Origin of the sequence: uncultured Paracoccus sp., from assembly GCF_937873615.1 — a bacterium.
In the GTDB taxonomy this organism is placed as follows: Bacteria; Pseudomonadota; Alphaproteobacteria; order Rhodobacterales; family Rhodobacteraceae; genus Paracoccus.
The window spans coordinates 1-47,905 of the sequence record NZ_CALMYP010000051.1 but is presented as its reverse complement, the minus strand read 5'-3'; the positions used below and the strand labels follow the sequence as shown (position 1 = coordinate 47,905).

Sequence of the window (47,905 nt, the reverse complement as noted above, 5' to 3'; positions counted from 1 at the left end):
TCCTTGGTCGCTCTTATGCTCTCAAGAAACCGGCACCTTTTCGAGACAAGTCCACTTGCCCGGCAACGCGGGACCGTTCCGCAGCTCGATCTCCAGCCTGCGGACACTGCTGTCCTCGTCGGGCCGGTGCATGAGCAGCCCCGAGGTATAGAAGCCGCGCAGCGCGCTGGCGCCGGGGAGCGCGAGGAAGGGATCGTCCTTGACCTGATGCTTGGTGGCCTTGCGGGTGTGGTGAGCGAGGATGACGCCCGCGTCCGGATTGACTGCCTCGCGGAGAAGCTCCACCCGGTCCTTCAGGAAGAACATCATGGCGGTGTTGTCGTTCTCGCCGCCGCCCTCGGGCCCGCCGTCGAAGAGGTTGCGGATCGGGTCGATGACGAGGATGTCGGGCGGCGCGTCGGGGAATGCGGCCCGGATCGCCTCGGCGACGCGGGCGACGCCTTCCGCGTCGAGCAGCAGCTTCAGCTTCGGGGTGGCGATGAAGGTGTCGCGCGCGGCGGCGATCACGGCGGCGGGCAGCGCGATCTGCTGCATGCGCTCGCGCAGATAGTGATACTGGATCTCGGCCTGCAGGTAGAACACGCGGAGCGTCCGGGGCGGCGTGAAGCCGAGGAACGGCACGCCAGCGGCCATGTGCACGAGCCATGAGATCAGGAAGTCGCTCTTGCCGACCTTGGGCGCGCCGCCAAGCACCAGAAGACCGCCCGGCGTCAGCACGCGCGGCCCGATGACGTCCTCGGGCATGGGGCTCGTGTCGTCGAGCAGAGCGCCGAGGCTGAAGGTCGGCAGCGGGCTGGCCGGGGCACCCGCGTGCGCCGCGCGCAGGAGCGGCGGGCCGTTGCGCTTCACATGCAGCGCCCAGAGGCGCTCGGACTCGGCCATCAGCCGATCGAGCGGCCAGGACGGGCGCAGCATGGCGGCGTTGTAGCCGCAGATCGCCTCCCAGCCGGCGAACGGGTCTAGGCGGCCCTCGTGAACAAGGCGGACGTAATGGCCGATGGCGGCGCTGGCCCCCTGGAACCGGGACCAGTCGTCCACCGCGCCCTCGCGCACCGGCGTGGTGAGCACCGCGTCGATGCCGGGCTTCGATGCTGGTGTGGCAACGTCGCTGGCGAAGCCCACGCCGGGCAGCGGCGGCATGTCTGCGACCTTCTCCGCGAAATCCGCTAGGTCGACCTCGACGGCGCGATGCTCGCGGATCTGCACGAGGCGTTGATGACCGTGCTTGTGATAGACCGTAACAGGCACCCGGATCGGCTGGTGCGCCGAGCGGAAATGCGTGTCGCCGCCGACCTTCACCGCGATCTCCACGCGGCGCCCAGCCCCGTAGCCGGGTCAGATTTGTCTTCACGGATGTTTCGTCAATGAACACAACGCGTTCAGGCTGTGCTGACACAGCCGGGATACGGTGCCTGAACCAGTCTTCGCGCAGACGCCTTACCTTGGTTCGGCGGCGTTCGGCGGCAACCAGCGACTTTTTTTATGCGTATAGCCGAGCTTGCGGAGGAACTTGCCGATCGCATTCGGGTGCGCGCGTACGCCGGTTGCGTCATGCAAGGCAGATGCCAGCTCCGGCATCGTGATGTCACCGTCCTGCGCGATGATTTCCGCGAAGAAGCTACGATGCGGATCGAGCTTTCCCTTGCCCCTGGGCCGACCTTGACGTGCCGCGCGGGCCTGTCCGGTGTGACGGATCGCAAGCCCCCAACGCGCCCCGGTGGCAGGCGAAAGCTTCAAGCGCAGCGCCGCCGCGCGCCCGCTTAACCCTTCCTCAATCAACTTCTGAAACCGCGCCCGAAGCGCATCCGGCAAAGGTGCTGACATGAACCATCCTCCCAAACAGGACGAATCACAGATCAGGCCTCAAGGGAATCCCTACGATTCAGGTTTTCGGCGGAAGGCTTTAATTCCCTGTAAATGGCTCGCGCAAAACCCAGACCTGCCGCGCGGGCGTGCCCCAAAACCCGCCCGGAGCCCAAACGTATCCGCCCGGCATGACCGCAGAGACCGGTGCCCCAAAACGCCGGAAAGCGCGCCAGATATCGCTGCAAATACAGATCCACAGAACCGCCAATCCCCAGGAATAGCGCTAAAGATCAAAGATATGAGAAGATGAAAGCAAAGCAGAGCATTCTTCAGAAGAATGCGTGGCGGTGCTGTCAGACGGGTTCGAACTCGTCTCCACATGGACAGTAGCGCTGCCTCTTATCCCGCGCAAAGACCGCGCCACTCGGTGAGGGTGGCGGCGCGGTTCTTCTTGAAATTGGTGCGGGAGTAGAGGCTTCGCTCCGAGTTGAAATTGTTGAAGACCGAGGTATGGACGGCGGTGAATTTCTGCAGACTTCGCATCCGCCGGAACCGCTGCATTGCCCGCTCCCGTCGTCGGAATGGCAAGTGTGAACTCTCTGCCCTGTTGTTCAGCCAGCGACCGGTTTCCTGCAGATTTTCCGAGCCGATCGCCTTCAAGGCCGCGCCGTAAGACCGAAGCAGATCGGTGACGATAGCCTCTGGCCGACCGTATCGCCGCATGGTTTTCTTCAAGAATTTCAATGCTGCCTTCTTGTCCCGCTTCTTCGTCACGAAACTCTCCAGAACCTCCCCCTCATGATCAACTGCCCGCCAAAGGTAGTGGCGCTCGCCGTTGATCTTCACAAACATCTCGTCCAGATGCCATTGCCACTGCGGACCGGAACGAAGCCGCTCGGCGCGTTTCTTGCGGATCTCGGAGGCGAACATCGGGCCAAAGCGGTTCCACCAGAACCGAACGGGTTCATGGCTGATGTCGATGCCCCGCTCGTGCAGCAGATCCTCGACATTGCGCAGTGACAGAGGGAACCGAACGTACATCATGACCGCCAAGCGAATGATCTCCCGGCTGGTCCGGAAGTACTTGATTGGGGCGTCTTTCGTCATCCCGCGGCGCTACGATACCTTCCTGCCCCGCTCAACGGAATTCCCTCTGACAACGCCCATCAGACTGTTCGAGAGCCAAGCTTGCCCGCTATCAGCTTTTTGTGTCAGTCGGCGCGTTTGATCATGTCGCTTGCGCGTTCTGCAATCATGACAGTGGGCGAGTTGGTGTTACCCGATGTGATTGTTGGCATAATGGACGCGTCCACGACACGCAGCCCCTCGACACCTCGCACCCGCAACCGGTCATCTACAACAGACTGCTCGTCCGAACCCATCCGGACTGTGCCGACAGGATGAAAGATTGTCGACGCGATTTGAGCTGCACCTTGGGAAAGTTCTTGGTCGGTGCTGAGATGGGAGCCCGGCTTGAATTCTTTGGGCTCGTAGCGCGCCAGAGGTTTCTGAGCCATAATTTTTCGGGTCAGGCGGATGGCCCGCGCCGCAGTCAATTGATCATGAGCTGTCGAAAGATAGTTGGGCTGAATTTCAGGATGATCTGAGGCACTGATGGATGTGATCCTGACATGGCCGCGACTTTCGGGACGAAGCTGGCAGACACTGGCAGTTATCGCGGGGAAGCTATGTGGTGCCTGACCAAAGGCCTCAAGCGTGACAGGCTGAACATGATATTCCAGATCGGGCGTCGCCGCGCCTTCATGGGAATAGGCGAAAGCGCCAAGCTGGCTTGGGGCCATCGACATCGGACCGCTGCGTTTCAGCGCATATTCCAGCCCGATCATGCTCTTGCCCCAGAGCGACGCGCTCATTGTATTCAGGGTCTTTGCGCCACTGACCTTGTAAGCGCAGCGGATCTGCAGATGGTCCTGAAGATTCTCGCCGACATCGGGTGAATGGTGTAGGACGTTGATGCCGTGCTTGCGAAGCAGTTCACCGGGTCCGATCCCGGAAAGCTGCAGGATCTGGGGTGAGCCGATCGCACCAGCCGAAAGAATGACCTCACGGCGCGCCGAGACGCGGCTGCGCTGTCCATTGTGCTGGAACAGCACCCCCTGCGCGCGGCGGTCATTGAACAGGATGCGCTCAGTCAGGGCCTGGGTCAGCACTGTTAGGTTCGGGCGCTGGCTTGCCGGGCGCAAAAAGCCCTTCGCCGTGCTCCACCGCCAGCCGCGACGCTGGTTCACCTTGAAATAGCTGACGCCGAAATTATCGCCGAGATTGAAATCCTCGACGGCCGGAATGCCCGCTGCGACGGCGGCATCGCGCCAGGCGTCCAAAATATCCCATTTCAGGCGCTGCTCTTCGACGCGCCATTCGCCGCCAACACCGTGCCCTTCGCTGGCGCCGCCATAATAGTCTTCTGATTTGATGAAATAGGGCAGCACCTCGTCCCAACCCCAGCCCCGGCACCCCATCTGCCGCCAGCCATCGTAATCCGCTGCCTGACCTCGGATATAGAGCATCCCGTTGATCGAGGAACTGCCGCCGAGCACCCGCCCTCGCGGATAGATCAGCGACCGGTCGCCCAAGCCCGCGCAAGACTCAGTGGAATAGCCCCAATCGGTTCGCGGATTGCCAATGCAATAAAGATAGCCGACGGGGATATGGATCCAGTGGTAATTGTCTCGGCCTCCCGCCTCCAGCAGCAGGATGCGGCTATCGGGGTTCTCGCTCAACCGGTTGGCCAGCACGCAACCCGCTGAACCCGCGCCCACAATCACGTAATCGTAGTTACCAAATTCCTGCATCGCGAAATTCTCCTCCCCAGAATTCATGGGCCCTCGAACGGGCGCGCCTGCGGTTCGACTATGAAGGTGGCTCAAGCTCGGCGATGAAAGTAACGAATTCGCACGGTGCATGTTCGATATCGTTCATAGGGGCTCGTGCATGCACTGCCATAGTGTTGGCCCGTGTAAAAACAGGGAGGAAGAATAAAATGGGATATAGAAAAAACGTGCGCCTTGGGGCCAGTGTGGCATGCCTTGCTGTCGGCACGATTGCGGCAACAGGCACTTCGGCACAAGAAGCCGACACGCTGAAATGGGCAGTGCCGATCAGCTTTTCATCGAATCTGACGGCGCTTGGCGATACGCTGCCCTGGGTGGCCGAAAGGCTGAACACGCTTTCGGGCGGTAAGATCGAATTCGAGATCTTAGAGCCCGGAAAGCTGATTCCGGCATTGGCGGTTTTTGAAAGCACCGCTACCGGGCAGATCGAGGCAGGCTATAGCTGGATGGGCTACGAGCGCGGGCAAGTGCCGGCATCGGCCCTGTTCGGGGCGACGCCCTTTGGGCTGGAGCCGGATCAGTTCGTGGCCTGGATGTATCAGGGTGGCGGCAACGAATTGCTGCTGGAGACCTTTGAACCCTACAACGTCCACCCGATCCTGTGCGGCGTCATCGCGCCCGAGGCAGCGGGGTGGTTCAAGTTCCCGATCGAAAGCGTCGATCAACTTTCCGGACTGAAATTCCGCGCGGCCGGTTTGGGCGGTGAAATCCTGAAAGAGGTCGGCATGGCCGTGTCCGTTCTGCCGGGCGGCGAATTGTATCAGGCGCTGGAAACCGGCGTGCTGGACGGGACTGAGTTTTCGCTGCCGACCGTCGATGAACAACTCGGCTTCTATCAGGTCGCCAAATATTACCATCTGCCCGGCTGGCACCAGCCTTCAACCTCGCAATATCTCTACATCAACAGCGATGTCTGGCAGGGGCTGAGCCCGACGACGCAGGCGATGATCGAGACAAGCTGCATGGCCGGTGTCACCTATGCCATCGCGCGGGCCGAGGCCCTGCAGGGCGCGGTTCTGGCCAGTTTCGAGGAAAACGGCGTCGTCGCCACCCGTCTGCCCGATGAGGTTCTGCAAACTTTTCGCGACGCGACCGAGGTGGTCATGGCGCGCGAATCCGAGGCCGATCCGATGTTTGCCAAGGTCTACGGGTCGATGAAGGCCTTCCAGGCCTCAAACACCGCCTGGCACTCGCGGGGCTATCTGCCGCGTGACTGGCAATGGGCCAATGCGCCCGCCGCTGAATAGCGTCAGAAAACGAGGAGAGGCTCATGCCCCATCTTGTCGAGGACACGCCGACTGCCGGCCATCCACACCTTGAGGCGCCGGCCTCTCCTTTCTCGCGCCTGCTGGACGGATTGATACGCGTCATTGCCGTTACAGCGCATATCAGCTGGCTGGTGCTGATTGTCGTCATCATAACCAACGTCATCCGCCGCTATCTGCTCAGCGACAGTTCAGTCGCGCTGGAAGAATGGCAATGGCATCTTTACGCCTATGGCTTCATGGTTGGCATCGCCTACTGCCTGGTGGAGGATCAGCATGTCCGCGTCGATGTGCTGGCCGAAAAATGGCCTGCACATCGACGGGCCTGGATCGAGCTGCTGGCCATGGTCATTCTGGTGATGCCATTCGCCTTCGTGATCGCGGGGGAATCCATCCCCTTCGTCGAGTTTTCCCATAAGCTGAGCGAAGTGTCGCGATCACCCGGCGGCTTGACGCATCGCTGGCTGATTAAGGCGCTGATCCCCTTTGCAATGGTGCTGATCTTTCTCGCCGCACTGTCGCGCGTCGCCAAGGTGATTGCCCTGATCCGCAATCGCTGAAGGCGATTCAGCACCTCCAAACAAGGAAAAGAAATGCTCGGACTCGCTGTCAACGAATTGCTTGTGATCGGTATGCTGATTGGCTTTATTGGCCTGCTGTTTCTCGGCATCCCGGTGATATGGGCGCTGGCGGGGTCGTCGCTGATCATCGCGCTGCTGGCGCTTGGCCTGCACCAATATGCGGGCGTCGACACCTATTTTCTGGACAGTTGGCGCGATTATTCGGTCATTGTGCAGCGGATCTGGTCGGTCATGGAGAACGGTGTTCTGGTGGCCTTGCCCCTATTCGTTTTCATGGGTCTCATGCTGGACCAGTCCGGCCTTGCCGAGACTCTGATGAAGGAATTCGCTGCCACGCTTGGTCGGTTCAATGGCGGGCTGGCAGTGGCGGTGATCCTGATCGGTATCCTGCTGGCGGCCTCGACCGGCATTGTCGGGGCATCGGTGGTGCTGCTGACCACTATAGCCATGCCGATCATGCTGGAACAGGGTTATGACCGGCGGCTTGCGGCAGGTGTCATCGCCTCTGCTGGCACGCTTGGCATTCTGATCCCACCATCGATCATGCTGATCATCATGGCCGATCAGCTCGCTTTGTCGGTGGGCGAATTGTTTATGGGCGCTTTGATCCCCGGGCTCCTTCTCGGGATCGTATATCTTGTTTATGTGGTGGTTGCGGTTACCCTCCAACCGCGACTGGCTCCGCGCCCGGCCAATCCCGAGCCCCTCACGGCAAGGCGCCTGCTGCGCACCTTCATGGCTGTGCTGCCGCCGCTAGGGCTTATCATCGCGGTGCTTGGCTCGATCTTTGCCGGCATCGCGACCCCGACCGAGGCCGCCGGCATCGGCGCGCTTGGCGCGACCTTGCTGGCGCTGGCCAACCGTCGCCTGACGCCTCGTGTGCTTTACGAGGTCGCGCGGCGCACGACGCTGACTACCTCCTTCATCTTCGGCATCTTCATCGGAGCCACTGCCTTCGCATTGGTTATGCGCGCGCTTGGCGGCGACCAGATGATCGCTGCCGGGCTGCATGCGATCCCCTTCGGCGGCATAGGCGTCATCGTCTCCATCCTGTTCTTTGCTTTCCTTGCCGGCTTCTTTCTCGACTGGCTGGAGATCACGCTGATCTTCCTGCCGCTGGTCGGGCCGGTGGTGGTGAATGATCTCGGCTACGATCCGGTCTGGTTCGTCGTCCTCTTCTCGGTGGCGCTGCAGACCTCGTTCATTACGCCGCCGGTGGGATTCTCGCTGTTCTACCTGAAAGGGGCGGCGCCGAAGGAGGTCACGACCGGCGAGATCTATCGCGGCATTATCCCCTTCGTCCTGATCCAGCTTGCCGTGGTCATCATTGTCCTGCTGGTGCCAGAAATCGTGCTCTGGCTGCCGCAACTCGTCTATGATTGATCCGGCAGGGGGGAGAAGATGAACTTCAACTGGGACGATATACGGGTTTTCCTTGAGATTGAGCGCACCGGAAGGATGAGCCGCGCGGCCAGGCGACTAGGCGTCAGCCATACAACCATCGCGCGTCGCGTCAAGCAAATGGAAGCGCGCTTTGGCTGCCACCTGTTCGAGCCGACTGAGGACGGCCTGATCCTGACCGATGCCGGCCAGCAGGTGCTTCAGAAGGCTTCAGAAATGGAAATGGCGGCTGTCGGCCTATCGGACGGCCTTGCCCGGCTGGAAGGCAAAACCCGCGGACGTGTCCGCGTCGGCGCACCGGACGGGTTCGGGAATACCGTCCTGTCCCAAATACTGCCTGACTTCGTGAAGAACAATCCGGGCACGGAGGTCGAGTTCGTTCCCGTTCCTGCCTCGCACAAGCTCTGGCGCCGCGATGTCGATATCGCGGTCAGCCTGGACCGGCCGCTTTCGGGGCGCGTGGTCATGCGCAAGCTGACGGACTACCACCTAAAGCTTTACGCCGGGCCAGATTTCTTCGACCATCATCCATTGCCCGCGCGTCGCGAGGATCTGGCAGAACTCCCTTTCGTTGGCTATATTGACGAGCTTCTTTACACGCCTGAGCTGGATTTCAACCGCGCCATCCTGCCCGATCTTCAGGTGGTCTATCGCGCGGCGACGGTCAAAGCGCAATTTGACGCGGTCAGGCACGGTGCAGGCCTGGGCGTCCTGCCCTGCTTCATGGCGCGCGATACCGATCTCGTTCCGGTGCTGCCTGACGACCTTACATTCGACCGGACCTATTGGCTACTTTATCCCGAAGAGTATCGCCTGCTATCGCATATTCAAGTCGTCTGCAATTTCATCCACAGCAGGACCCGAGCCATGGCTCCGACCTTCGGGCCTTGAAGGATTGCTGACGCAAATTGGAGTACCGTCGGAATTATCGTCGACCAATTCTCGACGGAGGATTGCGCTGACTATCTCAAAAACGCAGGAAGACTGGATGGGCGCGGACATAACTTCATCTATGCGGAATGGGACTGGCTGCTGATGGATGCCGTCGGGCTCGATTACCAGATACCCGATCCTGCACGGCAGGAATTGCTGCTCAACTCCGCCGCCTGATCCGCCATGCGCCGCTTTGACTGTGGCTTGAAACGGAACAGTCTGGCAAAATTCGCTAATCACGGACGAGGAGGATTGTGCCAGACCTTTCTTTGGCGTCACCCGTTCGACCCGGCGCTCACGACCACGGACATGCCGGGCGCGAGCAACGCTTCTTGACCCCGGCCCTTGTCCAACGAGATCAGGACTGGGACGCGTTGCACGATCTTGATGAAGTTTCCCGTCGCGTTCGAGCTGCCAAGCACGCTGAACTGGGAGCCGGTCGCGGGCGAAAATCGTTCGATATGGCCAGCGTACTCGGTGCCGCCGAGCGCATCGACAGAAACCTGGACAGGCTGCCCGATCCGAAGTCGGTCAAGCTGAGTTTCCTTGAAGTTCGCGACGATCCAGACATCATCTGGAACGATGGTCAGCAAGCGCGATCCTGCCGAAACGTATTGGCCCTGATGTGCCGAAACCTCTCCGAGGCGACCATCGATCGGTGCAAAGACGCTGGTGTTATCGAGATCGATCTGCGCCAGCGATACCGCCGCCCTGGCCTGGGACACGGCGGCCTCGCGGGCGCTTTCGGAGGTGTCGAGGGCGGCAAGGGATTGCCGGGCCATTCCCGCCTGTGCCTTTGCTTGCCGCAGGGCTGCAAGGGCTTTTTCCTGGGACAGCTGCAGATCTTCGGTATCGCTCTCGGTCATCACGCCGCGTTCCTGAAGATGCGTTGCGCGCTCCAAGTTCTTTCTGGCCGCTGCCAGCGACGCTTGCGCTGCGTCGACCGACGCATCGGCGGCCTCGATGTTCGATGTCGCGATTGCGCGTTCCTGCGCGATGCCGGAAAGCGACGCTTCGGAAGACGCAAGCTGGGCCTTCGCCTGGGCGAGTTTTTCGGCGAAGCCCCGCGTGTCGAGCTGGATCAGCAGATCGCCTTTTGCGACACGCTCGTAGTCCCGGACGGCGACGGATTTCACGGTGCCGGAAACTTCGGTCGACAGAGGCGTGACCATGCCATGCACATAGGCATCTTCAGTCCTTTCGCTCGCGGTCGCGAAGGGCGGCAGGCCCCAGGCCAGCAGCACGCCGAAGATACCGGCGACGGCGATGACGATGGTCAAAAATGTGGCGATATGTCGGGTTGCGTTGGAAAGCATGTTGATGGTCCTTCAGGCGGCTGTCGCAACGGGTGCGCCCTGGCTTGCGGGAGGGGTGACGACTGTCGACCGGGCGGCATGTTTCGCCTTGAGCAGGTCGATGGCGCTATGGCCAAGCAACAGGGCGAGCCCGATCGTGGAAGCCGCGGCGGTCATCAGGAAGGCATCGTTATAGGCCAGGACGCTGGCTTGTGTCCGCACATCGGCGGCCAGTTGCGCCGCCGCCTGCGCGCTGCGCAGGGTCGAGTCCCGGAGGACTGGAAACATGGACGAGGCATAGGTCGCGATACGTTCGGCGACCATCGGATCCGTGGTAACGAGGGCCTCGCCTAGCCGCTGCTGGTGCAGGATGGTCCTGCTCTGGATGAATGTCGAGAAGACTGCGCCACCAAGGAAGCCGCCAAGTTTCTGGGTGGTCAGGAAGATGATGATGAAGGTCAGGATGTAGTCCGAACCTTTGGCGAGGGCCGCCATCACGCCGGACAGCAGGGCCGGAGGCAGGAACAGGGCCGAGGCCATGCCGATCATGGCCTGCGACAGGTACATATCCCGAGGCGTGGTCGCCCAGGTCGAACGAGCGTCCAGAAGCGATCCGCCGATCAACAGCAGAAGGGCGACGACATGGAACTGCTTTTCCCGCCCCGGCTTCAACAGCACCGCACAGATCACGCCGCCAAGGATCGTTGCGCCCAGCACGACCAACCAGAGCCCGCGCATCTGTTCGTTTTGCAACCCGAGTGTGCCAAGCAGGCCGGCTGCGCCTGCGGTCTGCTCGCTGAGGATCAGGCGGAAGAACAGCAGCGAGGCGGCGAAATGCATGATGCCCGGGCTGGCCAGCCAGCGAATATCGAGCAGCGGGGTTTTGCGGTTCAGTTCGATGATCGCTGCAAGGGCCAGGGTCGCTATCCCTGCGACCAGTGTCCAACCCAGCCAGGCCTGTTCCGTCCACCAGTATTGGGCACCGGTGATTGCGACGACCGTCAGGCTGCCAAAGCCGATGAAGATCAGCAGGAACGAGATCACGTCCCCCGCTTCGATCCGCATCGGCTGTGCGGGTGCCAGCAGGGGGAAACGGTAGATCAGGCCCAATCCAACTGCAGCAAGGCTCGCCTCGAAAATGGTCAGCCCGTGCCATGATCCGAGTGCCAGCAAATGCGGCGAGATCAACCGCGTCACAGTCGAGCCCATGAAGATGAGGGTGAGGGATGCGGCCAGCCCGACATTCATTTTCCTGTGTGGGGGCAGGGGGTCCAGCATGTAGAGAAAGCCAAGCGATGTCATCGGGGCGGCAGCGCAGCCGGCAAGAAACCGGACGGCAAGGTTTGACTGGAAGTCGTCGGCGGCAAAGCTCAGCAAAGACGACAGCAGGAACGCGACGATGGCGAATTCGGCAAATCGACGCAGGCCGAACTGTCCCCGGACCTTGATCAGGGCCAGTGAGAGCGAGGCGTTCGGTGCCATGAAGGCAACCGTCAGCCAGACTGTCTCGGCCTGAGTTGCGCCGAAGACGCCCTGCAACTGCTGGGTGTTGACCGAGACCATGCTCTGGCTGAAGCCCTGCGCGACGGCGAGAATGGCCGCGGTCGCAAAATACATGCAGGCGCGGGGCACCGGCATCGCAAGCCCGGCGGGCGGCGGGGCCGGAGCGATGGCTGCCTGCGACGATGGGTGGGCGGGTGGCAGGGGCTTCGTATTCATGGCCTTGTCAGCGTCTGGCGGAGCGCCCCTCATCACCGTGCCTGCTCGATGTTGCGTAGCATTTGTGTGAACACGCGGTTGACGACGCTGAGATCTGACGCGGAAATGTCGGCTAGGACATCTTCTCGCAAGGCGGCTGTAAGCTGTTCGAGTGCGCGGATGTCGCCGTTGGCCGCATCGGTCAGTGCAATATTGCGATAGCGCCGGTCGCTTTCCGAGGTTTCCCGGGTGACATGGCCGGCTGCAACCATGGCATCCACAAGCCGGGCAACAGTCGGTCGCTCGACCTCGAGTTCCATCGCCAGGTCGGCCTGCGTCATTGCCCCCTTTTCACGAAGCAGGATCAGCGCCTGCGCTCGCGCCAGGGTCAAACCGTATTCACTGGCGCGGGCATTGAAGAGTTTGCGGATCTGCCGACCGGCCATCGAAATCTTGCGGAGGATATCTTTTTGGGTGTCGTGAAGCGTCATGACCTGCAATCAGATAGTATGCTAATCATTGCCTGGCTATCTAAATTCGGACGCACGATTCATCAAGTGGTAATTTTGGTGATGCTGGGTCCTACCCGGTCTCATGCCAGGGGCATGAGACACGCGGCTTGCGTGCGCCGAATGCGCCTTGGGAAACCGGTGGTTCAACCCGAATTATTCGTGAAAGGGTGGCGAGGGGTGATGTTACCATTGGGAAGCAGGTAACTTTTGGTTGTTCATGCAAACAGTTCCACATTTCCAGGCACGATCCCTCACCAAGACAGAATCCACATCGTTCCAGCCCGCGGTGTCACCCGTGAATGCAAAGCCGATTCAGCCTTTCCGCGAGGATCTTCTCGGTCGGGCTCTTGGGTGTGTCGTGCGTACCGCTCTCGCGCCGGCCGGCGCCCAGTACGACGACGAACGCGTACTTGGGGTGCACGAGCGGATTAGCTGCCAGCCTCCGCGCACTCTTCGTGTAGGCGGTGATGGTTTTCGAAGTGGGTTTCGATCCATGCCCCCGCGAAGGGGGCGACACCGTGCGGGCCTTGATCTGCGCCGTGATCGCCCGTTTCGATCCACGCCCCCGCGAAGGGGGCGACGGCGTCCCTGACGATGGTGATTTCGGCCCGCAGACGGTTTCGATCCACGCCCCCGCGAAGGGGGCGACGGGGCGATTGCGGCCATCATCTGGTTGAGGGCGGGTTTCGATCCACGCCCCCGCGAAGGGGGCGACGGCGCCGAACTCGTTCTCGGCCGCTGCACGATAAGTTTCGATCCACGCCCCCGCGAAGGGGGCGACTCGGGATGGCCGGACCAAACATCTTGCGGATCGGGTTTCGATCCACGCCCCCGCGAAGGGGGCGACGCGCAGAGCCGCAAATAACTCAACGCTAGGAGAGCGTTTCGATCCACGCCCCCGCGAAGGGGGCGACAAGCGCGCCTTAAGGCGGAGCGTGAGGTTGAAAAGTTTCGATCCACGCCCCCGCGAAGGGGGCGACACCATCTCGGCCCAAGCCTTGATTTCATGGGCCGGTTTCGATCCACGCCCCCGCGAAGGGGGCGACTTCGGACATCGAGGATCACTGCGCACGTTTCGGGGGTTTCGATCCACGCCCCCGCGAAGGGGGCGACCTCGAAGTGCTTGACATATTCGTGCTCCAAGATCCGTTTCGATCCACGCCCCGCGAAGGGGGCGACGCTTGGCGTCTGCCGAGCGCCGGTGAATACCGCAGTTTCGATCCACGCCCCCGCGAAGGGGGCGACAGCATTTCACGAAAGACGCTGGATAAGATTTTGGAGTTTCGATCCACGCCCCCGCGAAGGGGGCGACCCTACCTGCAGGAACAGCAGCGGATCGCTGACGAGTTTCGATCCACGCCCCCGCGAAGGGGGCGACGGCTGGCCGACTGCGCGCGCGTCGGACGGGGACAAGTTTCGATCCACGCCCCCGCGAAGGGGGCGACGCAGACGCCAGCCGCGCTGGACGAAAACCGCAAGGTTTCGATCCACGCCCCCGCGAAGGGGGCGACCACCGCCCGGCAGACGCCAACGGGTGCTGATCGCGGTTTCGATCCACGCCCCCGCGAAGGGGGCGACCACAAGGTCGGAATACGCCGACCTCGCGGACATTGTTTCGATCCACGCCCCCGCGAAGGGGGCGACGGTCTCGGCCCGGTCTTGGGCGCATGGGGTGTGGTCGTTTCGATCCACGCCCCCGCGAAGGGGGCGACGCGGACAGCCAAGGCCTCATTCACCTGCTTGGAGGTTTCGATCCACGCCCCCGCGAAGGGGGCGACGGACCGCTCGCAATTCGCTTTTCAGGCTGGCGCTGTTTCGATCCACGCCCCCGCGAAGGGGGCGACAGGGCGCCCGGTCGTCCTTGGCATCCTTGCGCGGAGTTTCGATCCACGCCCCCGCGAAGGGGGCGACGCTGATTCCGTTCGCGGCAAAGCTGACCCTGCGGGGTTTCGATCCACGCCCCCGCGAAGGGGGCGACGTCAACTTTGGTTTGTTCAGGACTGGGCGAAGAGGTTTCGATCCACGCCCCCGCGAAGGGGGCGACTCAGGGTTCTGCGCCACCCGCTCGATGACAGAAAGTTTCGATCCACGCCCCCGCGAAGGGGGCGACCACGGCTCGATCCCCGCGAATTTGCGCTCCAAGTCGTTTCGATCCACGCCCCCGCGAAGGGGGCGACTGCCGACGAACCGCGTCCTTGCCGCCGACATCAAAGTTTCGATCCACGCCCCCGCGAAGGGGGCGACGGGCCGCAGGATGAATGCAATCGGACACAATGAGTTTCGATCCACGCCCCCGCGAAGGGGGCGACTTGCGAGGGTCGCGCGTTCACTGGGCATTAGCTTGTTTCGATCCACGCCCCCGCGAAGGGGGCGACAAAGGCCGAGGCCCGCGCCGATGAGGCGTCAGAGGTTTCGATCCACGCCCCCGCGAAGGGGGCGACGCCAAAACAGGCGGAACCGATACGGCCCGCCACGTTTCGATCCACGCCCCCGCGAAGGGGGCGACTCGAGGTCAGCAGTCAGCAGGACGAGGACACCGGGGTTTCGATCCACGCCCCCGCGAAGGGGGCGACGGTCAGCCATTTGATTGGATCTGTCGGCGTCATTGTTTCGATCCACGCCCCCGCGAAGGGGGCGACCCAGGTCCGTGGAGTGTGAGCGCTTAGCGCGAGGGTTTCGATCCACGCCCCCGCGAAGGGGGCGACCTGCTGGGCAATATCGGCCATATCACCGACAGGAGTTTCGATCCACGCCCCCGCGAAGGGGGCGACCACCCGCCGGATCCAATCGACCAGATTAACGCTGTTTCGATCCACGCCCCCGCGAAGGGGGCGACTGGTGATTTTGATTTTCATGGTGTGCGCTCCAATGTTTCGATCCACGCCCCCGCGAAGGGGGCGACAAGGGCTTGTGGCGCAGGTTGACGGCTTCAAGCGGTTTCGATCCACGCCCCCGCGAAGGGGGCGACCTCGCGAATGGACATTTTCACATCCAGCGGGACCGTTTCGATCCACGCCCCCGCGAAGGGGGCGACTCCGCTATAGCGGACGCATCAAGCGTCTTTTATAGTTTCGATCCACGCCCCCGCGAAGGGGGCGACACGCATCCGAAAATGGAAAACCGCGTGACTACAGGTTTCGATCCACGCCCCCGCGAAGGGGGCGACTAGCGATGCTTACCCACCCGGTCCCGCTGGATGTGTTTCGATCCACGCCCCCGCGAAGGGGGCGACCGCGTCTCTGTCTGCGCGCAGGCAACTGGCCGGGGTTTCGATCCACGCCCCCGCGAAGGGGGCGACGGGCTACGCCGAATGCTCCACGACAATCAGGAAGGTTTCGATCCACGCCCCCGCGAAGGGGGCGACGGCGACGAGAGCCGGCACAGAGAGGATGAGAGATGTTTCGATCCACGCCCCCGCGAAGGGGGCGACCTGCTGGGCAATATCGGCCATATCACCGACAGGAGTTTCGATCCACGCCCCCGCGAAGGGGGCGACAGGGGGCAATATGCCGGTTACACCGGATATCCCGGTTTCGATCCACGCCCCCGCGAAGGGGGCGACGCCCCTCGCGATCCGCATCACGCAGATATGGCGAGTTTCGATCCACGCCCCCGCGAAGGGGGCGACCCGAAAAGGGCGCGTGGAGCAAGATACAGCAGGCGTTTCGATCCACGCCCCCGCGAAGGGGGCGACCCGACGCTATAACCCGGAAACAGGCGGATTCGACGTTTCGATCCACGCCCCCGCGAAGGGGGCGACGACCATATCTGTCCAGGTGCCAGCACCCGTAAAGGTTTCGATCCACGCCCCCGCGAAGGGGGCGACAGGGTAAGTCATAGTGTGTTGTTTGATGGTGGCAAACAGGTACATATCTGCGAACCAACGCATTAACGGGTGACGCTGGTAATCTTCCGCGTGGAAAATCTAATAAAATAAAACGATTTCAAATAGCTGTTGTTCTGCGAACTTCCTGCGCATTTGTGACACGCTAGGGGTTCGCAGCTGGCGCGGCAAGGCTCAGATGATCAGCGGGCCATTCAGGTCGGTGGCGGGTTTGGCGCCGACATGCTCGACCCGGCGGGTCCAGTTCGCGCCCAGGTAATAATAACGCAGGCTGTCGCGCTCGGGAAGGATAATGCCTTCGAGGCGCGCCTTGAGGCGGGTCCATTGCGCGGGATCGACCTCGATCTCGAAGACCGAGAACTGCACCCGCTGCCCGAAGTCCTCGCAGGCACGGGCGACCTGGCGCAGGCGCTTGCGGCCGGTCGTGTCTTGCGAGTTGACGTCATAGGTGACAAGGACCAGCATCTCAGCTCCAGAACCAGGATGGATAGGCGTCGATATCGCCGCGCAGATGGCGTGCCAGCAGTTGCGCCTGGAGATAGGGGACCAGCCCGAACGGCGCCTTTTCCTGAAGGAAGGGATGCTGGCGTTCCTGCTTTTTCCGTTCCTGCCAGGCGGTCAGGACGGTGCGGCGCGCCTCGTCGGTCAAAAGCACCGCACCATTTTCCATCTTCCGGAAATCCGCCGCCCGCAACTGCCGGCGATTGACCAGCGAAAGCGCCAGCCGGTCGGCAAGGGGCGCGCGCAGTTCCTCCATCAGATCCAGAGCGAGGCTGGGCCGACCCGGGCGATCACGATGCAGAAAGCCCACGGCGGGATCCAGCCCCACCGCCTCGCAGGCGGAACGGCAATCATGGGTCAGCAGCGTATAGAGAAAGGACAGGAGCGCGTTCATCGCGTCCAGCGGCGGGCGGCGCGACCGGCCGGACCAACGCAATTCGGTATCCGGCGCGCGGATCAGATGGTCGAAGACCCCGAAATACTGCAAGGCTGCCTCGCCCTCCGAACCGCGCAGCAGGTCGAGGCTGTCATCGCCATGCTGCACGCGACGCAGGATCATCGCCATGCGATCCGCTGCCGCATTCAGCGCATCGCTGGCCGCAGGCGCCATTTCGCTGCCATGGTCGCGCAGGCTGCGGCGGATCACGGCGCGTTGATTGGCGATCTTGCCCATGACGATACTGCGCGCGACCTCGGTCGCGTCGTCAGCCAGACGATATTGGGCGCGCCGCAGAAGGACATTGCCGGAAACCGGCCCCTCGATCCGGGCCTGAAAGCGCCCGATGCGGTCCAGCAGGACGATGGAGATGCCGCGCTCGGCACAGATGCCGATCAGCGCCGGCGACACCAGGATCGGCCCGAAGGCCACGATCGAGGCCAGCATATGCAGGGGAACGCGCGCCTTTTCGGCGCCCTCGACCTCGGCCACCAGGTTTTCGCCATCCTTCTTCAGGGCCGAACCTTCTGTGGTCACATAGACGGTGTTGAGCAGCTTTTTCATGACAGGGCCTTGTCCAGCATCCGGTCGCGCCATGCCCGGACCGGGCGGCCGACCGTGTCGGGCCGGCACAGGTCTATCAGGGAACAGGCACGGCAACGCGCGCGATGCGGGGTCGGCGGAGGGGTCTTGCCGCTGGCCAGAACCTCGGCAAGCTCGACCACCGCGGCTTCGGTCAGACCGCGCAGATCGGCGTCAAAGGGCACCGTGACCCGACGTCTTGTCTGCGCATAGAACAGCGCCCCCTGTTCGACTGGCCGCCCGGTCATCTCCTCCAGGCACAGGGCCTGCGCGCAGAGCTGGACCTCGTCGGCGCGATGCAGCTTGGGCTTGCCGCGCTTGTATTCGACCGGAAAGGCAGTTTCGCCATCGGGGCCGTGCGCGAATTCGACCAGATCGGCCACGCCGGTCAGGTTCAGTCGCTGCGAGGCCAGCGGCAGCGACAGGACCCGACGGACGCCGCGTGCCTTGCGGCTGCCGCCCTTGTCGGCCACGGCATGCAGCACATCGCCCTCGGCCGTAAATCGGTTCTCGGCCCAGACCCGTTCAAGGTGGATCAGCGCCGCTTGCCGCAGGCAATAGACCGCATGCTGCAGGGCAGAGATCGGGATCGGCTCGTCGGCCTCAGCGCCGCTCACAGCAGATCGAGGATCTCGACCCCCTCGGGCAGGCCGTCGCGCTCGATCCGGACGGTATAATCCGAGAATTTCCGCGCCGGCGGCAGGTTGCCCAGGCCCAGGTCGTCGATCTCGCGAAACGCGCCATCGACAGACCGGCCGACGCGGATCCGGTCGAACAGCGCATGCGCGGGGGCATTGCCAAGCGCATTGGCATGGCGAAAGACGATCAGCTTGCGCGCCGTCATCTCGCCACGCGCCGCCGAGCGGTCATGTTCGAACATGTTCTGCAGCGCCTCGAACAGCAGCGCCAGATCCGCCTCGGAAAAGCCGGTCCGCTCGGCAAACTTGGCCGAGATGAAGCCATGCGCGACATAAAGCCCATAGGGCACGATATGCTTGCGCCCCATGGTGCGGTTGTCGGTGCGCACGTCGCCATCGTCGCCCTCGGCGCGTTTCTTTTGCTCGGCCTCGTTGGTGGCGGCCATGCGGGTGATCGAGATCTCGACCGGCAGGATCGGCTCGACCGAGCTGGCGAAGGTCATCTGCACCGGACCCTTGACCTGCCCGCAGTTGATCCCGGTGGACATCACCGCGCCGAAGGTCCGCACATCGAAGAAATTCGCGCACATGAAATCGCGCAGCGCCTTAGCCTCGGCATCGTCCTTGGGGTTAAGCTTCGCATCCTTGCCCGCCTTGGGATCGTCGGGGCGCAGCGCGACATAGGCCTGGCGGTGCTTTTCGTTCAGGATCGCGCCTTCCTGGACATAGATGTGATGCCCGGCCTCGCCTTCGCGCGCCAGTTCGACGTAATTGCGGATCTTGCGCTTGAGGCTGACATCGCTGACCAGCCCGTGATTGGTTTCCGGGTCGAGGCGCGGCAGGTTGCCGGCATCGGGATCGCCATTGGGGTTGCCGTTGGTCACATCGAAAATCAGTGCGAAATCATGGCGTTGGGAAAGCGTGGTCATGCGGCATCCTCGGAATTGGTGGTCATGTCCTGCTTGCGGAAGAAATCGGCGCGCTGGTGGTAATAGCCGATCCCGAACATGGCCTGTTCGGCGGTGCCAAGCGCAACCGGAATCGGGTCGGCGCCCGGCTCCATCAGGTCGGTGATCGATGTCAGCAGCTTGTCGAGGTTGACCGCGCGGCCGGGGCTGGTCTTACGCAGCTTGCTGAAATGGTTGGCCGAACCGGAATCCAGCGTCCGGAACACCTTTTGCGGCGTGGCCGAGGCGGCACCATAGAACTTGTCCCGGATCGACGCGTTGATGCCGCCAAGGGCGGCGCGCTGAACCTCTTCATAGAGAGCGAAAAGTCGGCCAAGGACATAGCCCCGGTCGGTATTGGCGGGATCGAGCGCCACGGGAACCTCCGATTTGAAGTTGCGGATCAGGACGGATTTCAGAATGGCGATGCGCAGGGCATTGATCTGGCCATCGGCGCGCAACCGCATCAGCACCGTTGACAGCAGGGTCAGCGGATAGGGAGCGCCGGCAAGGATCGCGCGCAGCCACTCGCCGGCGATCAGCGGCGGCACGTTCTCGCGTTTGCCCTGCGAGGCCAGTTCGATAAGATACCGCCAGAGCGGCGGCCAGCCATCGCGCGGCGGCGGCTGGATCTCGGTATCACGCAAAAATTGCTGATAATTCGCCGTCAGCCTGCCGAAATCGTCCTGCCAATAAAAGCGCACCGACAGCCGCGCGGCATTCGGGGCCAGTCCCAGGACGTGAAACCGCACGCCCTGCGCCAGTTCCGGGGCGATATGCGACAGGTGCTGCCCTTGCCGGATCGCATCCAGCCGCGCGCGGATTTCGGAAGTCGCAAGCCGTTCTTCGGCGCCCGGATCGACATAGGCGGCAAAGAAGGACTCCGCCTCTTCTCCGGCTTTCATGTCGCTGGCATCCGCCCAGAACACGGTCGAGGCATCGCCGATCTGCACCCGGTGGCCGCTGTCCTTTTCCAGATAGCGGTTCAGCACCGTCGTATAGGCAAAGGCCGCGGCCTCGGAGATCGGGGCATTGTCGCCCTGTTCGTGGCCGTAGGATTCATAAGCGTTATCGTTGAACGAGACCAAGGCCATCTCGGTCTTACCGCCAATAACACCTTTGATCGGCGGGTGAACTCTCGCAATAGCGCTGTGTTTTCCTGTCACCAAACAGGTGGCAGCGGCAGCTTCTTTGCCGGGAATTGCGACCCAGCTATCCCGGCTGTCCTGCCAGAATTGACGGGCCTCTGGCGTTTCATGCAGATAGAAGTCTCGATAGCTCTCCGCCATCGCAAAAACGAACCCCGAGGTCGGCGGCTTATCAAAGGGAAGGTAGTCGGCAATCTGCTCAGGCTTCCAATTGCTTAAAAATGCGCAAAAGGCCTGGAGCAGGGGCGAGGATGAGGAAGAAAGAAATTCCAGATGCTTGGTTCTGAAGGCATCGAATCGAACATCTGCCGGATCAGTCAGCTTTCCTGCGCCAAGAGCATAGTTGATATTGTCCCACATGAAATTCGGGCGTGGCATGCTACCCGACCGCTTGGGCGAAGCCGGCACCCGCAACATCCGCGGGCTGCGCTTCTTGTCGTCGGCCCGCAGGTCGATCACCTGATCGACCGATCCATCCGGACGCAACACCACGCAGAACCCGATCTTCTCGGTCGAAAACCCGAAGGGCGGGGCGTCGGGCAACCGATCATAGGCGCGCACCAGCGCGGCAAGCAGGCTCATCCCCGGATCTCCGGCGATCCGGGCGGCGGCACCTCCATCACGCCGTCCTTCAGGCTGGCCCGGAAGAACAGCGAAGGCCGGCCCGGTGCCGCATGGTCGATATCCCACAGCATGAAGCCCAGATCGCGCGGGGCGCCGAAACCCAGATCAGGCGTCTCGGCCTCGGGATGGCGCGCCGGCATCGGCGCATCCGGCGCGATCAGCCCGAAATGCGCGGCGAATTCGCGCGTGCCAAGGCAGGGCTGATGAAAGCACTGTCCGCGCGCGGCGCGGCGGTTGAAGATATCCAGATGCTTGCCTTCGTTATCCTCGGCCCCGGCCCGGTCGGTCATCTGGAAATGCGCCTCGATCACATAGGCGGGCGCGACCAGCACGGTCGAGGCCCGCTGCTGCCGATCCTCGTCGACCAGCAGTTGCAGCCCCTCCAGATCGCCGCGCTTCATTGCTCGCTTGATCGTGCCGGCCGGCGTCTTGTGCCCGACCTCATTGCGGCGGATCGACTGAAAGCGGATCGGTTCCAGCACATGGATGCGGTCGATGACCCAGCGGATCGCCGGCTTCCAGTGGATCGCTTCGAGGATCCCGCGCGCGGCCGATGGGGTCATGACGTCATACGAGACACGTTCGACCTTCATCTCGGGGCGAGTAAAGAGGGCATTCTTGCCCCAGACATGCAACCGAATACCGAAAGACATACGTTCTCCTGAAATCGGCCTCAGCTTATTCGGAAGCAACCATAACGCAAGTGCGACATTGCGGCCCACTTGAATTCAGATCAACATGCTCTCTTGGGCCAGGTAATCCGCGTCCTCCCACCACAGCCCGCTCTCGGCGTGATAAAGCGACATGGTCTGCAAGACGCAGAACTGATCGGCGCGCAGGTCGGGGTGCAGGAATGCGGCATGGCCATTCCCTACCAGTTTGGCGCGTGACCGGGCCGGGATCTGCACCGTATAGGGTTGCAGCCGACGCGCAATTAGGCCTGAGGGAATGTTGGCATAAGCCAGATCGGCGACGGCGGCCTTTGCTTCATCGCCCGGCACGATGACCGGCACCATCGGGCTGTCGATCATGCGGTATTCGGCGGCGATGCTGCGAAAGGGAAAGTCGGTGCCGCTTGTTGCAAGGATGAAGCGATCTACCATCGGCTGGCCCAACCGGGCGGGGCCTGCCTTCCAATAGACCTCCTCGAACCAGTCGCGGATCGCATCCGGCGATAGAAGATCGTCGTGGCGCGCGGCCACCCGGTCCATGGCCTCGGCCAGCGCGCGAATTTCAGCCGGGGCGCTGTAGCCGACGGGCGAAAACACCGTCAGCCTGCTTGCCTCGATGTCGCGGGTGCCGTTGCGATTGACGCGGCCCGCGGCCTGAACGCAGGAATCCAGCCCGGCCTCGGCCCGCCAGCCCAGCGGAAAGTCCAGGTCGACCCCGGCTTCTATCAGGCTGGTGGCGATCAGCCGGCAGGGCTGCCCGGCGACCAGCCGCGCCCGGATATCGGATAGGATCGCACGACGATGGACGGGATATTGGCGCGTGGTCAGGTGGATCAGCCCGTCGATCCCGGCTGCCTGACCGTCCCGGAACAGCGCAAGCGCATGGGCGCGGTTGTTCACGATCACGAAGCCTTGCGGCGCCGCGGACAGCGCGTCGATCAGGGCGGCGTCATCCATCGGCCCGGCCCGGACGATCCGCGCCCGCCGCAGCTTGCTGGCCAGCCCCTGCGGATCGGGTGCCAACTCACGCCCCTCCAGCGGCAGGCCACCCTGTTTCAGCTGGCGGCTGTCAAAGGCGGGCTGGGTCGCCGTGCACAGCACGACCGAACAGCCGTAATGCGCAGTCAGAACCTCGATCATGCGCAGTGTCGGGATCAGCAGCTTGCGCGGCAGGGTCTGCGCTTCGTCCAGCACGATCACCGAACCCGCGATATTGTGCAGCTTGCGACAACGCGATGGCCGCGCGGCGAACAGGCTTTCGAACAGTTGCACATTGGTCGTGACTATCAGCGGCGCGGCCCAATCCTCCATCGCAAGCCGTATCTTGTCGTGCCCTTGCGCGCCCGGTCGTTCACTTTCGATTGCAGAGTGATGTTCCAGAACATTATCGCCGAAGAGATCCCGAAAGATCGCGGCGGTCTGGTCGATGATCGAGGTATAGGGGATCGCATAGATGATCCGCCGATGACCATGCCGCGCGGCATGATCCAGAGCAAAACCCATTGAGGCCAGCGTCTTGCCGCCACCGGTCGGCACCGTCAGCGTGAACAGTCCGGGTTCCTTCTCGGCTTCCTTCCTGACATGCGACAGAATTTCAGAACGGAGTTGATTCAGATCACCTTCCGTTGGAAAGCCGGCCATATGCGCATCAAAATGGGTTATCCAGGCCGTTAGCAGCCCTTGCAACGAAGGCCAGCCACGGGACGGAACGCGGTTCTCAAGGCCAGCGTAATAGGCCTCGGTGTCACGAAAGTCCGCGTCTACCAGGCAGGAGAACAGCATTCGCGTCGCGACAGACAGATCGAAAGGTGCCGATGATTGCCGCATAAGCGCCTTAAGCTCTTTGGCAGGCTGGTTAAAGTCCACCTCCATCGCATTGCCGATAGTTGGGTCAATTGGGTCGCGGAAGGTTTCGATGCGCGAATCCAGGCTGCCGGTGGCCCCTCGCCGGTCCGGCAGGCCGGCATGGTGGCCCAGAATGGTGTAGGCGAGGACCTCGGCCACGGGACGAAGCTCAGATGGGACCCTGCGCAATAATAGGGCCGCGCCTGCCGTGGAGTGATTGACACTTATGTTTTCGCCACGAAGGACGCGCTCGAATTCGGGATCGTGTTTTCCGAAGTCATGGAACAGGCCACTGGTTGCGGCCGTGTTGCGTAGTCCAAGCGCGGCCCCCCGTTCGCCGGCCAGGGCCGCAGTCGCTTCAAGATGATCTGCCAGGAGCTGCCAATCGCTCTGATCTGAAAGACGGCCTGAATGTGCGAACTTGAGGGCCATACTGTCCTGCGTGTTTGAATTTTCGCGATGCCGGTACAAACTGGATCACCGTTCGTTAACAATTTCCGACTATCGCGCGGCAATTTCTAGCCGTAGCTTGACTTCGGGGTTCCCGACGCCTTTTTTCTCTGCTGCCTTTGACGCGGGCTCTTTACCTGTTTCGGTTCATTTCAGGTATTTCGTGACTTCCTTTGCATTTGCGATGATCCTGCTTGCATCCCGTGCGTGTTCATCCTTGTCCCGCTTGCGGTGGTTGATCAATGCGGCGCATTTCATGTCATTGGGGATGGCCTGATCGAAGAGCGCCTGCGCCTGTCGCATTTTCGCGATGGTGTCAGCCATGTCCTTGCGTTGCCGCGTGGAGGTTTCGCTGGCAAGCAGGCGTTCCATGAAGGGGATATCCCCGAAATACTCGGCCCAGAGCTCGGCCCCGCGCTCATAGATGAGCCTTTCTTCATTCGTATACGGTCCGTTGACTGTCGCAGTGCCTTTGCGAATATCGATGACGACGTGATCGGGATGTGGCAGCGGCTCTGGCAGGCCAGTGATGCCGAGCCGTGCGCGCCGGTCCAACTCCTTCTCCCATTGGACCTTGTATTCGATCATGGCCTCCAGATGCGCGTGGTGGAGCGCCTTGTTCTCGGCCTCGATCCCGCCCACTAGTTCGGCAAAGAGCTTCTGGGACTGGTGCCTCCCCTTGACGGCATTATGGGCGATGGCGCGCATCACCGCCTGGGTCATCGGCACGGTCAGGGTGCGGTCGCCATCGCGGATGTCGATGCCGCGATAGGCCTCGTCGAGGATGATGTTCTTCAGACGCTCTTCGTTCAGCGCCGGGCGGTTGTTCTTTCTGCCCTTCGGTCGACCACGCGGATTGCCGGACTGGCCCTTCCGGAACCGATGCGCCTTGGGCGGCTTGCCATAGCCGACCTCATAGTCCTGTGCCGACGACGCGCCGGTCATGGCTGGCAGAGAACCGGGGGGCTTTTGCGATCCACGCGTCATTCGGCGGCCTCCAATGCGGCCACGTCCGGCCTCTGCCAACCGCAGACAAGCTGCTGGGCCTCGTCATGCGCCAGAATCTCCCACCTGGTCAGGATCCGGTCGCAATAGAGCGGATCGATCTCGCAGAGCCGGGCGTCGCGCCCGCTCCGTTCCGCCGCGATCAGCGTCGAGCCAGAACCGCCAAACAGGTCGAGCACGATCTCGCCGCGGCCCGAGCAGTCCCGGATCGCATCGATGATCATCTGGACAGGCTTGACCGTGGGGTGCATGCCAAGCTCCTCCATGCGCCCGGCCTTCATGGTGTTCACGCCCCGGTATTGCCAGACATTGGTCCGGTAGCGCCCGTGCTGCCCCAACTCGAAACTGTTCACATGCGCGGCGCTGCCCTTCTTGAAGGCGAAGATCAATTCGTGGCGCGAGCGGTAGAAGGTCCCCATGCCGCCATTGTCCTTGACCCAGACAATCAGATTCTTCAGCGCGTCATAGACCGCCGCGCCCGCATCAAGCACCTCCCGCATGTGGCGCCAGTCCATGCAGACGAAGTGGATCGATCCATCCAGGCTGTGATCGGCATGCCCGCGCAGGGCGCGGGTCAGGAAGTCGGTGAACTCGGCAGCACTCATCTCGCCCGACGCCATGGCGAATTCGCGGTGCTTCACCTTGCCCTTGCCGCCGACATGGCCATCGATGGGCACGTTATAAGGCGGATCGGTAAACACCATGCGGGCCAGATCGCCTGCCATCAACTGCGATACCACCACTGGATTCAGACTGTCGCCACAGATCAGGCGATGACGACCAAGCTGCCAGATATCGCCGGGCCGGACCCGGGCCGCAGCCGGCTCCGGCTGAAGATCGTCGGCCGGGTCGCCGTCTTCTTCAGGCGTGAGCCCGTCGATCAGGGCATCGATCTCTGCCACCTCGAAGCCGATCACGCCAATGTCAAAGTCCAGATCCCCGGCCACGAGCGCCTCCAGCTCTTCGGCCAGGATGCTGTCATCCCAGCCGGCATTCAGCGCCAGCTTGTTGTCGGCAATCACATAGGCCCGCTTCTGCGCCGGGCTCATGTGCTCCAGCCGGACACAGGGCACGCTTGCCATCTCCAGAATCATGGCCGCTGCGACGCGGCCATGGCCGGCGAGGATGGTGTTCTCGCGGTCGATCAGCACCGGGTTGGTAAAGCCGAAGGTCCTGATGCTGTCGGCGATCTGGCGCAGCTGCTTCTTCGAATGGGTTCGGGCATTCCTGGCCCAGGGTTTGAGTGCCGAGGGTGCGATCTGCTCGATCTGTGGTTTGGTGACCATGGTTTCTTATCCCGTTCTGGGTGTTTCTGCTCGTATCTTCTGCTTCCGCAAGATACGTCCTTCCTAGGCTGTGCACAATATTTAGTGCGTAGACGTTGCAACACATACCATGGGTCGTGCGACTTCTGCCTGAGGGAATGTTCATGGATATCGGAGAACGCTTCCTGACCGTCCTGCTCATGACAGCGGCACCCCGCTGACGGGGCGACGGTTGGCCGGTTGCTTTACGCTTTCCGATCATCATTGGCATGACCATGCACTTTACGCTCTTTCCGACTGGACTGTGCCGGGCAACCGAGCGTGATGGGGACAGCCGCGCGATGCGGCGCAGCGTTCCGAGCCGGGAGTTTTTCATGAACATGCACCACCGACCACGCCAGGCAGAACCGTCTTCGCCACTTGCCCAACCCACCGATCCGCTCTGCAACCTGCCTGCTGAGCTTGCCGCGCTGGAAGGGGTCGATCTTCATGATCTGCGCCGGATCTGGGCGGCCCGCTGGGGCGCGGCGCCTGGTTTGCGCTCGCCCGGCCTGCTGCGGCTGATGATCGCCTGGCGGATGCAGGCAGAGGCGGTGGGCGGGCTCGATGCGATCAGCCGGCGGGCACTGTCGCGGACCGGCCCGGTGCGGGCGCAAGGGCTGGAACTGGGTCCCGGCACGGTGCTGCGCCGGGACTGGGCCGGGGCCTGCCACGAGGTCCTGATCGGCGAGGACTGGTTCTACTGGCAGGGCAAGCGCTTCGCCTCGCTGTAGCGGGTGGCGCGCGCGATCACCGGCACGCGCTGGAACGGGCCGCGCTTCTTCGGGCTGGAGGCCGGCCCGGGCCGGTCGGGGCGGCAAGGATGAGCCGCAGGAAGCTGCGCTGCGCGCTCTATACCCGCAAGAGTTCCGATGAGGGGCTGGACCAGGCCTTCAACTCGCTGGATGCGCAGCGCGAGGCCTGCGCGGCCTATGTCAAAAGCCAGCGGGCCGAGGGCTGGACAGCGCTACCCGATCATTATGACGATGGCGGCTTCTCGGGCGGCAGCATGGAGCGACCGGGCCTGCGCCAGCTGCTCGGGGATATCGCCGCCGGTCACGTCGATGTGGTCGTGGTCTACAAGATCGACCGGCTGACCCGGGCCCTGGCCGACTTTGCCCGCATGCTGGAGATCTTCGACCGGCACCAGGTCAGCTTCGTCTCCGTGACCCAATCCTTCAACACCACCAGCAGCATGGGGCGGCTGACGCTGAACGTGCTGCTCAGCTTTGCCCAGTTCGAACGCGAGGTGACCGGAGAGCGGATCCGCGACAAGATCGCCGCCTCGAAGCAGAAGGGGTTGTGGATGGGTGGGACAGTGCCTTTGGGCTATGACCTGCCGCCCCCGGGCGGGGAGCGGGTGCTGGTGCTCAACCCGGCAGAGGCCGAGACGGTGCGGCTGATCTTCCGGCGTTATCTGGAACTCGGCTCGGTGCCGGCGCTGCTGGACTGGCTGAACCGGCAGGGGATCCGTTCGAAGCGGCATGTCAGCCGCAAGGGCAAGCTCCTCGGCGGTCGGTGCTTCAGCCGCGGCGCGCTGTTCTATCTGCTGCGTAACCGCATCTATCGCGGCGAGATCCCGCATAAGGGCAAGACCTGGCCGGGCCGGCACGAGGCCATCGTCGATGCGGATCTGTTCGAGGCCGTGCAGCGACAATTGGCGGCCCATGCCGGGCGCTACCGGGGGCAGGTCTGCGATAGAGGCAAAATGGGCGCCGATGCGACGGCCTGGCTGACGGGCCGGATCCGGGATGGAGCCGGGCAGGGCATGTCACCGGCTGCAGCACGGGGCCGGGGCGGCAAGCGCTACCGCTACTATGTCTCTCAGGGCTTGCAGCAAGGGCGGATCCGCCGGGACCGGGGCGAGGCCGGGGGCCAGCGGATTCCGGCCCCGCTGATCGAGGCGCGGGTGGCCGAGATCCTGCATCGGCTGGACCTGCCCGGTGCCGAGGTCGCATGGCCCTGTCTGCAGGGGGTGGAGATCCACGAGGATCATATCCTGCTGATCATCGAGCACGACACGCCATCCGCGCTGCGTGACCTGCTGATCGCTGGCGAGGTTCTGGATGCGGACCCGCAACATCCCGGTGCGTTGCGTCTGCGCCACGAGATGCGCCTGCAGCGGCGGCAATACCGGCTGGAGGCGGTGGCGGAACGCAGCCATCCCGACCCGGCGCTGATCGCGGCGCTGCGCAAGGCCCATGCGCAGGTGCAGTACGACCGCAACGGCCTGCCAACCTGTGACGGCGCGCCGACGACCCCCTATGCCCGCAAGCGGCTGCAACTGGCCTTCCTGGCTCCGGACCTGCAGCGCGACATCCTGCTCGGCCGTCAGCCTCCGGGCCTGACCCTCGCCAGGCTACTGACGAGAGGGATCCCGCCCGATTGGGATGAGCAGCGCCGGATGATCCGCGATCTCGCTGTCCGATAGGCGTCGCGTGGAGCAGCAGAACCGGGATCCTGCCTGGGAACCACCGCGCCCGACACTCCCTGTTTCGTCGGATATAATTCCCTGAACCTGCCGAATTTATTCCCTGATCGTGCGGATTTAATTCCCTGTTACTGCGGGCAGGGAATTCGCCGGCCAAGACACTGTTTTTACGTGAGAAATATATGGCGGGAGCAACGTTCAGGCCATGTCTTTCAACAATTTCCCTGTTAATTCCCTGTAAATGGCTCGCGCAAAACCCAGACCTGCCGCGCGGGCGTGCCCCAAAACCCGCCCGGAGCCCAAACGTATCCGCCCGGCATGACCGCAGAGACCGGTGCCCCAAAACGCCGGAAAGCGCGCCAGATATCGCTGCAAATACAGATCCACAGAACCGCCAATCCCCAGGAACAGCGCTAAAGATCAAAGACATGAGAAGATGAAAGCAAAGCAGAGCATTCTTCAGAAGAATGCGTGGCGGAGAGGGTGGGATTCGAACCCACGGAACCCTTGCAGGCTCAACGGTTTTCGAGACCGCCCCGTTCGACCACTCCGGCACCTCTCCGCGCTTTCTGGTGTGGTGGAGGCGCATTTAACCGGCGGGGGGTTGAAGCGCAAGGGGGTTTTCGGCGAAATGCGCCCGTTGTTCTCGGGGAAATGACCATGCGCCATTTCGGCATCTCTGCGCCTGTCATCGGCATTGCTCTGGCAATGGCGTTCGGCATGGTCGCGCGGGCCGATGAGGGCGCGCGGCCATTGGTGCCGACCGAACCCTTGAGCATCGCGCCGCTGGCCGAACAGGTCTTTCAGGCGGGGCTCGGCGAAAGTCGGGCGGCGGCGATCGGGGCCGAATCGCGGCTTTTTGCCGATCGCATGGCGCAGGTCTATCTGGGCGGGCAGGAGGGCGAAAGCTGGCGCCAGGAGGTGGCGCGGATCCACGATCCGGCGCGGGTCTCGGCACTGCTTCTGGCGGCGATCTCGGTCAGGCTGGATCCGGTGCGGGCGGCCGATCCGCGCCTGCTGGCGGCGCTCGGGGCCACGGGTGTCGATGCCGGGCCGGACGGGCAGGGGCTGATCCTGGCCGCGCGGATCGAGTTGGCGCAGCGCGTCGAGCTTGACCTTCTGGTGCAGCGGATGCGTTCGGATGCCGCGCGGGAAGCGCCGGTGCTGGCGGCGATCGACCACATGATCGCGATGCAGGACCCGGTCACGCCGGCCATGGCGCGGGCGATGAACCGGCAGATGGCTTTCGCGGGGGCGTTTGCCGAGGCGGGTGGTTTCGAATTTCCGACCAGCCCGGAGGATACCGCTGCCGATCTGTCGTTGCAGGTGCCGGAATTGCAGCAGGAGGCGGCTTTGCGGATCCGGCTCAACTGGTATGCGGCCTATGCCCCCCTTGGCGCGGCGGCGGTCAATCGCGCCGCCGCGATACGCGCCAGTGCCGAAATGCAGGCATTGCACGGGCTGATCGAGCGGGCCGAGGATGACGTGCTGGAAAAACTCGCGGCCGAGACCGGCCGGGCGGCCGCGCGGCGCATGAAAGGAACCCCATTGTGAACACGACTGACAACGGGGCCGAACTACTGCTGGCCGGACCGCTGGCGGCGCCCGAATTTCTGGATCTGCTGGGGCTGGACGGGCGGGCCGAAACCCTGTCCGGGCGGCTGACGGGCGGCGCGGATGCCGGTATCGGCGGCGCTTGGCCGGCCTGGCAGGCGGGCCGGGGCGAGATCGCGGCGATGCGGGTGCCGGCCAGCGAGGATCTGCGCCGCTATCTGAAGATTGCCGGGCTGGCGCCGGTCATGGCCGACGGCCAGACGGTCTGGGGCCTGGGCGCGGGCGGCGGTGCCGATTGGCGCGCCGAACAGGGCCCGCTTCTGGCGCGGGCCGCCGCCATGCTGCTGTCGCGCGACACCCTGCGCGACGATGCGAGCGCGCATGCCCGGCTGCGCCGCATCGCCGAGATCGCGGCGGTCCGCCTGCGCGTGGCCGCAGAACCCGATCCGGTGGCGCATCTGCCCGCGCCCGATCCGGCGCGGGTCGATATCCAGTCCCGGCGCGAAGCTTACGGGCGCTTCTTCTCGGTCGAGGAGATCGCGCTCAGCCATCGCCGCCACGACGGGGGCTGGTCGCCGGTGCTGGAGCGCGAGGTCTTCATCTCTGCCGATGCAGCGCTGCTTCTGCCCTATGATCCGGTTGCCGATACGGTGCTGCTGATCAGCCAGTTCCGGGTCGGGCCGATGGCGCGCGGCCAGGCGCAATGCTGGATGCTGGAGCCCATCGCCGGGCGCGTCGATGCGGGCGAAAGCCCGGCCGAGGCTGCCCGCCGCGAGGCGGTGGAGGAGGCCGGGCTGACGGTCGGCGGGCTATACCCGCTGCCGCCGCATTACCCGACGCCGGGCGCCAACAGCGAGTTCTTCTATCCCTTCATCGCCGCCGTCGATCTGTCGGGGCGGCAGTCGGGGCAGGGCTTCGGGCTGGCCTCGGAGGGCGAGGATATCGCCACCCATATCATCAGCCGGACGGAACTGCTGGAACTGGCCGAGACCGGGCAGCTGCAATGCGGCCCGCTGATCGGCATGGCGCTGATGCTGGACCGGATGGCACCGCGAATCCGGGCCGATCTGGCGGGAACGTGACCCGTAACGCCGGTTCCGGGCACGATTTCCATGCGCCAAGACTTGCCGCCAAGCCCTGCACTGGTATTGATCGGGGTTAGACGTGACAGGAAAGGTCTCGACATGGACATCCGCCCCGATCTTGCCTCGACGATAGGCAATACCCCGTTGATTCGACTGCGTGGCCCTTCGGAGGCCACCGGTTGCGAAATTCTGGGCAAGGCCGAATTCATGAATCCCGGCCAGTCGGTCAAGGATCGCGCCGCGCTTTACATCATCAAGGATGCGGTGGAGCGGGGCCTGCTGAAACCCGGCGGCACCATTGTCGAGGGCACCGCCGGCAATACCGGCATCGGGCTGGCGCTCGTCGGTGCCTCGATGGGGTTCCGGTCGGTCATCGTCATCCCGGAAACGCAAAGCCAGGAAAAGAAGGACATGATCCGCCTGGCCGGGGCCGAACTGGTGCAGGTGCCGGCCGCGCCTTACAGGAACCCGAACAATTATGTCCGCTATTCGCAACGGCTGGCCGAGGCACTGGCCAAGACCGAGCCGAACGGGGCCATCTGGGCCAACCAGTTCGACAATGTCGCCAACCGGCAGGCGCATCTGGAAACCACCGGCCCCGAGATCTGGGACCAGACCGGGGGCAGGGTCGACGGCTTCATCTGCGCGGTCGGCTCGGGCGGGACGCTGGCCGGCGTCGCCATGGCGCTGCAGCCCATGGGCGTGAAGATCGGTCTTGCCGATCCCGAGGGCGCGGCGCTGCATTCGTTCTATACGACCGGCGAATTCGACAGCCCCGGCAATTCCATCACCGAGGGCATCGGTCAGGGCCGGATCACCGCCAATCTGGAAGGCTTCACCCCCGATTTCAGCTATCGCATCCCCGACAGCGAGGCGCTGGAGGTGCTGTTCAGCCTGGCCGAGGATGAAGGGCTGGTGCTGGGCGGTTCCTCGGGCATCAACGTCGCCGGTGCGATCCGGCTGGCGCGCGATCTGGGTCCGGGCAAGCGCATCGTCACCATCCTGTGCGATTCCGGCAACCGTTATCAGACCAAGCTCTACAACCCGGAATTCCTGCGCGAGAAGGGGCTGCCGGTGCCGAAATGGCTGGATCGGGCACCTGCCGATCTGCCCGAAGTCTTCGAAGCATGAAGCTGATTTATAACATTATTGGCGCCGGTCTTCTGGCGCTGATGCTGCTTGTCTCGCAGGTGGGGGCGCAGGATGCGCCGCAGATCGACTATGCCACCTGGGATACGTTTGCGACCCAGGCGGAAGCGGCGCTTGGCAATCGGGACTCGTCGCTCGAACAGCTCAACTCGGTTCGACAGAATGCGGATCAATGGCGCAGCGAGTTCCGCGATGCTCAGGGCGCAAATGCCCCGGCCATCCAGACGGTCAAGGATCAGATCACCGCGCTGGGCCCCGCCCCGGCGGAGGGCGATACCGAAGCCGAGGATATTGCCGGCAGGCGTGTGGCGCTGAACAAGCAGCTTGCCGATCTGCAGGCACCCGGCATTACCGCCGCCGAGGCGCTGAGCCGGGCCAATTCGATCATCACCCGCGTCGATGAGATCCAGCGCGACCGTGAGGCGCAGGAAATCGCGCGGATGACGCCCTCACCCTTGCTGCCGAGCAGCTGGGTCGCAGCGGCGAAGGATATTCAGGCCGTGTTCAAGGGCATGGGCGATGAACTTCGCAAAGAGGCGTCGTATGACACCCTGCGCGAGAACCTTCTGGAAGTGCTGGCCTATCTGCTGGGGGCGATCGGGCTGCTGACCTATGGGCGGCGTCTTGTCGACCAGTTGCCCTCGCATGTCGGGTCGCGTTCGACGGGCGATGCCAAGGCGATCATCGCCTTCCTGACCTCGCTCGGGCAAATCCTGATCCCGATGGTGGGGGTCTATCTTCTTGTCACGGGGCTGGACAAGGCCGGGCTTTTCGGGCCCTGGACACGGCCGCTGATGATCGCGGTGCCGCTTGGCGCGCTGTCGTTCTGGAGCGGGCGCTGGCTGGTCCGGGTGCTGTTTTCCGCCCAGCCCGTCGCCTATGCGACGCTGACCGTGCCGGCCCATGCGCGGGCCTATGCCCGTATCTACGGGACCGGACTTTCCGTCGCCCTGGCCTGGCATATCGTGCTGTCCTTCGCGATGTTGCCGCTGGCCGGATATGTCCGCGACAGCAATGCGCCACCGCAAATCCCCTATGAGTTCAGTTTGGCAGGCGCCGGGGTGGTGCATTTCGTGCTGCTCGTCATTGGCGGTTTCTTCCTGTTCCAGATGTCGAATATCCTGCGCCGGATGAAGCGCTTCAGCGGCACTGAGACCCCGCCTTACCGCGCCCGGGTGCTGACCATCCTCGGCAAGATATTGCGGATAGCCATTGTGGTTTCGCTGCTGATGGCGGCACTGGGCTATATCAATTTCGCCAATGCGGTTTTCTGGGCGCTTGTCGAAAGCGCGGCGCTGATCGGGCTTCTGATCGTGCTGCAGGATTTCGTTGCCGATGTCTATTCGCTGCTGCGGCGCGGGCGCGATGGCGCGCGGGAATCGCTGGCAGCGCTGGCCCTGGGCTTTCTCATGGTGCTGGTCTCGTTGCCGCTTTTCGCGTTGATCTGGGGCACCACACCGGCACAGCTGATCGAATGGCGGCACCGTTTCCTGGCCGGGATGTCTGTGGGCGGGGTGAATATCTCGCCCGGCGGGATCCTGACCTTCCTGATCGTCTTCATGCTGGGCTATACCGCCACCCGCTGGATCCAGAGGGCGATGCGCGTCTCGGTCCTGCCGCGCACAAGGCTGGATTCCGGGGCGCAGAATGCCATGGTCTCGGGCCTCGGCTATATCGGCGTCTTCCTGGCTGCGGTCTTTGCCATCACCACCGCCGGGATCGACCTGTCGAGCCTCGCCATCGTTGCCGGTGCGCTTTCGGTCGGGATCGGTTTCGGCCTGCAGACCATCGTGCAGAACTTCGTCTCGGGCATCATTCTGCTGATCGAGCGTCCGATCAGCGTCGGCGACTGGGTCGAGGCCGGGGGCCAGCAGGGGATCGTGCAGGATATCTCGGTCCGCTCGACCCGGATACGGACCTTCGACCAGACCGATGTGATCGTTCCGAACAGCGATCTTGTCAGCCAGACGGTGACCAACTGGACGCGGGGCAATTCGCGCGGCCGCATCATCGTCAAGGTCGGCGTGGCTTACGGCAGCGACACCCGCAAGGTCGAGCGTATCCTGCGCGAGATCGCCGAGGATCAGCCCACCGTGCTGATCGACCCGCCGCCCGCCGTGCTGCTGATGAATTTCGGGGCCGACAGCCTGGATTTCGAGGTCCGCTGCGTCCTTGCCGATATTGCCGGCGGCGTCGGCGTCGCCTCGGAGATGCGCCACCAGATCGCGCAGCGTTTCTCGGCCGAGGGGATCGAGATTCCCTTCGCGCAGCGCGATCTCTGGCTGCGCAATCCCGAGACGCTCTTTGCCCGGCCAGCCGCCCGAACAGCCGCCCATAGCGCGCCGAAGCACGGGGAGGCCGAGCCCCCCGAGGCTGCCGGTTCGCATCGGCCGGCCGATATCCGATCTGTCGGGCAGTTGCCAAATGACGGCGACGGTATCGCCGATAATGACGGCGGCGACGGCGACAATTTCTGAACGACCTCAACACCTTGCCGAAAGGGGCCAGCATCCGCCGATGCCGGCCCCTTTTGTCGTTCTGCAAAGCTTGACTTAGTTGCAGTTGCAACTTATTTTGCGACCCATTCGGATAGCAGGAGGATAGGACATGACCATTGATGCGCTGCCGCAGGGGATGATCCGCGCCGCGACGATGAAGGGAACCGCCGCGCATGAGGGTTATATGCCCGGCTTCGGCAACGATTTTGAAACCGAGGCATTGGCGGATGCGCTGCCGCAGGGCATGAACAGCCCGCAGAAGTGCAATTACGGGCTTTACGGCGAGCAGCTGTCCGGCACTGCCTTCACCGCCAACCCGCCCGAGCGGACCTGGTGCTATCGCATCCGGCCCTCGGTCAAGCATTCCAGCCGCTATGCGAAGATCGACGTGCCTTACTGGAAGTCGGCGCCGAACGTGCTGCCCGATGTGACCAGCCTCGGCCAGTATCGCTGGGATCCGGTGCCGCACAGCGATGTTCCGCTGAACTGGATCACCGGGATGCGGACCATGACCACGGCGGGCGACGTGAACACCCAGGTCGGCATGGCGGCGCATATCTATCTGGTTACCGAGTCGATGAAGGACGAATATTTCTTCAGCGCCGACAGCGAGTTGCTGGTGGTTCCTCAGGAAGGCCGGCTGCGCTTCGCGACCGAGCTGGGCATCATCGACCTGGCCCCGCAGGAGATCGCCATCCTGCCGCGCGGCCTCGTCTACCGGGTCGTGGTGCTGGAAGGCCCGGCCCGCGGCTTCGTCTGCGAGAATTACGGCCAGAAGTTCGAACTGCCCGGTCGCGGCCCGATCGGGGCCAATTGCATGGCCAATCCGCGCGATTTCAAGGCCCCGGTGGCGGCCTTCGAGGATCGCGAGGTGCCCTCGACCCTGACCGTCAAATGGTGCGGGCAGTTCCACGAGACGAAGATCGCGCAAAGCCCGCTGGACGTGGTCGCGTGGCACGGGAATTATGCGCCCTACAAATATGATCTTAAAACATATTGTCCGGTCGGCGCGATCCTGTTCGACCACCCGGACCCGTCCATCTTCACGGTGCTGACGGCGCCCTCGGGCGTGCCGGGGACGGCGAATATCGACTTCGTGCTGTTCCGCGAACGCTGGATGGTGATGGAAGATACCTTCCGCCCGCCCTGGTATCACAAGAACATCATGTCCGAGCTGATGGGCAATATCTACGGCCAGTATGACGCCAAGCCGCAGGGCTTCGTTCCGGGCGGAATGTCCTTGCATAACATGATGATACCGCATGGACCTGATAAGCAGGCCTTCGAAGGCGCCAGCAATGCGGCGCTGAAACCCGAGAAGCTGGACAACACCATGTCCTTCATGTTCGAGACCCGCTTCCCACAGCAATTGACCGAATTCGCCGGGAAAGAGGCCCCCTTGCAGGACGATTATATCGACTGCTGGGAAAGCCTGGAAAAGAAGTTCGACGGCACGCCCGGTCGCAAGTGACGCCGAATGCCGCTTGATCCCGCGCCCGCGCCGGTCTAATCCGGCGCGGTGCGCATATATGCGCGGGCGGTTAGCTCAGTTGGTAGAGCGCTTCGTTTACACCGAAGATGTCGGGGGTTCGAGCCCCTCACCGCCCACCATATCGGTCGGTTCGATTGGTCGGTTTCTTTCCGAACATATAGATGAGAACAGGCTGGCACGCCTGCCGCGAGCCGCCAGTCAGTTCCGCATATCCGAACGGAGAGATGACCGGCCCGGTAATCGGCAACCGCATCGCTCCGGCTTGGGCCGAGCGATGCGGAACGCCTGACCGGCGTCAGGCATAGGCACAGCTGAACGCGCCTTCGCGCCCGATGTGGCTGAAGTCGATCTGCGGTTCCCACGGGCGCGCCTCTGCCTTGGTCAGGCGACGCAAGCTTTTCAGGATGTCCATGCCGCTGTCATTCAGGGCATCGAAGACGGCCTGGCGGTCGGGGAAATGGTTCTGAATCGCATCGAGCCAGATCGTCCGCCCGGCCAGAAAGCCCTGCGCGCCAGCGGCGTAGGAGTAGGACAAAACCCGCTCGAACTGCTCGGGGGCCGCGCCGCCAGACAGCAGCACCCATGGGATACCGGCATCTGCGCAGATCTTCCCGACGGTTTCGAACTGCGCGGCGGCGGCACGGGATTCGGCGCTGCCATCGACGGGCGGCAGCGATGCCGCCGGCAGCGGGGTTTCCAGCTTGAACAGGTCGACGCCATATTCGGGCTTGGCGAATTCGCGCACGCTCTCGATCACCAGGTCGGCGCGCTTGTCCGCACTTTCGACGTAATCCGTTGTGTGCTGAGCGCTATCCGGGAACGGATAAACCAGAAGCTCCAGAACATAGGGGATGTCGTGGCGGCGGCAGTCCTCGCCGATGGTGCGCACATAGTCCTTCTGATGCTGAAGCACGTCCTCGGTTGCGTCTGGCCGATACCAAGCCAGCACCTTCACCGCATCGCCGCCCATGCGGCGGATCTTTTCGACGCTCCAATTGTCGATGGAGCGTGACTTGCGGCCGCCTGGGGTATCGGCAAAGCGGTGCTCTTCCAGCGTCACGATCATGCCGGTGCGGGCAGGCAGGATGTCGATGGCGGCGGGCACGGCGAAATTCGGGTCGAGCAGCATCGAGGAGGCCTCGTTCGACAGCGCCTCCACCAGCAAGCGCTTGGCCGCCAGCATGTCACTGAACGCTACGTCTTCCGGTGCAACCCCGCGCGCTTTGCCAATCGCCTGCGTCAGCGGTGGGCGCTGATCCAGCGCCACCATGGTGAAGTATCCGTCCCGATCGGCGAGACGGGCGAGGCCGCGCTGTTTTCCGATGCTAGTCATGTCTTGGGTCTCCATAGGTCCAGTGTCTGTGCGAAATCGGGAATGCCGGCGCGGCCATTGCCATGCGCGCATTTCAGTGCGGCGGCGGCAGAGGCGAAGCCTGCGGCGGCGGCGCTGTCGGCACCGGCGGCGATGGCCATGGCCCAGGCGCCGTGAAAGACGTCACCGGCGCCATTGGTGTCGATGACTGTGACAGAAAAGGCCGGCAGGTGGTGCAAGGCGCCGGATTCGATCCAGTCGATGCCATCGCTACCGCGCGTAACGGCGGCGATGGTGCAGCCGAATTCGGCAACGCGGGCCAGTCCGTCCTTGCCGGCAAATGCCGTCAGCGCCTGTTCCGAGAAAATCGCGTGATCGGTCAACGGCAGAAGCGCTTCGAAGATATCGCGCTCTGCGACATCGGCGTCAAGCACTGTGGGCACGCGCGCCCGGCGCGCCGCCGAGAACAAAGCTGCCGCACCTTCAACCCAACGAGGGTCGGCCAGCACGGCGCCAGCCTGTTCGATCTGTTCCAGGGGAAGCCAGCCCGCATCGACGGGCAGGTTCGCGCCACGGAAATTGACGATGGTTCTTTCGCCCGCCGGATCGACCAGCACGCCAGAGACCGAGGAGCGCGCGCCTTCGAACAGTCGAAACCCGGCTATATCGACGCCTTCATCCGCCAGTTCGCGCTGCATGGCGAGGCCAGCCGCGTCCTGCCCGGCCCGACCCCAGAACCGCGCCCGTCCGCCCAGTCGGGCGATGGCCACAGCGGCGGTTGCGGCCATGCCACCCCCGCCCGAGGCAAAACCCGCTGCCCGGGATTTGCCGGCACTGTCCGGCAGCTGCTCGACCGACCAGATATGGTCCATCGCGGTCAAGCCGAGGCATATTACGGTTGGATCTTTCCGGGTCCATCCCGGCGGCAATGCCGTCATAGCCCGGCGATGCAGAGATATTTCATCTCTACATACTCGTCGATGCCGTGGCGGCTGCCCTCGCGGCCGAGGCCGGATTGCTTGACCCCGCCGAAAGGCGCGGCTTCATTGGCGATCAGGCCGGTATTGATGCCGACCATGCCGCTTTCCAATCGCTCGGCCACGCGGAAGACGCGGGCCAGATCGCGGCTGTAGAAATAGGCGGCCAACCCGAATTCGCTGGCATTGGCCATGGCAATGGCCTCGTCCTCGGTGGCGAAAGGGATGATCGGGGCCAGAGGCGCAAAGGTCTCCTCGCGCGCGACAAGGGCCTCGGGGCTGACATCCGCGATCACGGTCGGTTGGAACCAGGTGCCCCCAAGCGCGTGGCGCTCGCCGCCGGCAATCAGGCGTGCGCCGCGATCCAGCGCGTCGCGCAGATGGGCTTCGACCTTCTCGATGGCAGCCGCGTCGATCAGCGGGCCTTGTTCGACCCCGGCCTCCGCGCCGTTTCCGACCGAGAGCTTGCTGGCCGCGAGGGCGAGGCGTCGGGCGAATTCGTCTGCCACGCCCTTCTGGACATAGATCCGGTTCGCGCAGACGCAGGTCTGGCCGGAATTGCGGAACTTGGCGATCATGGCGCCAGAGACGGCGGCGTCCAAATCGGCATCTTCGAAGACGATGAAGGGCGCGTTGCCGCCCAGTTCCAACGAGAGGCGCTTGATGTCGTCGGCGCTTTCGCGGATCAGCCAGCGACCCACCTCGGTCGAGCCGGTGAAGCTGATCTTGGCGATCGTCGGGCTTTTGCAGAAGATGGTGCCGATCATGCTGGCCTTGCCGGTAACGACCTGGAAGACGCCCGGCGGGATGCCCGCGCGCTCGGCCAGCACCGCCAGTGCCAGCGCCGAAAGCGGGGTTTGCGACGCCGGCTTCACAATGATCGGGCAGCCTGCTGCAAGTGCAGGGCCGGCCTTGCGGGTGATCATGCCATTGGGGAAGTTCCACGGCGTGATTGCCGCGCAGACGCCGATGGGTTGCTTTATCACAAAGACCCGCCGGTCGGCTGAAGGCGCTGGTATCACTTCGCCGTAAACCCGCTTGGCCTCTTCGGCGAACCATTCCAGATAGGCGGCATTGGCCACGATTTCGCCTTTGGCCTCGGCCAGCGGCTTGCCCTGTTCCAGCGTCAGGATCAGTGCGAGATCCTCGGCATTGGCGAGGATCAGATCATACCATTTGCGCAGGAAAGCGCCGCGCTCCTTGGCGGGGCGGGCGGCCCAATCGGTGCGTGCGGCCTCGGCTGCTGCAATGGCCTGTTCGATGGCGGCAGTGTCGAGAGAGGGCACCGTGGCGATTACCGCGCCGGTGGCGGGATCGGTCACGGATATCCCAGCGCCGTCGGTTGCGGGAACCCAGTTGCCGCCCACAAAGGCATCGGCGCGAAACAGGCTGGGATCGTTGAGGGTCAGGGTCATGCGTTTTGCCTAAGTTGAGAATTGATCCGTTCCTCGGTCACGGGATCGAAAAGATGTGCCTTGCCAGCGACCGGCGACAGCCATAGCCGCTGGCCTGCCCGGGGACGCAGGTCGGGCGAGACCCGGGCGATGATTTCCTGTCCGGCAGCGCGGGCATGGACGAGCGTGTCCGAGCCGAGCGGTTCGACAAGGTCGATATCTGCGGCGAGGCCCTGGCCTTCGGCGACAAGTTCGAAATGCTCTGGCCGGATACCGAGAATGACTTCGCCCGTGCCAGAGGCCGCCTCGGCCATCAGCGCGGTCGGCAAACGGCTGTCGTCGGCCAGAACGATCTCGTCGCCCTCGATCCGCGCCGGCAGGAAATTCATCGAAGGTGCACCGATGAAGCTGGCCACGAAGAGGTTGCGCGGGTTCTCGTAGACCTCCTCGGGGCTGCCGACCTGCTGGATGATGCCCGATTTCATCACCACGATCCGGTCGGCCATTGTCATCGCCTCGACCTGATCATGGGTGACGAAGACCATGGTCGTCTTCAGCTTCTTGGACAGCGTCTTGATCTCGGCCCGGACCTGGCCGCGCAGCTTCGCATCGAGATTCGACAAGGGTTCGTCGAACAGGAAGACCTGCGGATCACGCACGATGGCGCGGCCCATGGCGACTCGCTGGCGCTGACCGCCCGACAGGGCCTTGGGACGACGGTCGAGATAGGGGAGGATATCGAGAAGCCGCGCCGCTTCCTCTACCTTTGGCTGGATCTCGGCGGCGGTCATGCCGCGCATCTCTAGCGCGAAGGTCATGTTCTGGCGCACGGTCATATGCGGATAAAGCGCGTAGTCCTGAAACACCATGGCGATGTCGCGCCGTGCGGCCGGGACATCGTTCACCCGTGTCTCTCCGATCATCAGATCGCCGCCGTCGATGGCCTCAAGCCCGGCCAGCACGCGCAGAAGCGTCGATTTTCCGCAGCCCGAGGGACCGACCAGAACGATGAATTCCTCATCCGCGATTTCCAGATTGAGATCGGGGATGACCGTGACGGCGCCGTATTTCTTGACCAGGTTGCGCATGGTGATCGAGGCCATCAGCGGTCTCCTTCGAAGGACAGGACGGGTTTTATGGATTTTCCGGCGGCGAAATCGGCGAATTTCCGGGGCAGATCGGCCAAGGGGAAGGCATCGTCTACCAACCGGGCATAGCGATCACGATTGGCACGCAGCAATTCGACATTCGCGGCGAAATCGCCTTTCGGAAAATAGAAGGTGCGCAGCAGCGCGAAATCCTTGCGACGGAAAACCTTATCCTCGGTGATGGTCCAGGGCGCGGCGTTTTCGCCGACCAGCACGATCACGCCCTTCGGCAGGACCAGATGGATGGCAAGATCGCGCGCGGCATGGTTGCCGGAACATTCGACGATCAGGTCATAGCGTTTGTCATGGCTGCCTACGGGCACGATACTGGCGCCGAAATCGGCAGCGATTGCCGCCCGCGCCGGGTTGGGTTCGGCTACGTCTATATGCACATAGCCCAATGCCTGTGCCGCCAGGACCACGCCCAGCCCGACCGGTCCCGCCCCCGTCACAAGAACCGAGGGCGCTTGCGCCCGCAAGTGCCGTGCCGCCTCGCGCAGGGCATGGGCCGAGGTGCCTATCGTGTCCAGCAGCAGCGGCGCAAGCCGGGCATCTATATCGTCCGGCACTGGCAACAGGCAGTTTTCGGGCACACACAGATATTCGGCATAACCGCCATCGCGGTTCCAGCCGATCAGCGACGATACCGTCAGGCAGCTTTGCGTGTCGCCGGCCTCGCAAGCGGGGCAGGTTCCACAATGAAGCGGGATATAGACCGCACATAGTTGCCCATCCAGCGGGTGGCCGGGCGCCTGAACATGGCCGGCGATTTCATGGCCGGCGACATGCTCGGCCCCGCCATGCCACAGCTTGAAGTCCGACCCGCATAAAGCGGTGGATGCGACACGCAACAGGACCTCTCCCTGTGCCGGGTCAGGGCGCTCCAGGCGGATGATTTCGATCCGGTCGTTACCGCGAAAATCGGCGGCTTCCATCATGGCGATATTCTGCGACATGCTCATCCTTTCACGGCGCCGAGGGTCAGGCCGGAAATCAGCCAGCGCTGCACCACTGCGGCCAGGATCAGGGGCGGTAGCGCGATGATGGTCGCTGCCGCCATCAGCCCGCCCCAATTGGTCGAACCCTCGCCGATGAAGTTGAAGGATGCCGCGATCAGCGTCTTCGACTGCGAATTGCTCAGCACCAGCGAGAAGAGGAAGAAGTTCCACGAGAATACGAAGGCCAGGATCGCCGCCACCGCCAGTCCGGCCGACACCAGCGGCAGCGCGATGCGCCGGAAGATGCGGAAGGGCGAGCAACCATCGACCTGCGCCGCCTCGAAGATCGAGCGCGGGATATTGTCGAAATAGGGCAGCAGAACCCAGGTCACGATTGGCAGGGTGATGACGGCATGGGTCAGGATCAGCGCCCAATAGCTGCCGATCATGTCAACCTGACGGAACATCACATACCAGGGCAGCAGGAACAGCGTCCCCGGCGCCATCCGTGCCATCAGGGCAACCACGGCGGGCCAGGTAATCCGCGTCCAGGAGGCGACAAAGGCCGCGGGCGTGCCAAGCAGCAGCCCCAGCAGGGTCGAGCCCGTGGTGACGATGATCGAGTTCATCGTATAGCGCAGGAAGGGCGTCTGTTCGGTCAGGGTGACGTAATTCTCGACCGTGGGATCGAAGATCAGCGTCGGCGGATAGGCGGTGACTTCGAAGGACGGCTTGAAGGATGACAGGATCATCCAAGCGGTCGGCGTCATGACCAGCACGCCCGCCAGCACCAGCAGCACCACATTAACCCAGTCGAGCAGGCGGGAATCGGATGGTTTCATCGACATCTTACCACTCCACCGCGGCGCGCAGCCGATTGAGGGCGATCACCGCGCCCAGGACGATCACCGACAGCGTCACCATCAGCGCGCTGGCATAGCCCAGACGGAAGAACTCGAACCCGGTGCGGAACCCGTAGATGTTCAGCGTCATCGAGTGGTTCGACGGCCCGCCCTGCGTGGTGATGTAGATCAGGTCGAAGAAGCGCAGCAGATCGACCGAGCGCAGCACCATCGCCGTGACCAGCGTTGGCAGCAGCAGGGGCAGGGTGATACGCCAGAACACCGCCCGTCGAGAGGCGCCGTCGATCTCGGCCGCCTCATAGACGGAGGGGGGCAACGATTGCAGCCCGCCCAGCACGATCAGCGCCACATAGGGCGTCCATTGCCATGTATCGATCATTGCCAGCGTCGGCACCACCCAGACCGGCGAGGCCAGCCAGGCAGAGGCCGGCAGCCCCAGCGATGTCAGAATCCAGTTCGCGGCCCCCAGCGATGGATCGAGGATCACCAGCCACATCATCCCCGCCACCACCGGCGGCATCATGAAGGGCGAGATGAACAGCGACCTCACGATCCCCGGCAGCCGTTTGGCGCGGAACAGCAGCATGGCAAGCCCCGTCCCAAGCACGAGTTGCAGTGCCAGCGACAGGAAATACAGATAGAAGGTGATCCAGATGCCGTTCCAGAATTCGTCATCGCCAACCATCCGCTGATAGTTGCCGATGCCGGAACCGGTGATCTGCCCGGTCGAGGAGTAAAGCTGAAAGCTCATCCAGATCGTATAGATGAAGGGAAAGGCGATCATCCCCACGGTAAAGATCAGCGCCGGCATCGACATTGCCGCCATCTGACCGCGATGTTCGTCATTGACCCTCATGACCTTCCCCTTTCTCAGCCGGCCAGGAAGCCGCCATCGACCGTGGCCACGCTTCCGGTGATGTAGCGGGCGGCAGGCATACACAGATAGGCAACGGTGGCCGAAACCTCTTCGGGCTGGCCCCAGCGGCCCAAGGCGGTGCGGCTGGCGATGCGTTCGTAATGTGCGCGATCCTTGCGCCCTTCGGCATTCAGCGGTGTCTCGATGTAGCCGGGGGCGACCGCGTTGACGCGGATACCGTCATCCGCCCAGGCATGGGCCAGCGACCGTGTCAGCATCACCACCCCGCCTTTCGACGCGCAATAGGCCGGCAGCCGGGGTAGGGCGGCGAAAGCGTTCATCGACGCGATATTGACGATGCTCCCCCGGCTTGCGGCAAGCCGGTCGCGAAAGGCCAGGCAGCAGCGCATGGTGCCGGTCAGGTTGATATCGAGAACCTGCTGGAACACCTCGATCTCGTATTCGGCGTCCCGGCGCAGGATGCCGGCGGCGTTGACCAATGCATCGACATGAGTCACCCCGGCTGCGAAATCGCGAACCATGCCATCGTCGGTCACATCGAGCCGCTCAAGCGTCAGTTCCGAACGCGGATCCTGGCGACAGTTGTGGATTTCGGCATCGGTCGCGCCGGTCGCCGTGACGCTTGCACCCAGATTGAGAAATTCCTCGACAATGGCCGCGCCGATCCCACCGGTTCCGCCGATGACGACGGCATGGAAAGGTTGCGGCAAGCTGAAGGAAGCAGATGACACGGGCGTTCTCGCGATCAGGGACCGTCAGGCCGGACCGGCGGCAAGCGCAGCCGGTCCACAAAGCGTCTTGGGCCGCGATCAGTCGCGGGCGATCAGCTCGTTCAGGGCGGCGTCTGCGGTGGCGCAGGCCTCGTCGACGCTTACCGTCCCAAGCAGCAGATCACCCACCGCCTGGCCGATATACTGGCGCGATTCCGGGTTGGAAATGATCGGATAGCCGATTTCGGACGTGCCGGTATCGGCCAATACGGTCAGTGCTTCCTGCCATTGCTGGCGCACCGGGCTTTCGCTCAGCCAGGCCTTGTATTCATCGGATTCCGCGACTGCGGCACGCGGCGGTGCGATCCCTGCCAGTGCGAACTTGGCCTGCATCTCGGGGCTCGATGCCCATTGCAGGAAATACCAGGCGGCATCCGGGTTGCCGGAATGTGCCGAGATCGCCAGCGACCAGCCGATCACGGTCGGATGCGACCCGCCCGGCCCCGGCGGCAGCGGGATGATGCCGGTATCGTTCATGCGGTCGCCGCCATCCATGATCGGCCCGAATTCGTTCGAGGACTGGAAGGACATTGCCGCCCGACCGGCGCGAAAGAGTGCGGTCAACTGCTGGAAGCTGTAGTTGATGACACCGGGCGGGCCGTATTCCTTCAGCAGATCGGAATAGAGGGTCAGCGCCGACTTGCTTTCATCCGAGCACATCGCAGACTTGCCGTCGACGATATATTGGCCGCCCATGTTATGCAGGAAGCCCGCGAAGGTATAGGGCGTCGCCGCCGCCAGCCCGCGCGACGCGAAAGGCGTAGCATCGGTGCAGTCCTTCAGCTTTGCCGCCACTTCGGGCAGACCTTCCAGCGACGAAGGCGCTTCCAGCCCGCATTCCGCGAAGATATCGGTCCGGTAATAAAGCAGCGGTCCTTCGATGTTCAGCGGAACGCCGGTCACCTTGCCGTCGAAGGTCGCAGCCTCCATCAAGGCGGGGCTGAGGCCGCCCGGATCGTAATCCGCGGCAACATTATCCTTGAGGTAGGGCGCAATATCCGCATACCAGCCGGCGGCCGCGAATTGCATCCCCTCGCGCGATGGCAGGGTCATGAACACGTCGACCTCGTCGCTGCGCGCATTCATCACCGTCATCAGGCGCTGACGCATCTGTTGTTCCTGATAGCCATCGACGACAAGGTCGATGCCGGTCAGTTCCTTGAATTCGCCGGCATGGTCGATCAGCAATTGCCCCAGCGGGTTGCTGTTTGCCAGAAACGTCACCGTTTCGCCCGAATGGGCTTTCCAATCGAATTCCTGCGCGGTAGCGCCCATCGCCAGCGTTGTCACCAAGGCCGTCGTCAGACATGCGAGCTTCATAGGTTTCATGTTCATTTCCCCCTCCCACAACCCTCTCCCCAGGGCGTGTAACCGGTTACATATCATGCCGGAGGAAGCCGTGTCAACGACTTGCTTTCAGCCCGAATGGCCGCGCGCTTGTTCGCGCGGGACATTCCCGGTTAGATGGAGGGGGCGAGGTGAAGATGAATAACGACCGAAATCAGCGAAAGTCAGCGAATAAAAGATCAACAGGCATTCGCGACATTGCCCGTCAGGCGGGGGTTTCGACCGCAACGGTGTCGCGCTTCCTGAACAAGCCGGAAGCCGTCGGCCCGGAATTGCGGACGAAGATCAGCTCTATCATTAAAGAGACCGGTTACATTCCTCATGCATCTGCACGGGCCCTGTCATCGCGGCGCACACGGACGATCGGGGCAATCGTGCCGACAATCGACAACGCCATGTTCGCGCAGGGATTGCAGGCGCTGCAGGGTTACCTCGCGACGAAGGACTATCTGCTGCTGCTGGCAACCAACGAGTATGACGTCGATATCGAGTTGCAACAGGCCCGCAACCTGATTGCGCGTGGCATCGACGCGCTGATCCTTCGCGGCGACGAGCGTCATCCCGATCTGAGGCAGATGCTCAGCACCAACCGAATCCCCTTCGTCAATGTCGGCGTATACGAGCCTACCAAGCCATATCCTTCTGTTGGCGTCGATAACGCTGCCGCAGGGCGCGAGTTGGCGGCCTATATCGCAGGTCTGGGGCATCGAAAGATCGCCGTGGTTGCCGCGCATCAGAGGAACAATGACCGTGCGCAGGCGCGCTTGCGTGGCATCCTGGAGGTCCTGCGCGAACATGACTGTGTTCCGCCGGAGCGCTGGCGGATCGAGGTGGATTATCAATTGGGCGACGCCGCCGATGCGGCACGCGCGCTTTTGCAGGCGGACGACCGGCCGACGGCGATCATCTGCGGCAATGATGTCATTGCCTATGGCGTGGTTTTGGCTGCAATCCGGATGGGCATCCGCGTTCCACAGGATCTGTCCGTCGCGGGCTTCGACGATCTGGAATGGAGCCGCCATCTGATCCCCAGCCTGACGACGATCCACATGCCGACCAACGAAATCTGGGTGCGCGCAGGCCGCTGTCTCGTCGATATCCTGGCCGGGAAGTCGCCGGTTCTTCATCAAAAGATCAACTATTCGCTCGTGGTGCGCGAATCGACGGCGGCGCTGCACCGCGAGTGATGCTCTCGGCTTTGCGGTTGTTGTCGCGCAGGACGGTATTCGGGGACGGCCCAATTATACTCGCTGGACACGGCGTGCCGATTGCGAGCGGGGACAGAAGACGACCTCGGCAATGGCGGCTGATGTCAGCGAAACGCTGCACGATATGGAACAGCTTGTGCCGGGGGGTTGCCAAGGGGGACGAATGCTCCTATGTGCGAGCCACTTCACAGGCAGAGGCGGGCCTTCCGGGGAGACATCCCGGTCAGGTCCACCGGTTGGGGGCAACCCTGAGATCCTCTGCCAAGGCGCAAACCGGAAAAGGATATGGACATGGCGCTTCCCGATTTCTCCATGCGTCAGCTGCTTGAAGCTGGCGTTCACTACGGTCACCAGACGCAGCGCTGGAACCCGCGGATGTCGCAGTACATCTATGGCGACCGCAACGGCATTCACATCATCGACCTGACCCAGACCGTCCCGATGCTGGACCAGGCGCTGAAGGTCATCCGCGACACCGTCGCCAAGGGCGGCCGCGTGCTGTTCGTCGGCACCAAGCGTCAGGC

37 protein-coding genes, 2 tRNA genes, 2 pseudogenes and 1 CRISPR repeat array are annotated in these 47,905 nt (G+C 63.2%); of the genes and pseudogenes, 14 read left to right on the top strand and 27 right to left on the bottom strand.

What is annotated here, in order from left to right:
- Window positions 1–21 precede the first annotated feature (21 nt).
- The 4 genes from Q0330_RS11780 to Q0330_RS11765 form a co-directional block, all read right to left on the bottom strand.
- Window positions 22–1,311, bottom strand: coding sequence for an AAA family ATPase (locus Q0330_RS11780; RefSeq protein ID WP_299479192.1), 1,290 nt, complete (start codon window positions 1,309–1,311; stop codon window positions 22–24).
- 126 nt (window positions 1,312–1,437) lie between these two features.
- Window positions 1,438–1,824: a helix-turn-helix domain-containing protein gene (locus Q0330_RS11775; protein ID WP_299479190.1), complete on the bottom strand. Its 387-nt coding sequence runs from the start codon at window positions 1,822–1,824 to the stop codon at window positions 1,438–1,440.
- 381 nt (window positions 1,825–2,205) lie between these two features.
- The gene (locus Q0330_RS11770) at window positions 2,206–2,913 is read right to left on the bottom strand and encodes an IS6 family transposase (RefSeq protein WP_299479188.1); all 708 of its coding nucleotides are present in this window, start codon (window positions 2,911–2,913) and stop codon (window positions 2,206–2,208) included.
- 104 nt (window positions 2,914–3,017) lie between these two features.
- Complete coding sequence (locus Q0330_RS11765) at window positions 3,018–4,619, bottom strand: GMC family oxidoreductase N-terminal domain-containing protein (RefSeq protein WP_299479186.1); 1,602 nt, start codon at window positions 4,617–4,619, stop codon at window positions 3,018–3,020.
- A gap of 188 nt (window positions 4,620–4,807) precedes the next feature.
- On the opposite strand from Q0330_RS11765, the gene Q0330_RS11760 reads away from it, so the two are divergent.
- From Q0330_RS11760 to Q0330_RS11745, 4 genes are read left to right on the top strand one after another with little or no spacing between them, the layout of a single operon-like run.
- Window positions 4,808–5,905, top strand: coding sequence for a TRAP transporter substrate-binding protein (locus tag Q0330_RS11760; protein ID WP_299479184.1), 1,098 nt, complete (start codon window positions 4,808–4,810; stop codon window positions 5,903–5,905).
- Between the two features lie 23 nt (window positions 5,906–5,928).
- Window positions 5,929–6,483, top strand: coding sequence for a TRAP transporter small permease subunit (locus tag Q0330_RS11755; RefSeq protein ID WP_299479182.1), 555 nt, complete (start codon window positions 5,929–5,931; stop codon window positions 6,481–6,483).
- A gap of 33 nt (window positions 6,484–6,516) precedes the next feature.
- Window positions 6,517–7,887, top strand: coding sequence for a TRAP transporter large permease subunit (locus tag Q0330_RS11750; RefSeq protein ID WP_299479179.1), 1,371 nt, complete (start codon window positions 6,517–6,519; stop codon window positions 7,885–7,887).
- Between the two features lie 18 nt (window positions 7,888–7,905).
- A complete protein-coding gene (locus Q0330_RS11745; protein ID WP_299479176.1) occupies window positions 7,906–8,796 on the top strand; it encodes a LysR family transcriptional regulator in 891 nt (296 codons plus the stop codon).
- A 317-nt stretch (window positions 8,797–9,113) separates the two neighbouring features.
- On the opposite strand, the gene Q0330_RS11740 is transcribed toward Q0330_RS11745, so the two are convergent.
- From Q0330_RS11740 to Q0330_RS11680, 13 genes and pseudogenes are all read right to left on the bottom strand, one after another.
- Window positions 9,114–10,118 (bottom strand): HlyD family secretion protein, encoded by a 1,005-nt coding sequence (locus tag Q0330_RS11740; RefSeq protein WP_299479173.1) that lies wholly within the window; start codon window positions 10,116–10,118, stop codon window positions 9,114–9,116.
- 48 nt (window positions 10,119–10,166) lie between these two features.
- Window positions 10,167–11,750, bottom strand: coding sequence for an MFS transporter (locus tag Q0330_RS11735; protein ID WP_299479170.1), 1,584 nt, complete (start codon window positions 11,748–11,750; stop codon window positions 10,167–10,169).
- Window positions 11,751–11,884: 134 nt separating this feature from the next.
- A complete protein-coding gene (locus Q0330_RS11730; protein WP_299479198.1) occupies window positions 11,885–12,322 on the bottom strand; it encodes a MarR family transcriptional regulator in 438 nt (145 codons plus the stop codon).
- A 504-nt stretch (window positions 12,323–12,826) separates the two neighbouring features.
- Window positions 12,827–16,169: direct repeats of the CRISPR family, unit length 32 nt; unit sequence GTTTCGATCCACGCCCCCGCGAAGGGGGCGAC.
- 192 nt (window positions 16,170–16,361) lie between these two features.
- Window positions 16,362–16,652 (bottom strand): CRISPR-associated endonuclease Cas2, encoded by a 291-nt coding sequence (gene cas2, locus Q0330_RS11725; RefSeq protein WP_299479166.1) that lies wholly within the window; start codon window positions 16,650–16,652, stop codon window positions 16,362–16,364.
- A 1-nt stretch (window position 16,653) separates the two neighbouring features.
- The gene (gene cas1c, locus Q0330_RS11720) at window positions 16,654–17,688 is read right to left on the bottom strand and encodes a type I-C CRISPR-associated endonuclease Cas1c (protein WP_299479162.1); all 1,035 of its coding nucleotides are present in this window, start codon (window positions 17,686–17,688) and stop codon (window positions 16,654–16,656) included.
- The gene (gene cas4, locus Q0330_RS11715; protein ID WP_299479159.1) at window positions 17,685–18,323 is read right to left on the bottom strand and encodes a CRISPR-associated protein Cas4; all 639 of its coding nucleotides are present in this window, start codon (window positions 18,321–18,323) and stop codon (window positions 17,685–17,687) included. Before cas4 ends, cas1c begins: the two co-directional genes overlap by 4 nt.
- Window positions 18,320–19,273: a type I-C CRISPR-associated protein Cas7/Csd2 gene (gene cas7c / locus Q0330_RS11710; protein WP_299479156.1), complete on the bottom strand. Its 954-nt coding sequence runs from the start codon at window positions 19,271–19,273 to the stop codon at window positions 18,320–18,322. Before cas7c ends, cas4 begins: the two co-directional genes overlap by 4 nt.
- Window positions 19,270–21,021, bottom strand: a complete 1,752-nt coding sequence (gene cas8c, locus Q0330_RS11705; protein WP_299479153.1) for a type I-C CRISPR-associated protein Cas8c/Csd1 — start codon at window positions 21,019–21,021, stop codon at window positions 19,270–19,272. Before cas8c ends, cas7c begins: the two co-directional genes overlap by 4 nt.
- The gene (gene cas5c, locus Q0330_RS11700; RefSeq protein ID WP_299479150.1) at window positions 21,018–21,716 is read right to left on the bottom strand and encodes a type I-C CRISPR-associated protein Cas5c; all 699 of its coding nucleotides are present in this window, start codon (window positions 21,714–21,716) and stop codon (window positions 21,018–21,020) included. Before cas5c ends, cas8c begins: the two co-directional genes overlap by 4 nt.
- A 75-nt stretch (window positions 21,717–21,791) precedes the next feature.
- Window positions 21,792–23,375 (bottom strand): DEAD/DEAH box helicase, encoded by a 1,584-nt coding sequence (locus Q0330_RS11695; RefSeq protein ID WP_299479196.1) that lies wholly within the window; start codon window positions 23,373–23,375, stop codon window positions 21,792–21,794.
- Between the two features lie 111 nt (window positions 23,376–23,486).
- Window positions 23,487–24,011: pseudogene (locus tag Q0330_RS11690) on the bottom strand (CRISPR-associated endonuclease Cas3''); the annotation flags it as partial.
- Window positions 24,012–24,176: 165 nt separating this feature from the next.
- On the bottom strand, window positions 24,177–24,974 hold the full coding sequence (locus tag Q0330_RS11685) for a DUF5681 domain-containing protein (protein WP_299479145.1): 798 nt from the start codon (window positions 24,972–24,974) through the stop codon (window positions 24,177–24,179).
- A gap of 38 nt (window positions 24,975–25,012) precedes the next feature.
- A complete protein-coding gene (locus tag Q0330_RS11680) occupies window positions 25,013–26,320 on the bottom strand; it encodes a DNA methyltransferase (protein WP_299479142.1) in 1,308 nt (435 codons plus the stop codon).
- 248 nt (window positions 26,321–26,568) lie between these two features.
- Here Q0330_RS11680 and Q0330_RS11675 point away from each other — a divergent pair.
- Both Q0330_RS11675 and Q0330_RS11670 read left to right on the top strand, forming a co-directional pair.
- A pseudogene (locus Q0330_RS11675) lies at window positions 26,569–27,165 on the top strand (DUF2924 domain-containing protein).
- Window positions 27,162–28,769 (top strand): recombinase family protein, encoded by a 1,608-nt coding sequence (locus tag Q0330_RS11670; RefSeq protein WP_299479139.1) that lies wholly within the window; start codon window positions 27,162–27,164, stop codon window positions 28,767–28,769. The pseudogene Q0330_RS11675 and the gene Q0330_RS11670 overlap by 4 nt, the downstream one beginning before the upstream one ends.
- Before the next feature lie 472 nt (window positions 28,770–29,241).
- On the opposite strand, the gene Q0330_RS11665 is transcribed toward Q0330_RS11670, so the two are convergent.
- A tRNA-Ser gene (locus tag Q0330_RS11665) sits at window positions 29,242–29,331 on the bottom strand.
- Between the two features lie 92 nt (window positions 29,332–29,423).
- Between Q0330_RS11665 and Q0330_RS11660 the strand changes: the two genes are divergently transcribed.
- The 6 genes from Q0330_RS11660 to Q0330_RS11635 all read left to right on the top strand — a co-directional run bounded on the left by Q0330_RS11660 (window position 29,424) and on the right by Q0330_RS11635 (window position 36,666).
- Window positions 29,424–30,323 (top strand): hypothetical protein, encoded by a 900-nt coding sequence (locus tag Q0330_RS11660; protein WP_299479135.1) that lies wholly within the window; start codon window positions 29,424–29,426, stop codon window positions 30,321–30,323.
- Window positions 30,320–31,405 carry an NUDIX domain-containing protein gene (locus tag Q0330_RS11655; RefSeq protein ID WP_299479132.1) on the top strand — a complete coding sequence of 362 codons (1,086 nt, stop codon included), beginning with the start codon at window positions 30,320–30,322 and terminating at the stop codon, window positions 31,403–31,405. Before Q0330_RS11660 ends, Q0330_RS11655 begins: the two co-directional genes overlap by 4 nt.
- Before the next feature lie 102 nt (window positions 31,406–31,507).
- Window positions 31,508–32,539, top strand: coding sequence for a cysteine synthase A (locus Q0330_RS11650; RefSeq protein ID WP_299479129.1), 1,032 nt, complete (start codon window positions 31,508–31,510; stop codon window positions 32,537–32,539).
- Complete coding sequence (locus Q0330_RS11645; protein WP_299479126.1) at window positions 32,536–35,034, top strand: DUF3772 domain-containing protein; 2,499 nt, start codon at window positions 32,536–32,538, stop codon at window positions 35,032–35,034. The genes Q0330_RS11650 and Q0330_RS11645 overlap by 4 nt, the downstream gene beginning before the upstream one ends.
- A gap of 130 nt (window positions 35,035–35,164) precedes the next feature.
- Entirely contained in the window at window positions 35,165–36,526 is a 1,362-nt protein-coding gene (hmgA, locus tag Q0330_RS11640; protein WP_299479123.1) for a homogentisate 1,2-dioxygenase, read from the top strand.
- Window positions 36,527–36,590: 64 nt separating this feature from the next.
- A tRNA-Val gene (locus Q0330_RS11635) sits at window positions 36,591–36,666 on the top strand.
- Window positions 36,667–36,842: 176 nt separating this feature from the next.
- Here Q0330_RS11635 and Q0330_RS11630 read toward each other — a convergent pair.
- From Q0330_RS11630 to Q0330_RS11590, 9 genes are all read right to left on the bottom strand, one after another.
- On the bottom strand, window positions 36,843–37,880 hold the full coding sequence (locus Q0330_RS11630) for a tagatose 1,6-diphosphate aldolase (RefSeq protein WP_299479120.1): 1,038 nt from the start codon (window positions 37,878–37,880) through the stop codon (window positions 36,843–36,845).
- Complete coding sequence (locus Q0330_RS11625; RefSeq protein ID WP_299479117.1) at window positions 37,877–38,797, bottom strand: PfkB family carbohydrate kinase; 921 nt, start codon at window positions 38,795–38,797, stop codon at window positions 37,877–37,879. The genes Q0330_RS11630 and Q0330_RS11625 overlap by 4 nt, the downstream gene beginning before the upstream one ends.
- A complete protein-coding gene (locus Q0330_RS11620) occupies window positions 38,794–40,251 on the bottom strand; it encodes an NAD-dependent succinate-semialdehyde dehydrogenase (protein WP_299479113.1) in 1,458 nt (485 codons plus the stop codon). Before Q0330_RS11620 ends, Q0330_RS11625 begins: the two co-directional genes overlap by 4 nt.
- The gene (gene ugpC, locus Q0330_RS11615) at window positions 40,248–41,333 is read right to left on the bottom strand and encodes a sn-glycerol-3-phosphate ABC transporter ATP-binding protein UgpC (RefSeq protein ID WP_299479110.1); all 1,086 of its coding nucleotides are present in this window, start codon (window positions 41,331–41,333) and stop codon (window positions 40,248–40,250) included. Before ugpC ends, Q0330_RS11620 begins: the two co-directional genes overlap by 4 nt.
- Window positions 41,333–42,334, bottom strand: coding sequence for an alcohol dehydrogenase catalytic domain-containing protein (locus Q0330_RS11610; protein ID WP_299479107.1), 1,002 nt, complete (start codon window positions 42,332–42,334; stop codon window positions 41,333–41,335). The genes ugpC and Q0330_RS11610 overlap by 1 nt, the downstream gene beginning before the upstream one ends.
- A gap of 2 nt (window positions 42,335–42,336) precedes the next feature.
- A complete protein-coding gene (locus Q0330_RS11605) occupies window positions 42,337–43,164 on the bottom strand; it encodes a carbohydrate ABC transporter permease (RefSeq protein WP_299479104.1) in 828 nt (275 codons plus the stop codon).
- Between the two features lies 1 nt (window position 43,165).
- Window positions 43,166–44,035, bottom strand: coding sequence for a sugar ABC transporter permease (locus Q0330_RS11600; protein WP_299479101.1), 870 nt, complete (start codon window positions 44,033–44,035; stop codon window positions 43,166–43,168).
- A gap of 14 nt (window positions 44,036–44,049) precedes the next feature.
- The gene (locus tag Q0330_RS11595; RefSeq protein WP_299479098.1) at window positions 44,050–44,787 is read right to left on the bottom strand and encodes an SDR family oxidoreductase; all 738 of its coding nucleotides are present in this window, start codon (window positions 44,785–44,787) and stop codon (window positions 44,050–44,052) included.
- A gap of 78 nt (window positions 44,788–44,865) precedes the next feature.
- The gene (locus tag Q0330_RS11590) at window positions 44,866–46,155 is read right to left on the bottom strand and encodes a sugar ABC transporter substrate-binding protein (RefSeq protein WP_299479095.1); all 1,290 of its coding nucleotides are present in this window, start codon (window positions 46,153–46,155) and stop codon (window positions 44,866–44,868) included.
- Window positions 46,156–46,310: 155 nt separating this feature from the next.
- On the opposite strand from Q0330_RS11590, the gene Q0330_RS11585 reads away from it, so the two are divergent.
- Together Q0330_RS11585 and rpsB are read left to right on the top strand one after the other, a co-directional pair.
- Complete coding sequence (locus Q0330_RS11585) at window positions 46,311–47,360, top strand: LacI family DNA-binding transcriptional regulator (RefSeq protein WP_299479194.1); 1,050 nt, start codon at window positions 46,311–46,313, stop codon at window positions 47,358–47,360.
- Window positions 47,361–47,666: 306 nt separating this feature from the next.
- Window positions 47,667–47,905, top strand: a 239-nt coding sequence (rpsB, locus tag Q0330_RS11580; protein WP_299479092.1) for a 30S ribosomal protein S2, incomplete at its 3' end; no start/stop codon positions are given.

Excerpts from the sequence above, each read along its gene's own strand:
- Q0330_RS11775 (WP_299479190.1), bottom strand. The coding sequence starts at position 1,824 with ATGTCAGCACCTTTGCCGGATGCGCTTCGGGCGCGGTTTCAGAAGTTG.
- Q0330_RS11770 (WP_299479188.1), bottom strand. The coding sequence starts at position 2,913 with ATGACGAAAGACGCCCCAATCAAGTACTTCCGGACCAGCCGGGAGATC.
- Q0330_RS11765 (WP_299479186.1), bottom strand. The coding sequence starts at position 4,619 with ATGCAGGAATTTGGTAACTACGATTACGTGATTGTGGGCGCGGGTTCA.
- Q0330_RS11760 (WP_299479184.1), top strand. The coding sequence starts at position 4,808 with ATGGGATATAGAAAAAACGTGCGCCTTGGGGCCAGTGTGGCATGCCTT.
- Q0330_RS11755 (WP_299479182.1), top strand. The coding sequence starts at position 5,929 with ATGCCCCATCTTGTCGAGGACACGCCGACTGCCGGCCATCCACACCTT.
- Q0330_RS11750 (WP_299479179.1), top strand. The coding sequence starts at position 6,517 with ATGCTCGGACTCGCTGTCAACGAATTGCTTGTGATCGGTATGCTGATT.
- Q0330_RS11745 (WP_299479176.1), top strand. The coding sequence starts at position 7,906 with ATGAACTTCAACTGGGACGATATACGGGTTTTCCTTGAGATTGAGCGC.
- Q0330_RS11735 (WP_299479170.1), bottom strand. The coding sequence starts at position 11,750 with ATGTATTTTGCGACCGCGGCCATTCTCGCCGTCGCGCAGGGCTTCAGC.
- Q0330_RS11730 (WP_299479198.1), bottom strand. The coding sequence starts at position 12,322 with ATGACGCTTCACGACACCCAAAAAGATATCCTCCGCAAGATTTCGATG.
- cas2 (WP_299479166.1), bottom strand. The coding sequence starts at position 16,652 with ATGCTGGTCCTTGTCACCTATGACGTCAACTCGCAAGACACGACCGGC.
- cas1c (WP_299479162.1), bottom strand. The coding sequence starts at position 17,688 with ATGAAAAAGCTGCTCAACACCGTCTATGTGACCACAGAAGGTTCGGCC.
- cas7c (WP_299479156.1), bottom strand. The coding sequence starts at position 19,273 with ATGACCACGCTTTCCCAACGCCATGATTTCGCACTGATTTTCGATGTG.
- cas8c (WP_299479153.1), bottom strand. The coding sequence starts at position 21,021 with ATGAGCCTGCTTGCCGCGCTGGTGCGCGCCTATGATCGGTTGCCCGAC.
- cas5c (WP_299479150.1), bottom strand. The coding sequence starts at position 21,716 with ATGTCTTTCGGTATTCGGTTGCATGTCTGGGGCAAGAATGCCCTCTTT.
- Q0330_RS11695 (WP_299479196.1), bottom strand. The coding sequence starts at position 23,375 with ATGGCCGGCTTTCCAACGGAAGGTGATCTGAATCAACTCCGTTCTGAA.
- Q0330_RS11685 (WP_299479145.1), bottom strand. The coding sequence starts at position 24,974 with ATGACCGGCGCGTCGTCGGCACAGGACTATGAGGTCGGCTATGGCAAG.
- Q0330_RS11680 (WP_299479142.1), bottom strand. The coding sequence starts at position 26,320 with ATGGTCACCAAACCACAGATCGAGCAGATCGCACCCTCGGCACTCAAA.
- Q0330_RS11670 (WP_299479139.1), top strand. The coding sequence starts at position 27,162 with ATGAGCCGCAGGAAGCTGCGCTGCGCGCTCTATACCCGCAAGAGTTCC.
- Q0330_RS11660 (WP_299479135.1), top strand. The coding sequence starts at position 29,424 with ATGACCATGCGCCATTTCGGCATCTCTGCGCCTGTCATCGGCATTGCT.
- Q0330_RS11650 (WP_299479129.1), top strand. The coding sequence starts at position 31,508 with ATGGACATCCGCCCCGATCTTGCCTCGACGATAGGCAATACCCCGTTG.
- Q0330_RS11645 (WP_299479126.1), top strand. The coding sequence starts at position 32,536 with ATGAAGCTGATTTATAACATTATTGGCGCCGGTCTTCTGGCGCTGATG.
- hmgA (WP_299479123.1), top strand. The coding sequence starts at position 35,165 with ATGACCATTGATGCGCTGCCGCAGGGGATGATCCGCGCCGCGACGATG.
- Q0330_RS11630 (WP_299479120.1), bottom strand. The coding sequence starts at position 37,880 with ATGACTAGCATCGGAAAACAGCGCGGCCTCGCCCGTCTCGCCGATCGG.
- Q0330_RS11625 (WP_299479117.1), bottom strand. The coding sequence starts at position 38,797 with ATGACGGCATTGCCGCCGGGATGGACCCGGAAAGATCCAACCGTAATA.
- Q0330_RS11620 (WP_299479113.1), bottom strand. The coding sequence starts at position 40,251 with ATGACCCTGACCCTCAACGATCCCAGCCTGTTTCGCGCCGATGCCTTT.
- ugpC (WP_299479110.1), bottom strand. The coding sequence starts at position 41,333 with ATGGCCTCGATCACCATGCGCAACCTGGTCAAGAAATACGGCGCCGTC.
- Q0330_RS11610 (WP_299479107.1), bottom strand. The coding sequence starts at position 42,334 with ATGTCGCAGAATATCGCCATGATGGAAGCCGCCGATTTTCGCGGTAAC.
- Q0330_RS11605 (WP_299479104.1), bottom strand. The coding sequence starts at position 43,164 with ATGTCGATGAAACCATCCGATTCCCGCCTGCTCGACTGGGTTAATGTG.
- Q0330_RS11600 (WP_299479101.1), bottom strand. The coding sequence starts at position 44,035 with ATGAGGGTCAATGACGAACATCGCGGTCAGATGGCGGCAATGTCGATG.
- Q0330_RS11590 (WP_299479095.1), bottom strand. The coding sequence starts at position 46,155 with ATGAAACCTATGAAGCTCGCATGTCTGACGACGGCCTTGGTGACAACG.
- Q0330_RS11585 (WP_299479194.1), top strand. The coding sequence starts at position 46,311 with ATGAATAACGACCGAAATCAGCGAAAGTCAGCGAATAAAAGATCAACA.